33 protein-coding genes and 2 pseudogenes (1 of these 35 cut by a window edge) are annotated in these 41,672 nt (G+C 38.2%); 17 read left to right on the top strand and 18 right to left on the bottom strand.

Annotation, left to right across the window (positions count from 1 at the left end; all coding sequences use genetic code 11):
- Positions 1-20: 20 nt before the first annotated feature.
- Positions 21-289 (bottom strand): annotated as a pseudogene (locus H4J46_RS16855) (ATP-binding protein); the annotation flags it as partial.
- A gap of 219 nt (positions 290-508) precedes the next feature.
- Here H4J46_RS16855 and H4J46_RS16955 point away from each other — a divergent pair.
- Positions 509-652, top strand: coding sequence for a hypothetical protein (locus H4J46_RS16955; RefSeq protein WP_310650259.1), 144 nt, complete (start codon positions 509-511; stop codon positions 650-652).
- 199 nt (positions 653-851) lie between these two features.
- Here the strand turns inward: H4J46_RS16955 and H4J46_RS16850 are convergent, their stop codons facing one another.
- The 3 genes from H4J46_RS16850 to H4J46_RS16840 all read right to left on the bottom strand — a co-directional run bounded on the left by H4J46_RS16850 (position 852) and on the right by H4J46_RS16840 (position 5,411).
- Positions 852-1,235 carry a DUF4440 domain-containing protein gene (locus tag H4J46_RS16850; RefSeq protein ID WP_182234849.1) on the bottom strand — a complete coding sequence of 128 codons (384 nt, stop codon included), beginning with the start codon at positions 1,233-1,235 and terminating at the stop codon, positions 852-854.
- Positions 1,236-1,821: 586 nt separating this feature from the next.
- Positions 1,822-4,110 carry a TonB-dependent receptor gene (locus tag H4J46_RS16845; protein ID WP_182234847.1) on the bottom strand — a complete coding sequence of 763 codons (2,289 nt, stop codon included), beginning with the start codon at positions 4,108-4,110 and terminating at the stop codon, positions 1,822-1,824.
- Between the two features lie 89 nt (positions 4,111-4,199).
- Positions 4,200-5,411: a phosphopentomutase gene (locus H4J46_RS16840; protein WP_182234845.1), complete on the bottom strand. Its 1,212-nt coding sequence runs from the start codon at positions 5,409-5,411 to the stop codon at positions 4,200-4,202.
- A gap of 291 nt (positions 5,412-5,702) precedes the next feature.
- Here H4J46_RS16840 and udk point away from each other — a divergent pair, with 291 nt between their 5' ends.
- The 4 genes from udk to H4J46_RS16820 all read left to right on the top strand — a co-directional run bounded on the left by udk (position 5,703) and on the right by H4J46_RS16820 (position 9,197).
- Positions 5,703-6,347, top strand: coding sequence for a uridine kinase (udk, locus tag H4J46_RS16835; protein WP_182234843.1), 645 nt, complete (start codon positions 5,703-5,705; stop codon positions 6,345-6,347).
- A gap of 90 nt (positions 6,348-6,437) precedes the next feature.
- On the top strand, positions 6,438-7,682 hold the full coding sequence (locus H4J46_RS16830; RefSeq protein WP_182234841.1) for a NupC/NupG family nucleoside CNT transporter: 1,245 nt from the start codon (positions 6,438-6,440) through the stop codon (positions 7,680-7,682).
- A gap of 100 nt (positions 7,683-7,782) precedes the next feature.
- Complete coding sequence (gene deoC / locus H4J46_RS16825; RefSeq protein ID WP_182234839.1) at positions 7,783-8,556, top strand: deoxyribose-phosphate aldolase; 774 nt, start codon at positions 7,783-7,785, stop codon at positions 8,554-8,556.
- A 62-nt stretch (positions 8,557-8,618) separates the two neighbouring features.
- On the top strand, positions 8,619-9,197 hold the full coding sequence (locus H4J46_RS16820; RefSeq protein ID WP_182189233.1) for a thymidine kinase: 579 nt from the start codon (positions 8,619-8,621) through the stop codon (positions 9,195-9,197).
- Positions 9,198-9,327: 130 nt separating this feature from the next.
- Here H4J46_RS16820 and deoA read toward each other — a convergent pair whose 3' ends face one another.
- The 3 genes from deoA to H4J46_RS16805 all read right to left on the bottom strand — a co-directional run bounded on the left by deoA (position 9,328) and on the right by H4J46_RS16805 (position 14,459).
- Positions 9,328-10,644, bottom strand: coding sequence for a thymidine phosphorylase (gene deoA / locus H4J46_RS16815; RefSeq protein ID WP_182234837.1), 1,317 nt, complete (start codon positions 10,642-10,644; stop codon positions 9,328-9,330).
- Between the two features lie 12 nt (positions 10,645-10,656).
- Complete coding sequence (locus tag H4J46_RS16810; RefSeq protein ID WP_182234835.1) at positions 10,657-11,076, bottom strand: cytidine deaminase; 420 nt, start codon at positions 11,074-11,076, stop codon at positions 10,657-10,659.
- 206 nt (positions 11,077-11,282) lie between these two features.
- On the bottom strand, positions 11,283-14,459 hold the full coding sequence (locus tag H4J46_RS16805; RefSeq protein ID WP_182234833.1) for a TonB-dependent receptor: 3,177 nt from the start codon (positions 14,457-14,459) through the stop codon (positions 11,283-11,285).
- Between the two features lie 681 nt (positions 14,460-15,140).
- On the opposite strand from H4J46_RS16805, the gene H4J46_RS16800 reads away from it, so the two are divergent.
- From H4J46_RS16800 to H4J46_RS16790, 3 genes are all read left to right on the top strand, one after another.
- The gene (locus H4J46_RS16800; RefSeq protein ID WP_182234831.1) at positions 15,141-15,773 is read left to right on the top strand and encodes a TetR/AcrR family transcriptional regulator; all 633 of its coding nucleotides are present in this window, start codon (positions 15,141-15,143) and stop codon (positions 15,771-15,773) included.
- Positions 15,774-15,781: 8 nt separating this feature from the next.
- Complete coding sequence (locus tag H4J46_RS16795) at positions 15,782-16,996, top strand: endonuclease/exonuclease/phosphatase family protein (RefSeq protein WP_310650258.1); 1,215 nt, start codon at positions 15,782-15,784, stop codon at positions 16,994-16,996.
- Positions 16,997-17,087: 91 nt separating this feature from the next.
- A complete protein-coding gene (locus tag H4J46_RS16790; protein WP_182234829.1) occupies positions 17,088-18,518 on the top strand; it encodes an alkaline phosphatase in 1,431 nt (476 codons plus the stop codon).
- A gap of 510 nt (positions 18,519-19,028) precedes the next feature.
- Here H4J46_RS16790 and H4J46_RS16785 read toward each other — a convergent pair.
- Complete coding sequence (locus H4J46_RS16785; protein WP_182234827.1) at positions 19,029-19,295, bottom strand: hypothetical protein; 267 nt, start codon at positions 19,293-19,295, stop codon at positions 19,029-19,031.
- An 83-nt stretch (positions 19,296-19,378) separates the two neighbouring features.
- Here H4J46_RS16785 and H4J46_RS16780 point away from each other — a divergent pair.
- Positions 19,379-20,358 (top strand): annotated as a pseudogene (locus tag H4J46_RS16780) (transposase).
- Positions 20,359-20,970: 612 nt separating this feature from the next.
- Here the strand turns inward: H4J46_RS16780 and H4J46_RS16775 are convergent.
- Positions 20,971-22,320 (bottom strand): hypothetical protein, encoded by a 1,350-nt coding sequence (locus H4J46_RS16775; protein WP_182234825.1) that lies wholly within the window; start codon positions 22,318-22,320, stop codon positions 20,971-20,973.
- A 14-nt stretch (positions 22,321-22,334) separates the two neighbouring features.
- A complete protein-coding gene (locus H4J46_RS16770; RefSeq protein WP_182234823.1) occupies positions 22,335-23,837 on the bottom strand; it encodes a hypothetical protein in 1,503 nt (500 codons plus the stop codon).
- 689 nt (positions 23,838-24,526) lie between these two features.
- On the opposite strand from H4J46_RS16770, the gene H4J46_RS16765 reads away from it, so the two are divergent.
- The 5 genes from H4J46_RS16765 to H4J46_RS16750 all read left to right on the top strand — a co-directional run bounded on the left by H4J46_RS16765 (position 24,527) and on the right by H4J46_RS16750 (position 26,624).
- On the top strand, positions 24,527-24,694 hold the full coding sequence (locus H4J46_RS16765; protein ID WP_182234821.1) for a transposase: 168 nt from the start codon (positions 24,527-24,529) through the stop codon (positions 24,692-24,694).
- Positions 24,695-24,701: 7 nt separating this feature from the next.
- The gene (locus H4J46_RS17450; RefSeq protein ID WP_259365921.1) at positions 24,702-24,830 is read left to right on the top strand and encodes a hypothetical protein; all 129 of its coding nucleotides are present in this window, start codon (positions 24,702-24,704) and stop codon (positions 24,828-24,830) included.
- 103 nt (positions 24,831-24,933) lie between these two features.
- Positions 24,934-25,113: a hypothetical protein gene (locus H4J46_RS16760; protein WP_182234819.1), complete on the top strand. Its 180-nt coding sequence runs from the start codon at positions 24,934-24,936 to the stop codon at positions 25,111-25,113.
- 475 nt (positions 25,114-25,588) lie between these two features.
- A complete protein-coding gene (locus tag H4J46_RS16755; protein ID WP_182234817.1) occupies positions 25,589-25,993 on the top strand; it encodes an integrase core domain-containing protein in 405 nt (134 codons plus the stop codon).
- A gap of 229 nt (positions 25,994-26,222) precedes the next feature.
- On the top strand, positions 26,223-26,624 hold the full coding sequence (locus tag H4J46_RS16750) for a CBS domain-containing protein (RefSeq protein WP_220463059.1): 402 nt from the start codon (positions 26,223-26,225) through the stop codon (positions 26,622-26,624).
- Positions 26,625-26,845: 221 nt separating this feature from the next.
- Here the strand turns inward: H4J46_RS16750 and H4J46_RS16745 are convergent, their stop codons facing one another.
- From H4J46_RS16745 to H4J46_RS16730, 4 genes are all read right to left on the bottom strand, one after another.
- Positions 26,846-27,343, bottom strand: a complete 498-nt coding sequence (locus tag H4J46_RS16745) for a regulatory protein RecX (RefSeq protein WP_182234815.1) — start codon at positions 27,341-27,343, stop codon at positions 26,846-26,848.
- 310 nt (positions 27,344-27,653) lie between these two features.
- Positions 27,654-28,955: a hypothetical protein gene (locus H4J46_RS16740; protein ID WP_182234813.1), complete on the bottom strand. Its 1,302-nt coding sequence runs from the start codon at positions 28,953-28,955 to the stop codon at positions 27,654-27,656.
- Between the two features lie 610 nt (positions 28,956-29,565).
- Positions 29,566-30,753, bottom strand: coding sequence for a cystathionine beta-lyase (locus tag H4J46_RS16735; RefSeq protein WP_182234811.1), 1,188 nt, complete (start codon positions 30,751-30,753; stop codon positions 29,566-29,568).
- A gap of 439 nt (positions 30,754-31,192) precedes the next feature.
- Positions 31,193-33,646, bottom strand: a complete 2,454-nt coding sequence (locus H4J46_RS16730; protein ID WP_182234809.1) for a DNA polymerase II — start codon at positions 33,644-33,646, stop codon at positions 31,193-31,195.
- A gap of 83 nt (positions 33,647-33,729) precedes the next feature.
- Here H4J46_RS16730 and dinG point away from each other — a divergent pair, with 83 nt between their 5' ends.
- Complete coding sequence (gene dinG / locus H4J46_RS16725; protein WP_182234807.1) at positions 33,730-35,838, top strand: ATP-dependent DNA helicase DinG; 2,109 nt, start codon at positions 33,730-33,732, stop codon at positions 35,836-35,838.
- 95 nt (positions 35,839-35,933) lie between these two features.
- Here the strand turns inward: dinG and H4J46_RS16720 are convergent, their stop codons facing one another.
- On the bottom strand, positions 35,934-36,905 hold the full coding sequence (locus tag H4J46_RS16720; RefSeq protein ID WP_182234805.1) for a magnesium transporter CorA family protein: 972 nt from the start codon (positions 36,903-36,905) through the stop codon (positions 35,934-35,936).
- Between the two features lie 298 nt (positions 36,906-37,203).
- On the opposite strand from H4J46_RS16720, the gene H4J46_RS16715 reads away from it, so the two are divergent.
- Both H4J46_RS16715 and H4J46_RS16710 read left to right on the top strand, forming a co-directional pair.
- On the top strand, positions 37,204-38,556 hold the full coding sequence (locus H4J46_RS16715) for a magnesium transporter (RefSeq protein ID WP_182234803.1): 1,353 nt from the start codon (positions 37,204-37,206) through the stop codon (positions 38,554-38,556).
- A gap of 23 nt (positions 38,557-38,579) precedes the next feature.
- Positions 38,580-39,704 carry a DUF21 domain-containing protein gene (locus tag H4J46_RS16710; RefSeq protein WP_182234801.1) on the top strand — a complete coding sequence of 375 codons (1,125 nt, stop codon included), beginning with the start codon at positions 38,580-38,582 and terminating at the stop codon, positions 39,702-39,704.
- A gap of 169 nt (positions 39,705-39,873) precedes the next feature.
- On the opposite strand, the gene H4J46_RS16705 is transcribed toward H4J46_RS16710, so the two are convergent.
- The 3 genes from H4J46_RS16705 to H4J46_RS16695 all read right to left on the bottom strand — a co-directional run.
- Positions 39,874-40,740: a universal stress protein gene (locus H4J46_RS16705; protein WP_182234799.1), complete on the bottom strand. Its 867-nt coding sequence runs from the start codon at positions 40,738-40,740 to the stop codon at positions 39,874-39,876.
- 192 nt (positions 40,741-40,932) lie between these two features.
- Positions 40,933-41,136: a hypothetical protein gene (locus H4J46_RS16700; RefSeq protein WP_182136830.1), complete on the bottom strand. Its 204-nt coding sequence runs from the start codon at positions 41,134-41,136 to the stop codon at positions 40,933-40,935.
- Between the two features lie 283 nt (positions 41,137-41,419).
- Positions 41,420-41,672, bottom strand: the 3' end of a protein-coding gene (locus H4J46_RS16695; protein ID WP_182234797.1) for a CaiB/BaiF CoA-transferase family protein. 962 nt of this gene lie beyond the right edge of the window; only the last 253 of its 1,215 coding nucleotides appear in the window; the start codon falls outside the window, past its right edge; the stop codon is at positions 41,420-41,422.

Genomic DNA, 41,672 nt, shown 5'->3' with positions numbered 1-41,672 from the left:
CTAGTTATTTCTAGTTATTTCTAGTTATTTCTAGTTATTTCTTTTTCAGTTGATTTTTTAAATCGAAGACTCTCATTACCTGTTGTGATTATATAACAGTGATAGGTTAGCCTATCGAGTAGTGCTATTGTCATTTTTGCATCACTAAACACTTTCAACCATTCCGTAAAGTTCAAATTGGGTATCATAATAATGCTTTTTTTTTCTAGTTTTTTCTCAATAAATCTAACAATAATGTACTTCCTGCCTGACTAAAGGGCAGATAACCAAGTTCATCCAACACTATTACTCAGTATTAAAAATACTTTACTCTGAACTGAAGACGAAGGCGTAATAGCCCCCAAAAAACTGTTAGTTGAAATGCCATCACATAGTTAAAAGTGCTGCTTATAGACATTGAACAGTTAGATAAAACGATAAAGCAGATGTAAAAAAACAAAAAGACAAGGCTATTATTGATGATTTCCCAGGAGCAGGAGCAGAACCTCAACTGACTCAACGTTTATTAGTGGACTTTGGTCATAATCGCGAGGGTTGTAATGATGCTTCTGGGCTTCAAAAGTATGCTGGGATTACACCGGTTATTGAACGAAGCGGGAAGCAAATGTGGACACATTGGCGGTACAATTGCCCCGCCTTTTTAAGGCAATAATTTATAGAATGGGTTGAGTTTTTGATACGTTATTCGTTTTGGACAAAGGCTTATTATGAGCAAAAAGAAAGTAAAGGAAAACCAATACACCCTGCGACGAATAAAAACACTTAGAAGCCCTAAAACGAAGAGGTTCACCACTGTTAGAATTTGCCATAAATAGCTAATTTAAACTTATTGTCCACCTCAGGGCGTGTTGTTATGTTACTAAAGGTATAGATGATGAATGATGCTCAATTATCAACCAACTCCCCTCTTTATTTATATATACGAAGCTAAACCTAGCTGCTGTTATTACCTTCACATCTTCATTAAACCAACTAAAGGTATACTGCCCATTACATATAGCTACATCACCAAAAAGACGAATGTTTGAGTCTGTAATTTCCACATGACGATTTGAATATTTAAAAATTTGATTAAAGTAATCTTTGATTAAGGATGCGCTATCTCGTTTTATGGGAGATAACGTTGCCCACAAAGATGCTTGTTCATCATATAAGGAACAAATATTTTTGGATGTATCTTCAGAAAATGATGACACCCAACGGGCCATATTTTCAATGATATCTTGTGAACTCAAATTGCGACACTCTCTAGTAGCATAAAGCTTACATAGGCAGAAAATTATAGTTGGCTAAAATTTTTGAGGAAAAAATCCCTCTATAATTTTTTCATTAGATGTACTTGTTATATATACTTACACTTCGCGCAATCATTAAAATGAAGGTTTTTAATTTTAATACCTAAAGTACTTTTATATAATTACTGAACAAAATTATCTTCACGTGTTGTTACTAAAATATGTTTAAGTATTGAACCATTCGATAACAATTGCTTCTTAAGTAAAGCGAGTGGTTTCTTTATTAATTGACATCCATGCCTCTAACCTTGGGAAAAAGGTAATATAGCTAATTATTCAAGTTCAATAACCACTTCAGGATGAAAATTAAAACTCTAGGAAAAGCGATCAAGAAACATAGGCTATTTCCGTTTGATAATTCAGCGATAAAAATGGTGTATCTTGCGATAGCTGCGGCATTCAAAAAGTAGACGATGCTGATAAGAAACTGAAAAACGGCCTTGAATCGATTTATGATTGAATTCGAAGACCGTTTAAAGCACTTTATTTAAAATTGGCAGTTACACAAAATCTGTTACAGACTCTATTAAAAGAATGAAACTTTAACTTCTGCACCAATGAAACGCTCTTCATTTACAATGGCAGTATTATTAGAAAAGTCTACTGCGCCAATAGCTTGTTGCTCATCAGTAATATTGCGTACGAATAATGCTATTTCGTACTCTCTATCATCACCATCCCACATGTAACCGGTGCGAATGCCACCTTCAAATAATGACTCACCATTAAACTCTTTAGACTCATATAAGAAGAAGTTAATATCGTCACGATAGCTCCAGTCAGTGTAAACGTAGAATTCTCCATCCGCTACTTCTTTGCTGTAACGAGCAGTTAAGGCATAAATCCACTCAGGTGCATGGGGTAAACTGTTGCCATCTACATAAGCAAATCTATTACCAAAATCATCGGAATAATTTGGATCAGTAATAGTACAGGCTTTACAACCTGCGACTGCTAAACCATTATCATTGATTTCCGTGTTGTTATAACTGACACTCATAGTTACAGAAAATTCATCTGTTAACATAAATTCTGAGTTAACTTCAAAGCCGTAACCAACCGTTTCATCTGCATTTAATAAACGCGCGGTATTATTACCACCACCAACTGAAGTGAGTTGTTGATCATCCATGGTAAAATAAAACACAGAGGCATTTAAACGGCCAAAACCATCCATAATGTCAGATTTAACACCGGTTTCAAAAGACAAAATAGTTTCAGATTCGGCGATTGAAATACCGCTACCAAAAGCATACAACGAACGACCTTGTACACTTGGCGCTCTAAACGTATCGGCAACACGAGCGTAAAGATTCACATCACTGGTCAGTTTGTGGCTAACACTTAAATCCCAACTCACATGTGAATCGCTAGGGTTTGCCTGGCCAGAAGCTTCGTCTGGGAAATCTAAGAAAAACAAGGGTGTTTGTGTACGCTTATTCTTGTATTCTTTATCGTCATCAGAGTAACGCAAGCCTAGTGTTACCGATGTTTGCTGCGATAATTCATAGTCAAAAGAACCAAATACTGCCCAAGCTGTTGTCTCTTGATTTTGTATAACATAACCGGTTTGAGCACCGTTACTGAATATAGGATCAAAAGCAAAACTTTCAATAGTCAAATCTTCGCTAAAATAAAACGCACCCACCTGGTAGTTAAAAGCACCGTCAAAGTTACTGCTTAAACGAATTTCTTGGGTTAATTGTTCATGTTCTGGAATAGCATCAGCTGTTTCAGAATCCAGCGCAATAACACCAGGTCCCATCGTTGGAGCAAAAACGTTGCCATAACCACCATCGACATCAGCACGAGAATATAACTCTGCGCTTTCGTAACCCGTGATTGATGTAAAGGTATACTCACCAAGATCAAACTCAAGCTTTAAGCTTGCGCCTTCGGTTTCAACTTGTTGCGTAGCGCGCGAAGCTGAGTCATGAAAAACGGTATCGCGTTCAAATCCGCTGACAAGTGAACTACTAGCAGGTTTAAAAGCATTGGCATAAAAAGTGACTGGCTTACCATCTAAATCGCGCATGTGATAGTTAAACAAGGCGTAATAGTCATCACCTTCATATAAAAATTGTAATCGCATAGCTTGATCAGTATAGCCACCTAGCACGTCTGACTGCTCGAAGCCTGGTGCTTTATTGCTAATATAATCATCACGATCTTGGCGTAATACTGAGATACGTGCAGATAATTCATCAGTTAAACCACCACCAACGGCTGCTCGTAAATCACTAGTACCCTTGCTACCGTATGATAACGAAGCAAAACCATCAAAACTTTGACTCGGTTTTACAGAATCAAACTTAACTAAGCCGGCAGGTGTATTACGGCCGAATAACGTGCCTTGAGGACCGCCTAAAACTTCAATTCGAGCAACATCAAATACTGGAAAACCTTTTAAAATTGGGTTCTCTTGTACAACGTCATCAACAACTAATGATACCGGTTGTGAGGCATTAAGATCAAAATCAGAGTTACCTAAGCCACGCATGTAAAAACGTGGGAATGTTCTACCAAAAGAAGACTCTACAGAAAGACTAGGAACTTTAGCGTTTAAAAAGCGAATATCCATTGCGCCAGAACTATAGGCATTTAATTTTTCACCTTGCAATGCCGTAACTGCAACCGGAACTTCTTGAACATTCTCCACGCGTTTACGCGCAGTAACTTCAATAACTTCAAGGCCTACGACTTTGGTTTTTTCTGCCTTTTCTTGCGCTAACGCAGCGGTAGATGCGCCTGCACCACACGCGAAAATAGCCGCATTGACGCAAAGCGCGAGCGACGTTTTATTAAAAACATTCATTAAGTACTCTCCCAAGAACTGTTTATGTTTTGTGTAAAGATTTTATTAACCTGGCATTCTATATTGAGTGTAAGGTTATTAGGGTTGTTTCATAGCTCAAGATCAGACAAAAAGCTTGTACCATAAGGCATCTTATCTAATTTAAATAATTCTGCGATGGTTTGACCAATATCTGCGAAGGTACTACGTTCGCCAATATTAACAGATCGTATCTGTTTGTGGAATGCAATAACAGGTACATATTCCCTCGTATGGTCATTACCATGCCAAGTTGGGTCACAACCATGATCTGCGGTTAAAAAAAGCACATCATCTTCATTCATAGCCGCAACCACTTCGGGTAAACGCTGATCAAAATTCTCTAATGCCAAAGCGTAACCTATCGGATCACGGCGATGGCCGTAGTCTTGGTCAAAATTGACTAAATTAGTAAATATCAGGCTATTGTCTTGTGCCGTATTGATATGTGAAATTGTCGCATCTAATAAAGCATCAATACCTGTGGCTTTAGTTTTTTCACTAATACCTTGGTGTGCATAAATATCGGCAATTTTACCCACACTGATGACATAGCCACCCGCTTGGGTAAAGGTGTCTAATACCGTGGGTGCTGGCGGTAGAATAGAATAGTCACGTCGATTACCCGTACGAGTAAAATCTTCAGGGCTGCTGCCAATAAAAGGTCTGGCGATAACACGGCCAACATTTCTGTCAGCCAGTAACTCGCGCACTGTTTCACAATATTTATAAAGGTTATTCAGGCCAAAATGCTCTTCATGAGCCGCCACCTGAAACACACTGTCAGCAGAGGTATAACAAATAGGTAAGCCAGTGTTAATGTGCGCTTGCCCTAGCTGATTAATAATATCAGTACCTGATGCATGGCAATCGCCTAAAATACCATTATAGCCAGTGGCTTGATTGATTTTTTCAATCAAATCAGCGGGAAAGGCGTTACCTTTTTTTGGAAAGTAGTCCCAATCAAATAATACTGGCACTCCCATCATTTCCCAATGGCCACTTGGTGTATCTTTACCTGTACTAATCTCAGCCGCATAACCATACGCACCCTTTACAGGCTCTTGCTTTGCCACAGGAAAACTAGCTTTTCCAGCTTCAAAAGCGGCTTGAACCAAGCCCATTTTTGCTAAATTAGGTAATTTAATTTCACGTTTTTCGTGCTGATAAAAATGTCGTGCTAGGTTAGCAAAAGTATTGGCACTGATATCGCCAAAGTCTGCCGCATCGGGTGCATGCCCAATACCAAAACCGTCGATTACTAAAACTATTGCTCTTGCCATTTTAATTTCCTGTTATTAGATCATTGCATTTTAACAATTTATTCAAATTTATCCTCTTTTATAGAGATAAATTTCATGACCAAATGGTCAGCATGTGATACTTTACCAAGCAATAAATTATAGACAATAGATATTTTATAAATATTTAAGGCACATAATACCCTTTTTGCCTAAATTTTAATGAATTTCAGCATAATTAGTTCATAATATGAATGCGTTGACCTATCCACAACAGCATCGTAATAAATAATAACTTAACCCTTTTTTAATCACATTTTAAGGCTCCCTGTTTTGCAAACCAATAAACCGACGATTATTGCGGTAACCGGTGCTTCGGCATCTGGTAAATCACTTTTTGCGCAAACTATTTACGATGAACTGTTACCTGAGCTAGGGTCAAGTGGTATTGCTATTATCAAAGAAGATGCTTACTACAAGCATCAATCCCATCTCTCGATGGCAGAACGTATAAAAACAAATTATGATCACCCTAACGCTTTTGAACATAGTTTGTTGTCACAACATTTAAGTCAGTTAAGTGCAAATAAAAGCGTGGATATACCCACCTATTGTTATAAAACACATACCCGATTAGATGACACTCAACATTTAGCACCGACACCCATAATTTTAATTGAAGGTATTCTTTTATTTGCTGATGAGCAACTGAGAGACAAATTTGATATTAAAATATATATTGATACCCCGCTCGATATTTGTCTAGTACGCAGAATAAAGCGAGATACCCTTGAACGTTCTCGTAGCATAGCGTCAATCACCGAACAATACTTAACCACAGTTCGACCTATGTACCACCAGCATATAGAGCCAAATAAACTCTTTGCCGATATTGTGGTAACTCGTGGTGGTAAAAATAGAATGGCAATAGAAATGCTAAAAGCAAAAATTCGTCAACTCATGCAGAGACGTCTTTAAATTTGAATGATTTGAACGAGCAATAAAATTTAAAATTGATGTCATTAAAATAAATATAATAACGATAACAAAACAATTTATGAGGTAATTATGGAATTAGGTGCACTTAGAGGCGTCATTGGCATTTTCGCGTTATTGGCAGTAGCGGTCTTTTTCTCTAAAGATCGCAGCGCAATTAATTGGCGAACCGTAGGTTTTGCCTTTGCATTACAGATATTACTCGGTGCATTTGTACTTTATGTGCCCTTTGGTAAAGATGTTTTAGGATCTATAACCAATGGCGTTCAACAGGTTATTAACAGTGCACAAGCCGGTATAAATTTTTTGTTTGGTGGCTTAGGCACCGATGCCATGTTTGATAACGGCGTTGGCTTTGTTTTTGCTATTCGTGTACTGCCGGTTATTATCTTTTTCTCATCGCTTATCGCAGTACTTTACTACCTTAATGTTATGCAATGGGTAGTAAAAATTATCGGTGGTGGCTTACAAAAACTATTAAAAACATCTAAACCTGAGTCTCTCTCTGCCACGGCTAATATATTTGTTGGCCAAACAGAAGCCCCCTTAGTTATCCGCCCTTATATTGCCAAAATGAGTCAATCAGAGCTTTTCGCCATTATGGTTGGTGGTTTAGCCTCGGTTGCAGGTTCAATACTAGCTGGCTATGCTGGCTTAGGCGTGAAGCTTGAATACTTAATTGCCGCATCGTTTATGGCAGCACCCGGTGGCTTGCTGATGGCAAAACTACTCATGCCTGAAACAGAGGTCATTAACAATGATTACAGCGATGTAGAGTTGGCTGAAGCAGAAGCTAAACCGGTTAATGTTATTGATGCTGCTGCAACAGGTGCTGCTTCAGGTTTAAAGCTGGCGGTTAACGTAGGTGCCATGTTGCTTGCCTTTATCGCCATTATTGCATTACTTAATGCCATGGTGTCAGGCTTTGGTAGCATATTAGGCTTTGAAGGCGTAACCATTGAATGGCTACTGGGCTATATCTTTGCCCCTTTTGCCTACCTTATTGGCGTGCCATTCGACGAAATGTTGCAAGCAGGTAGCTTTATCGGCCAAAAAATTGTTGTTAATGAGTTCTTTGCCTACGTAAATTTTGTTGAAATTAAAGATACCCTTTCCCCAACAACTCAAGCAATTATTACCTTTGCTTTATGCGGCTTTGCTAACTTATCTTCTATTGCCATTTTATTGGGGGGTATCGGCTCAATGGCACCTAATCGTCGCCCTGATATTGCACGACTGGGTATGAAAGCCATGTTAGCCGCGACTATGGCTAACTTAATGAGCGCCGCTATTGCTGGGGTTTTTGTCAGTTTATAATTAACTAAAAGCTGTTAGGGACTAGCTTTCAGTTTTAAGCTGTCAGCTTTCAGTTATTTGGGGTTAGTTATTAGTGGCCAATTTTAGTTTTGAGGTGAATATGAGTACTATTGAACAATACGCACAGCGTGCACTTAACATGATGGATTTAACCAGTTTAACTGACCTTGAAAGTGCCGATGATATTATTCAGCTCTGCCAAAAAGCTAAATCACCTTGTGGTAACACTGCCGCTATCTGTATCTTTCCGCGTTTTGTGCCCTTAGCGAAAAAAGCCTTAGCGGCACAAGGTACGCCTGAGATAAAAATTGCCACTGTGACTAACTTTCCGTACGGTAACGACGATATTGATATTGCTGTAGCTGAAACTAAAGCCGCTGTTGCCTATGGCGCAGATGAAGTCGATGTTGTATTTCCTTACAACGCCTTAATAAAGGGTAATGACAAGGTGGGCTTTGAACTCGTAAAAGCCTGCAAACAAGCTTGTGGCAATAACACCAAACTAAAAGTTATAATTGAAACCGGTGAGCTTAAAACTGACCAGCTTATTACTCAAGCCAGTGAAATTTGTATTGCTGCCGGCGCTGACTTTATTAAAACCTCAACTGGTAAAGTTGCAGTAAATGCCACACCTAGGGCAGCCAAATTGATGCTAAAGGTCATTAAAGCTAAAAACACTCAGGTAGGTTTCAAACCTGCTGGTGGTGTAAAAAACGCTGAAGATGCTGCGATTTATCTTGATTTAGCCGCTAATATTTTAGGCGTAGACTGGACGACTAAAGCTCACTTTAGATTTGGCGCCAGCAGCCTATTAACCAACTTACTTAATACCTTAGGCTCGAGTAATAAAACACCTGATCCAAAAAGCTATTAAGCACATTGCACCGAACAGATTACATAGCCCCCAACAACCCTAATTAGGATATCAATATAGCGATGGCGCAATTATATTTTTATTATTCAACCATGAATGCCGGTAAGTCGACCCACTTATTACAGTCTTCGTATAATTATCGTGAACGTGGTTTAAACACATTGCTCTTCACCGCACAAATTGATGATAGGTTTGCCAAAGGCAAAGTCTCATCTCGATTAGGTATCCATGCTGACGCCTTATTATTTGATGATAAATCAAACATTTTTGAGCAAGTAAAATGCCAAATAAGTAGTAGCAAAATTGCTTGTATATTAATTGATGAAGCCCAGTTTTTAACTACGCAGCAAGTGAGGCAATTAACCGATATTGTCGATGAATTAAAAGTGCCTGTTTTAGCTTATGGTATTCGTACCGATTTTCTCGGTGAAACCTTTGTTGGTAGTGCTGCACTACTCGCGTGGGCTGATAAATTAGTAGAGTTAAAAACCATTTGTCATTGCGGTAAAAAAGCAAATTTTGTTATGCGCTGTGATGAACATGGCAATGCGGTTAAAGGTGGCAAACAAATAGAAGTGGGTGGTAATGAGCGTTACGAGTCTTTATGTCGTCGGCACTTTAAAGCTCTTGTTTGGCATTAATTAAGCGACTACCCTATTTATAGCTAACATAACTGATAAAAAGGAATGCCATGGCATTCCTTTTTTGTTGTACTTATTTCAATAGCGCTCATTTATTAACACTAGTTTATTAATACAAAGATTATTAACACTAAGCGGAAATGGTTTGATAAATAACCGGTTGTTGATCAGCTTGCTTGTCATCAATAATTAAAGCCCCTTGATACTGTAGACTAGCTAGTAGTGCAGCGCTTTCATCTCTAGCATGCACTCGAGCTACCACATCACCGCGGTTAACTAAGGTGCCGATGGGTAATACTCTGTCAAAACCAACACTATGGTCAATTTGCTGACCATTTGCTGTGCGTCCACCTTTTAAGCCCACCACAGCCAAGCCAATATCACGGGTTTGCATACCATTAATATAACCGTGATCTAGTGCAATAACATCCTTAATACATGCGGCGCGTTGCATTGAACGCCAAGGATCTTCCACAAAATCACTTGGGCCACCCAAAGCATGGATCATTTTACTGAATACTTCAGCTGCAGCGCCAGAGGCTAGTGCATGATTAATTTTTACTAATGCGGCATCTTCATTATCCACCACTTTTGCACTAACTAACATAGCTTTAGCTAATGCAACCACCACAGCGTGCAAACGAGGTTCACGCAGCGAGCCAGTTAAATATTTAACCGTTTCGGCCATTTCCAAGGCATTACCCGCGGTTGCACCTAACACTTGGTTCATATCAGTGATAATAGCTTGTGTCGGTACACCGGCGCCATTAGCCACATTAACAATACTTTGCGCTAGCGCATTAGCATCAGCAATATTTGCCATCATTGCGCCATTACCGACTTTGACGTCCATGACTAAAGTATCAAGCCCTGCTGCCAATTTTTTTGACAATATAGATGCAGTGATCAGAGGTATAGATTCTACTGTGGCAGTAATGTCGCGTATGCCATATAAGCGTTTATCGGCAGGCGCTAAATTATCCGTTTGAGAAATAATCGCCATACCCAAATCTTTTACAATCGCTTTAAATTCAGCAATACTGGGTTGAACATTAAAACCGGCGATACTTTCTAGTTTATCTGCTGTTCCACCGGTGTGGCCCAAACCACGCCCTGCAATCATAGGAACATAAGCACCACAAGCGGCCACAATGGCAGCTAACATAAAGCTGACCTTGTCGCCAACACCACCGGTTGAATGTTTATCAACCACTGGGCCCTCTAACTCTGGCCATGACAACACATCACCTGAATTTTTCATCGCCATAGTAAAGTCGATAATCTCACGGGTTTGCATGCCTTTTTGAAAAATAGCCATGGCCATTGAGCCAGCTTGAGCATCATTAAAATTTAAGGTAACTAAACCATCAACAAAGCTTTGAATTTGTGCTTGGGAGAGTGAACCACCATCACGTTTGGTACGAATTATTTCTTGCGGTAATAACATGAACTAAAATCCTTATTTTTCCAGTAAATCTTTCGGCGTAAAAGCATCAGGTAATAATTCATTAACTGTCCATTGCTTTTTATCATTGTTGTGATTAACCGCCATAACAAGTGCATCAGGCGCTAAGAATTCAACAATAACCTGTCGACAAGCACCACAAGGTGGCGTTAATTTTTCTTGATTAGTATAAATGACGATGGCTGAAAATGCTTGTTCACCTGAAATAACCCCTTGTGCTAAACAATTACGTTCAGCACAAACGGTTAGGCCGTAAGAAGCATTCTCTACATTGCAGCCTTTGACTATTTTACCGCTCGCTGTTAACGCTGCCGCACCAACATGAAAGTTACTATAGGGTGCATAGGCGTTTTCAAAGCCCGCTTGCGCGGCATTAACTAATCGTGATATTACATTATCTTCAATATTTGACATTATAAAAGCCTTTATCTGACCAAGTGGTCAACTTATATTCTATCGTAGTAAATCAGTAGTAAAAATGCAACTGAAAAAAGCGTTAAATAAAATCTATTACAGCGTATGGTAATCAACTTATTTATAGCACGCTATTTAACGGTAGATTAAAAGATAAAAAAAAAGCCAACATTACTGCTGGCTTTGTTAATAAGGTTTATGAATAATTAGAAAGTATATTTAACACCAATCTTCATAGACCATGCAGACTCACGATCTTGGAATCTAGCAGGCGTTTCTCCTGCAGAAATATTTGCACTTTCGTACACGTATTGACCGGCATCATTAATGCTGTAATCGAGTAATTCTGTTGCAGATTGACCATATGGTAATTGGTAAACGCGTGCAGCACCTTCATCAAAAATAGCTAATGCGTTTTTAATATCAACATAGAACAAACCTTTATGCCCAGCTAAGAAACCTGGGATTTCTTGCTCAAAGCGTAAATCCATCGTCGTTGTCCAAGGCGCTGTATAAGCATTTTTGTCAAGATAACCACCATTAGAGCTAATACCCGCTGTTGCTAACTCGGCCATAATTTCGTCGTAGCTTAAGCCATTATCAAAATCGACCGCACCGTCACTCGCGCCAGTTGGAATATAGGGCAAATTAGCGGTAGTAAGGTCTAAATTACCTGATAAACCGTCACGGTTGTTATAACCTAGCAAGTAACTAAATGGTCTACCTGATTTACGCTCCCAAAACATGTGCATACCAGTGTTATAACCTTCAAACATTTCAGTATTATATGAAAGGTTAAACGTTAAACGATGTTTAACTTGATATGCTGATGTACCTATACCAGGATGCTCAGGATCAACTACTGGGTTAAAGTTATATGCCGTGTTTGACGAAGTGCCTGTGGCATCTACACGGTTGCGAATGGTTGAATGGGTATATGAAAAGTTAGCTTTAATGCCACTCTGCCAGTTCTTGGCAATACTCAGTGTTTCAATTATCGTATGACCACCAGACGTATTGGTTAATAATACATCACGGGCATCTCTCTCAGGGTTGGCAAAAGTGTAAATCGGACGACCTTCAACAGTTAAACCATTATTACCTTTTGAGGTATCTAATGTGCGCGAAAGATCAGACCAAGCCATATCTTTTTGAATGTCTTTGTAAAGTATTTCACCACTAATACGCCAATCATTACCTAAACCTATGTCACTCAGATTAGCAACATAATCTGCGGCTAAACTATATTGCCACGTAGTAGGTATTTCAAAATTTGGATCAATTGCATCAATGTTAGAGTTTGGTCCACCTAATTCAGATTGTGCAATTTGATCTTGTGCGTGCTGCGGAATACCGCTTGGATCGGCATCTTGTAAGAATGTATTTGCTGCAATGTCATCGCCAAAACTACGGTATAACGCAATTCTAGAACCGTCATTACTGAACGCATTTGAGATGAATACATTTGGACGGCCACCACTAAATAGACCAGCCCCACCACGGATAGTCAACTCATCAGTTGCGCTCCAAGTAAAGCCAAAACGTGGTAAAATGATGTCTAAACCGTCAAGGTTTTCATTATTTGCATAAGCATAGCGATCGAAGAAGCTTTCATTAAAGTTTGGTGCCTCATCATTGACCGTTGATTCATAACGTAAACCATAAGTTACGTTAAGTGAATCGTTTACATCCCAACTATCTTCAATATAAAAAGCGTGCTTTTCAAGCGCAAATTCAGCGGCGGCATCATCACGAGTTAAACTTGGGTTATTTTGGTATTCAAACCAGTCAGCTTTACCCGCTTCAAAATCATCAATACTATCGAAATACCAAGAACCTAGAAAGTGTTGCATAAAGACATTATAAACATCTACTTTTTCGTATTCCCAACCAAATGAAATCGCATGATCTTCATACAAATAATCACCACTGATACGAACTTGTAAGGTCTCATTGGTTAACTGGTTTGCGTGGCGGCTGTCATCAGCACCCAACATAATTTCGCCACCATTAACGGTGTCAATTTTAACTTCACCAAATTCATAGCCACCTAGTGATACTTGACCGTTAATAGATTCTTTTTTCGAGACCTTAACTTCTGTTGAAAAGTCTTGATTCCAGTTTGAAAATACTTGAGCAACATAAGTGTCAAACTCGTTAGAGCGATTATACCAATGAGAAGATAGATACAAGTCATCCGATCTACCACCACCCTGATTACCGGCGCTATTACTAGAGCCATGAGCATAGGTAAAAGTCGCACGATGATCTTCATTAATATTCCAATCTAACTTCAATGAATATTTTTCATCTTCTAGTGGAATAGAGTTATCCCAACTACCGGCATCATAACCATATTTATCTTGAGCAATATTGACCACGCGATCAACTTCTGCTTGCGACACTTGGCTAACTTTGTTGGCTACATTTGAATCTGACGGGCCTTTGTCTACCGCACTGGGTGATTCAAAAGTTTCGTATGACGCGAAAAAGAAGAGTTTGTCTTTAATAATAGGACCGCCAAAAGTTGCACCCCAAGTCTCTTCATCAAATTTTAAATCAATTTTATCGCCATCATCTGTTTCAGGTGTCCCTGCCCAAGCATCTTTAGCTTGCTCAATAAACATAGAACCATGAAACTCGTTAGTACCCGATTTAGTCACTACGCTAACTTTACCACCAGAAAAACCACCTTCTTTGGCTGTAAATGGCGCGATAGCAACACTGATTTGAGCAATTGAATCAAAAGCAATCGGTGAACGTTCTGTTGGGTAACCGTTACCTGCTAAACCAAAGTCATCGTTAAGGTTCACACCATCAACCGCTAAACTGTTATATTTAGGGTTACTACCTGCTAGAGATAAGGTATTGCCATCATTACTAACAACGGCCATTGGATTTTGTCGAACAATGTCTTTTAAATCACGGTTAAATGCTGCTGATTTAGTTAAAGCATCACCACTAAAAACACTTGATGAGCCTTTAGACGGGTCAAAAAATGTTGAAGAACCAGTTACAGCAATACGCTCAATATTAGTATCTTCTAATACTTCACTGATTCGAAATACATCACCTAAAGTAATGTAAATGCCTTTAAGTGTTTTGTCTGCATAGATATCAGAGTCGATCGTGACCGTGTATGGACCACCAACACGTAAACCTTGTGCAGAAAAATTACCCGTGTTGTTAACTTTTAAAGTTTTACGAGTACCTGAAGGTTCGTGAACAATAGTAATAGTAGCATCGGTAACAACACTGCCATTGTTGGTTAGAATGTTACCGCGAATTGACGATGACGTATCATCAGCCATGGCCGATGTTGACAATCCAAACGCAAGTACAATTGCGCCAGTAATCCGTGAGAGACGATGAGTTTTCATCATATTATTCCTTGGTGTAAGTTAAGTTTTTATTTATTAAATGTTTTATGTAAGTTTTATTGAGCTAATTTGAAGCTCTTTATTATTTTTTTAATGCTATCTCGGTGAAATTAAAACAGAGTTTTCTTACATTTTCATTACAATATTTTACAGGGTACTTGCTGTGCATTTACATTTTTTAACTTCACAAAACAGAAAAACAAAGCTAATGAACTTAAAACTATAAATAACAGCAACCTATGTGTGATTTTAAAACATGCCTAAAAATAGCTTATAACTATAATTACATTAATAAAGATTAACTATAACAAAAAATGATAAAAACAAACCATTTGGTCAAGATAAAATAAAGTATGATTTTAGTTAAGTTAATAAAGGCCTGTATTAATTTAGATAAATTAACCATAGTTAAAGTTTTTTAAAAATATCAAAAAATGCTGATGATAAAAGACGAAACTTACTACAACAGTGTCTTAACAGTATATTTAAATTAAACGGACCAATTTTTAACTCATAAGCATGAACTTATTGATATATCTACCACATTAAATCCGTAAAGTTGCTAACGATGTTAATAGCTAACATAGTAATTTTTTGTCGGCTGAACATAAGCTAACAACTGTAATATTAACCTAATAAAATAGTGTTAATGAATATAAAAATATAAAGAGAAAGGTTATTCGCGTGAGCAACAATACCAGCAATGAAAAGCAAGGAAGTATTCGGGCACGAAGTGAAGCTGTGATTTTAGCGGCAGCCCAAAAAGAGTTTATTCTCCAGGGTTTTAAAGGTGCTACCGTTCAATCTATTGCTGATAGCGCGAATCTGCCTAAAGCAAACGTATTATATTATTTCAAAAATAAAGAAAATATTTATCATGCGGTATTGCAGTTAACCTTAGATACTTGGGATCAAGGTATTGGTGAACTTGATATTAACGACGGTCCTATTGTAGCGATTGAAAAATTTATTGCTTCGAAAGTAAAAATGTCTTTTGAACACCCTCAGGCATCAAAAATTTATGCTATGGAAATCATACAAGGGGCATTACATTTAAAAGAATTTTCTCGCACTTATTTACGCCAATGGGTAAGAGAAAAAGCTAAAGTATTTCAAGTATGGATCGATAGCGGTGAAATGAAAAATGTTGATCCGGTAAAACTTATTTTCTTAATTTGGTCTTCAACTCAACATTACGCTGATTTTGAACAACAAATATTAACTATTATGAATCGTGCCGATTACGAAGAAGACGATATAACCCAAGTAACCGAGTTTTTAACTGATTTTATATTACGGGGTTGCGGCCTAAAATAGGAATTTATATGCGAGTATTAAGCTATTTAGTGACAACTACGTTGTTAGTCTATTCAGGTATTGCTATGTCACAAACGTCAAATGATTCAACCTCCAGCTTACGCATTGCTACTTTCAATGTTAGCATGGAAGCATTAAATTACTTACCTTCAGCATTAGGTAAAGAACAAAAACCCAAAGGAGATGAGTTAGCCTTGGCGTTAGTAGATAATCATCAACAAATTAAAAATATTGCTGAAATTATTCAACGCGTAAATCCTGATATTATTTTATTGAATGAATTTGACGGTAATGACCCAAAACATCAATCACTAAAACGCTTTTTAAGCGATTATTTAGCAAAAAGTCAACAAGGTAACGCTGCGGTTAACTACCCCTATTTTTATCAAGGCCCCTCTAATACCGGTGTTGCTTCTGGTGATGACTTAAATAATGACAACAAAGTAGGTAAATTACCCAATGATGCCTATGGTTATGGGCTTTTTTCAGGGCATTTCGCCATGGCATTGTTATCTAAATATCCTATTGTTGAAGACGAAATTAGAACATTTCAACTGTTCAAATGGCGCGATATGCCAAACGCCTTAATACCTGTAAATCCTGACTCAAAAACACCTTGGTATAATGAACAAGCCTGGAGTAATTTTAGACTATCATCTAAATCTCATTGGGATATACCACTGAATGTCAATGGTAATCAAGTGCACATTTTGGCTAGCCATCCAACCCCACCGGTATTTGATGGGCCAGAAAACAGAAACGGTAAACGAAACTTTGATGAAATACGTTTTTGGACTGATTACCTAACCCCGAGTGCTGCCAGTTATATTTATGATGACAATAAGCACTTTGGTGGTTTAGCTCAAGATAAAGCTTTTGTTATATTAGGGGATTTAAATGCCGATGCTATAGAGGGCAGTGCAATAAAGTCGGGTATTGAGCGCTTAATCAATCATCCCCGTATTATTGATGCCAAGCCTAATAGCGAAGGTGGAAAGTTACAGCGAAATAATAATGCAAATGCAAAATATCACACGGCATTTTGGGGCATGCGAGCCGATTATGTTTTACCTGCAAAAGCACAATTTAATGTACTTGGCTCAGGTATATTCTGGCCAAAAGAAAATGAAGCTGAGTTTCGTTTAATTAAAAACCGTGCTGCCTCGTCAGATCACCGACTTGTTTGGGTGGACCTGGCGTTTAAAAATCCAATTAATAAATAACTGTTCTACATCAACCGAGTTACATTCGAATCAGTTAAATTCGACAGAGTTAAACCGTTATATTCACCAATAATATTTAGTGGAAATCAATATGAAAAAATTCATTCCAACCTTATTAACCAGCTTGATGATCTTGTCTTGTGGTCAGCTACAAGCATCTGATGATGCTAAAACAAGCACTATTGCAGCCAGTAGCCCAAAAAATATCATTATGATTATTGGTGATGGCATGGGCCCAGCATATACCAGTGCTTATCGCTATTTTCATGACGATCCTAATACACCTGAAATAGAACAAACAGTTTTTGACCGTCACTTTGTCGGTAATAGCAGTACCTATCCAGCTGCTGAGTCAGGTTACATTACCGACTCAGCGGCTAGCGCTACCGCATTATCGACCGGTATTAAAAGCTATAATGGCGCTATCGGCGTCAATGTTAACAAGCAGCCAGTTGAAACTGTTTTGGAATATGCCAAACAAAGTGGTAAAAGAACCGGTGTTGTGCTTACCTTGCAAATTAATCACGCCACCCCTGCTGCTTATTTAGCTCATAATGTTCATCGCTATAATTACAATGCTATTGCCGACAGTTACATTGATGATGGCATCAAAGCCGACTTATATTTTGGTGGTGGCTGGAAATATTTTATCCGTGAAGATAGAAATATTGTTGATGAATTTATACAATCAGGTTTCCACTACATTGATAACTATAGTGAAATAAGCACTATTCCAGCAAATAAACCCGTACTAGGTTTATTTGCTGAAACTGGTTTACCTTGGGCCTTGGATGATACTAACAAGTACCGTTTATCAATGATGACGCAAGCGGCAACAAAGCAATTAGAAAATGATAACGGCTTCTTCATGTTAATTGAAGGTAGCCAAATTGATTATGGCGGACACGCTCGAGATATTGCCGCCGCTATGCATGAAATGGACGATTTAGCTAAAACTTTAGAATACCTTGAAACTTATGTTAAAGAACATCCAGATACATTAGTGGTGATCACAGCGGATCATAGTACGGGTGGCTTAAGCATTGGCAAAAAAACTGAACGTTCTAACCCTAATATCAACAGTAAATATTTATGGAAGCCAGAATTTTTACGCAGCATGAGCATGTCACCAGAAACAATAGCAAAACGGTTTATCGATAAGGAATTATCTCTGACACAGCTGAGTGAATTGCTATCATTTAAAATAACAGCCACAGACATGGAAAATTTACAACAAGCTAAACTTGCTGATCACCAGATTGTTAAGCAATTTAAATTATTAGCTACGGATGTAAAGAAAAGTAAAAGAAAGCCTAGACCATACCAGTCTGTATTTAATGTTATCACCAAAATTATTGATGTAAAAACCAATACAGGTTGGGGATCAATTAGTCCTTCAGGTACTCATACCGGTATTGATGTGCCTGTATTTGCCTTTGGTAAAGGCAGTGAAATGTTTTCAGGTTTTCAAGACAATACTGACATTGCCAAGAAAATTTTCACCTTATTAGGTAAAAAATAAAACAAAGCTATGCTTACAGAAATAGTAGAATAAAGCAAAAAAAGGCTGATTAGTTTATAAATAATTTATCACTTGCTCGGTCTTTTTTGTTTAGCCTGTCCCGTCCTGAAATGTCTTTTACCTGCAAGCGTACATTAGAACCTGTTGTGTCGAGATGTCATAAAAAATTATAATCGTGTCACGAGGTGAGAAAAATTAACATCATATGTGACTGCGTATAATGTTTGAGACCACCAAATACTAAATGAGATTGGCTTCTAATGATCACTTTTACCACTGAGGGGGCATTAGGTTTTGTATCGATAACGCCGTTTTAATATGCTAAAAATAGTTGCTTAAAGATCAAAAATAATTGTTATTTGTCGTCCACCTCAGTAACAACTTTTATATTACCTCACTCTGTAGGCGTTGAGGGAGTTCAATTATATATTCTTTAGCCTAAACGTTTCACACCAAAGACAAACGAAAAAATGACTATCTGTTCTAAGTATAATAAAATTAACTTATCCTTTATAGGCAAGTGCTATCCAGGCATGCAGAGCAATCAAAGGTAATATGAAAGCGGAAATTCCCACATGCAATAATTTCCAAGTTTTTTCTCCATTCACGGCGCTCAAATGTGGATTCTATTATGAATGAATACAAACCCACTCCATTCAAAAGACAGAACACTCCAAGTAAGGTTAATGTCAAACCCGTTATAAAATAAGCAGCAATACCTTCTAGGGAAAATTTATCAACATTAATTTGGCCACCCATCATTAATTTAGCCATCATTAATTTAGCCACCCATAATAACTTGTTTTTTTTTTCAACAATAAACTACACTTAATTTACCCTTTTTAAGTGTGGTGATTGTTATGCCCAAGCCTCGTTCACAACAAATTAGTTTACCTGATACGCCGTATTATCATATTTGCAGTCGAACCGTTCGAAAAGCCTTTTTATGTGGTGTAGATAAAGAAACGGGTGTCAACTATGAGCATAGACGTAGTTGGATTGAACAGCGTATTTTTCAATTATCTCAGGTCTTTGCTATTGATATTTGTGCTCACGCTGTCATGAATAATCATTTACATTTAGTACTTCATGTTGATAGTGAACAAGTTAAAAACTGGACTACGCTAGATGTACTTTCCCTTTGGCATAAGTTGTTTAAAGGCACCATTTTGACCAGTAAATATCAGCGAGAGCAATCATTAACTACATTTGAAATGGAAATGGCTGAAGAAACAGCACAGGTCTATAAACAGCGTTTAATCGATATCAGTTGGTTTATGCGCGCTTTAAACGAACCTATTGCTCGACAAGCCAATAAAGAAGATAAATACACAGGGCACTTTTGGGAAGGACACTTTACATCACAAGCCCTGCTCGATGAAGGTGCATTACTCGCTTGTATGGCTTATGTAGATTTAAATCCTGTCCGTGCAGGTATTGCTCAAACACCTGAACAATCGAGTTTTACCAGTATCCCGCTACGTATCAAAGCGGCGATAAAGGGCGAGCAGCCTATAACGTTATTAGCCTTTACTGGCAATGAACATCAAGAGAAAACCTCAGGTATCAGCTTTAGCTTGAAGGATTACTTAACCATAGTAGATGAAACAGGTCGCGTAATAAGAGAAGACAAACGAGGCGCTATCGATGCTAAAACCGCACAGATACTGTCAAGACTTCACATCAGCGATGAAAGTTGGCTAAGCTCACCACAAACTTTGAAGGTATATTCACTGGCGCGGTGGGCACCGCAGAGCATTTGTGTGAATTCACTGAACACGTGGGTTTAAAGCGAGCACACGGTAAAGCCAATGCTCAAGCTTGTTTGAATAGCGCTTAAACTTAACTACATGCTAAGATAGCAAGAAAAATACGGCTACTTTGAGGCAGCAAGTACAGCTTGCCTGAAATTCACTCATTTAATCAAAATATATAAAAATCGATATACAAAAGCTTACAACATGAAGTACATGCATTGTTCTTGACCAATGAATAGAAGTGTTTCAGAGCATTATTATTGCGTAGAATTATTATGGGTGGCATAAGATAAGGATTGCATAAGATAAGGATTTTCCAAGCCATGTTTATGATCAGTTTGAGCGAGATATAGCCTTTCGTTTTGGCTATGGTATATAACAAGTTTAATGGGATAGCCGCCGTTCAGGTTTTTCTCTGAGATGTAAATGTAAGCACATAACAACTGCTTAAGTAAGCTTCTTCTGATATTCAAAGGGGGAGTCAACGAGCCTGTCGAACCCTTTTTTTCTTGCGGATAAGACACATACTTAAGAATATCAATTCCTAACTTTCTCATCCATTGACCTGTTCAAACAGGCAGTTCAATGACCCTGAACCCAACAAAATCAGACCATGTTGAATAGATCAGGAATGTGGTTTATTCTTATTACACTCTCAATGATTAATGTTTATGTCCATCTATAACTCCTTCCACCTACTTCTTATCATTCAAAAAAGCTTTAATAACATGGTTCAGTTTTCTAATTTGTAATTCATTTTTCAGTTGAAGATAAATAGTATGACGATCCTTGTCGTTCAATGCCGCGATTTCTGTCAACACCGCCTCATCGTCTCCTAATTGTAAATTACTGCGTATTCGCAGACACCTTAATTCTAGGAATATATTCAAACCACTATGTGTTTCGAATTGATCATCAAACCAAGCGTTTGCCTTACTTAACAACAACACTTCTGCATCCTTTGTGTTCTGGACAACGGCTTCCCAATCCTCCAACAAATAAGCATAACGGGCGATTTGCATAACCGGCTCAGGAGCGCTGGGATCAGCTTTTATCCAGTGTTCAAGACATACTTTCGCAATCCTGTGCTGACCCCGCTCCTTATTAAAGCGAGCGATAGCGGCGTATAGCAAAGCTAAGGTCGAACTGATACCTTGTTCATGTGCTCGGTTTTTTAAGGACAGTTTATCTGTAATCCTCGGCCATATGACATTCCATCCAATTGGCGTAGGTGCGGGTTTCGCCTGGCATTCCGATGTTATCCATTTAAAACATTCTTCATCTGAATGATAAGTGTTAAGTGCTTCAGGATCGACAAAGTGCCGAGCAAGATCTGAATGCAATTCCACTATAAAGTTAGCGCCGATCATTGCCGCTTCTATCATGAATTCAGGGCTGAAGTCATTTTCTTCGGAGACTAAAATAACCGTTCGAGCTCTACGCATGAGCCCTAAACGACTGCCTCGTGTTACTTCGCCTGCGATCCAACCTTTGCCAAAACAAGCAATGTTCATATGCTTAGCTAGGCGTAAAACCAGTGATTCTCTTTGGCTCGAATAGTCTCCAAAAAGGACAACTTCAAAAAAAGGAGCATTATGATCGTCTACTGCCAGACTTTCAGCGGTAGTCACCCATGGGATCATTAGGGCACCAGCAGCAATCGGAGCTTTAAAAGGTTGGTTAACTAGCCATAAGTCAGCCTGTTTAATGGCATTAATAAACTTAATCGAATTCCAATAAGATGGGTCGTAATCAACGTCATCACTCAAGCATATAACGCGTATCCCCAACGCCCGAATTTCATCATAAGCTTCACTGCCCAAAAAATCATAGGGTGAAGTCACCAAAACCACATGAGGATGAACCTCTTTGATGACATTGATAAAGGCACTCAAATAGCTTGAAACCCCTAAAAAATCTATTAATTCAGTAGTGGGAATAGACCATACATCCCATCCAAGTTTCGTTATTTCTGGTTCAATCCACTTGTATGCCCTGGTATTGCTGTCAAAGGATTCCATTGCTACTAAGCGTTTATTGCTCATTATTAATGTACCATTTAATCTACGTCTCCCTCTTCATTATTAGTCGCTGGCTCTTCAGGAGCAGTATCATCACCTGAGGATGTGACATATTTAGCAGGGAAGTATTTCGCCACCCACATTTGAAACAGCTGGTTTGCGGTAATCGGCTTTAAGAAGTATTCGATAGGCACACCTACATCACCGCCACCCGCTTTATTTACGTAATCTGTAAATGCAGTCATTAAGGAGTTGACGTCCAACATTTTGTTTTTACCATCGTCAATTTCTCCAACGGCTAACATGACACTTTTTACTTCACTGTTACGAATTGCCATCATTTGTGCACCAGTTCTCGCATTGCCTGCGGCATCAGTAACACTCGCTTGGTCAGAGTTGGTTGAATTTTGCAACGCAGCGAGTTGGCCCATCATTTTATCAGGGCTAAAATCAGAGAATTGCTTAACCGATAGTTGAACCTCATCCGCTACAATAGAGGGAATAATACCCATGGTTACTAAACTGACATGAGACGTTATTTTTTGGCTGCTCAACAATTTTTTTGCACTGCTAGCAAAGCTTGAGCTAACGCCAAATCCACCTTCCATATCTGAGAACCACCCACCCACTTTCATTTGTGCTTGCATACTAGCGGCGGCGGCATACATGTTTTGAGAACTTTGCGTACTCGACTCTTTAAGTACATGCACCATGCCGACAAAACTTGAACCGTAAGTTGCACCGGAAATTAGATTGTATGAAACCTCTTTTTCAGTGCCCGATTGCTTTGCAGCTTTTTCAAAGCTTGCACGATCGTCAGTTTTAATAAGTTGTGCACCTTTCAATGCTTTGGTTCTAACTAATTCATTCCAAGCTCGAATACCTTTGTCTACGTCAATCACGAAGGGGGCGAAAAGGTTGGCGTTTTTATGTGTGCAATTAGCCGTGATCACCAAAACACCCTGAATATCGTGTACTTCACGTTGATGACTGACTTGCTGTTGCATTGATGCTGTCATTTGTGCGCTTCGTGAATTGCCCAAAAACGAAGTCGACGCGGAGACAAAGCTTTTCATCGTCGCCATCACAGATTGATCCGATTGCTCGGTCTGGTCAAAAGAGAAATATTGAGCATCCATTGTCATTGAGTCTGCTGAAATAGGTATCTTCTTAATATTGCTTTTATTGTAGTTTATAGGACTTTCAATACTGTCCCCAACTTGCTGAATTTTACCTCTAAGCTCGGCTACTTTAGGTAAGCTTTCTGCTGCTTTTGAAGCATAGTTAGTTGCTGAGGTCGTAATTGTTTTATCAACTTCCTTCATCGACTTATCAATCGGTGATGAGTCTATGCCCAGATTACCCAATTCATTTAAGGTCATCATTAACTTATGTTTTAGCAGCAAAGAAGAGTTCAGTTCTAGCAACGCACCATCAACCGGTGCTTGTACGGCAGATATTTGTTCTAAATTATCCAAATGTGATTGTGGGACGATATTCCCTAAAGCGAGTGAAGGGTCGAACGGAATAGATGTACTCATTGCATTTTCTCCCGTGGTTAATGAAAACCACGTTGATTCAAGTGGAATTAACAAACGTAAATGAAAGCGAATGCGGAAAAATATTCTTCACAACAACTTGATATAAAAAATGCATCAAAAAATCTGAGTTTGATGAATCATTAAATTTCAGCGTGACTTGCGAATACTTGTCTATAAAAAACTATCCTTATTTTTGAGTCGAAAATTGCATGATTGCGATCAAATGATAGTGCTTTCGGTATAGCAGATTTACATTCAAGCTAAAGCACATAATAGGAGAGGAAATGGATTCAATACAACTATAATCAATGTCCATATTAGATAAACTTGTTACTGTGTAAAGAATGCTAATTAAATCATAGTCGATTATTTCTATGTGTCAAAAATTAACCTTGTTGTGGTTGAATTAGTCGGTCACTTCGATAAAGGATAATATCCAATTATTGAGGTGTAAAATGACTAAACGTATTGACAAACAATATCCAAATGATTTTAAGCAAGAGGCCGTGGCGTTAATAACTGAGTAAGGTTACTCGGTCGTCGAAGCTGCGGCATCACTAAATATAACTGATAAACTGCTTTATAACTGGGTAGTACAGTTTAAACAACAAAATGAAGATTCAGAGCTGTCGAAGGACCCCCTGTGTCAGGATACTTGCCGTCTCTAATTTTTTAATAAGAGACAAGAAATGCCAATTAAATATAGCGATGAATTCAAGCAACAAGCAGTACAAAAAATACTAAATAAACACGATGATGTTACGATGGAAGATATTGCTGCAGAATTAGGTAGCAGTTTCCACAATTTATCGGTGGACGACAAACTGCCAGCGAGCCAACCCCATTGGATACGATGAAAAAACGATGACAAAGCCTACCAATGAAAAACGCCCTGAAGACTGGACTAAAGAACAACGGTTCAATGCCATAATCGCGTGTCACAATTTATCAGCAGAAGAAATGAGCGCATATTGCCGCCGCACCAGAAACTAAAATGAGAGCTGACGGGCAAAGATAAGTCGTTGGCCAAAACTGCGGTATTATTGGTGCTCCAAAAAAAAGTCCTCGACATATAGAAAGAGGACGAGGATTCTTCATGTCAGTCAAACAAAAAGGACAACTCATTAGCTGGATAGAGGAAGCTTGCACGGATGGCGCAAGACAAAGACTGACATGTGGAATTGTCGGCATTAGCGCCCAAGCATTACAGCGCTGGAAGGCTGCAGATAGTTTGGTAGATAAGCGCCAAACGACACCAAAGCGACCTGCTAATTAATTATCTGCATTGGAACAAACCAGAATACTGGCACTAGTGAATAGTGAATAGTGAATAGTGAAGGGTATGCGAATTTACCGCCTAGCCAGATCGTTCCTAAACTGGCCGATAAGGGGTTGACTTAGCATCTCAATCGACGATTTATCGCTTACTACATACTCATAATATGTTGGCTAAGTCCACAAGTGCTCACGCGTATAGCCATCCAAAACCTAAACCGTTTGTGGCGACAGGTCCCAACCAAATATACACTTGGGCTATCACCTATTTGCCCTCGAATGTTAGAGGAATGTTCCTCTATTTATATATGATAATCGACATATACAGCGGTAAAATAGTGGGCTGGCAGGTACACAATCCTGAGAGTAATGAGATAGCGAGTGACTTAATGGTGGATATCTGCCAGGGTGAAAAAATTAAGCCCAATCAAGTGGTATTACATTAAGACAATGGCAGCCCAATGAAAGGTGTCACCATGTTAGCTAAATTACAAAAACTAGGTGTTATGCCATCACTGAGTCGACCATCTGTCAGCAATGACAACCCTTATTCCGAATTGCTATTCAGAACACTTAAGTATAGGCCTGGTCATCCTGAAAAAAGATTCACTGGCTTACCTGATGCGCGGTCATGGTTTGACCGCTTCGTAACTTGGTACAATGTGGAGCATCAGCATAGTGGCATCAAATTCGTTACACCAGTAATGTGTCATCAACAAACAGATATTGATGTGCTCGTTAAACGAATAGATGTTTACGAGACAGCAAAATCAAAACATCCTGAACGTTGGAGTCGAGCCACAAGGGATTGGTCACATATAACCAGCATGGTCCTTAACCCCACTAACGAAACAAAAGCGAGTAAACAAAAGGCGGCATAAAACTAACCTAGGCGACAAGTACCTTGAAAACGCCGATAACCATCGTTTATTCGTTTGTTTCATCGCTTATTATTCGCTGGATTGAAAAATATTTATAGTATTCTTTGACTTATATTAGATATGACGTTTATATTCTATTAAGCTGAGTGAATAAAGCTTAAGCTCAAAAAACATCCGGTCTATCTTTTTACATAATGAAAATTATTACTAAATTAAAAGGTGATTTACCATGCTTCAATCAGTTGATCTGCGCGATTATATGATCACTAACCCAATCAAGGTCAAAGATGATGATAATTTATTAGATACAATAAAAATCATTATAGATAATAAGGTCTCAGGGGTTTGTGTAATAAATGAAAAGAAAGTCCTCGTAGGCGTACTTTCCGAAATGGATTGTTTAGCTGCCATACTCGAAAGCACTTACAATAATGTTGGTGTTGGTTTAGTAAGTGAATATATGACTAAAGACAATATCGTTATTGCTCACCCTAGTGATGACATTATCAACGTCGCTCAGGACATGCTACTAAAAAAACATCGTCGTCGACCTGTTGTTGAAGATGGTAAATTGGTTGGGCAGGTTTCTTGTCGGCAATTACTAACAGCGGTTAATAAATTTAATAAGTAAATTTATTAAAAGTACCAGATTTTTTATCACAGTACGCGCATATAAGATCAATGACTTTATCTTCATTGATGATTCGTTATTCGCGTACACTACTACTAGCTTGATCAAGCATAAGCCATGGTGCAGAATGCTTTAGCCATAATTGATTATGTTTGATAAAGCCTATTTTTGATTGATGTAGCTATCTGATTAGCTAAATTAAACAATATTTTATCACCTTATTAACTGAACTTTATCGCTTTATCGGCGATTGAGTATGTAAAGCCTTTGGATATTAAATGCCGTAGCGCTTTTTGCTTTACTTTAATATCGTCAATAGGCTCTTCGCCAAACTTTCTGATCTTTAATGAAAGTGCCTTAGCAAAATAATCATCCTCAGATGTTTCTAGTGCTTCAACACATTCATTGATGATCTTAGATGCGAATCCCTTTACATACAATTTTTCTTTGATTTTATTAGGGCCAATATTTTTTTCTGATAAACTTGTAGTTAAGCGTGTTGCATAGCGAAAGTCATTAATAATGTCATGTTCTATCAAATAATTAAGTGCTGGCTCATTGAATTGAGTATCATCTTTAAACAACATATTAGCTTTTTGAAGTAACGCTTTTGCCGAGTAATCTCCATACCTTTCAATCATCCAAATCATATAGGATTTGACCCGATCATAAGAAATCACTTGCGGCTTTGCATCTTTTTTACTGGTTTTTTTATACATGTGGCTACTTTGCTACTTTCAAAATCGGGTTTATTAGAAGTTAATTTTGCTTATACCAATTTCATTAATAAGGTGATCTACTTTATACGCAGGAAAAACAGCCAAATATAAGGCATTTATTTAATAACTAGTTGTTCTAATTATTAAATAAATAACTAGTTGTTCTAATTATTAAATAAATAACGCAGTAGTTGGTTATTTTAACCAGTAAAAATGATCAGATAATTAGTGAGATTGGTATTAAACGCTTACGCATTAAATCCCTATCAGTATTTGCACCTAAGGCCAATAAAATGCCTTCTGATGATCATTAGTTTTGATTACTACATTGCCATGCATTTAAATAAGATGAGTTAACAATAATACCATCAAAGCCTTGCTCTTTTATCTTAATCAAGCTTTTGAAGGCTTGATCATAATCTTGATAAGCACCTGTCATCAACGCTACCATTTGCCAGTCAGATGAATAACATAGATGATAATAATCACTTAATGACTTGTTTTCTGTAGCAAACCTGATAACAGAACGCTTATGTTTATATACGCCATACTGAATATAGACTTGGTTATTTTCTGTCTGTAATTGATGATTTAAATTAATATTATATTCACTTAGCCACTCGTTCGGTAAAAGCTTAAAGTACCAATGTGGTTTTTCTGGTGCTAAAATATGCTCTACAACTGTTAGATTGTGAATATTATTATTTTTTTCACCTGTGCTATCTGTTGCTTCTATATTGTTTGTTTCATCTTTATTGCTTGCTAGTGTTATAGCAAGGTTTTCCCTGTTCTCTTTAAATTCTGCACTATCATTAAGTGCTAGAACATTTATTGGCCTGGTCACCTCGGCTTGGTTATTATTCTCATCCACGTCGTCAAACGCAGGCTTTGCTGATATTTCTTTTGGCGCTAGTTTCTCTGTGTTTATATTACTGACTAAATTGTTTGTTGGCTGTGTTGAACTATTATAAATATTTGACATTTTTTCTAGCAAAGGCGTTACTTGTGGGCCTAAAAGTAATCCGGCCATTAAAGCAATGAACAGTTTAAAGTTAATTGCTTTAAAGTTAAATAAGGCGATTTTGGACTTAAGAGGAAGATTTTCATCAAGATTAATAGGATAAACTTTACTGTGATAATATTGGCTAATCTCTCCTGAACTATATGATTTTTCTAATAAGGTATGGCCCCATAATTCAATGGTCAATAATGAGCTACCATAGCGTTGCCATGCCAGTAGTTGTCCTAACAAGTCATGTATACCACTTGCAATCAAATCAGCATTTTCAAATGCCCAAATAGTGATAACTTCTTTGTCTTTGTTCTCAATTAAATATTGCTTGGCATTTTCAAGGAATTGTTCGTTATTTTCTATTGAGGAAAACTGATCGATACCCCCCGTTACTAAGACACGCGTTAAATCATCGAGGTGCTCGATTTTTCCTGGTAAAAAAACGACTTGATGATGTTCAGGGATATTTTCAATATAGGTTTTTTTTAAACTCGCTAAAAGCTTTGGAGACTTGCTGGTAATAACTCGGCAAACACCTGTTTCTATCACAGAATATAAAAGTTGAAATAAACCTTTTCTTATGGGCGAATCACTATTCATTCAACTCTCTTATATCAAATACTATACATAGAAGACGGATCACAACTGACTTTACCATAATGCTGACTATAATTATGATTTCTCACATATTACAACAAGGCTAAGGATGAAAACAAGTAAACTGTTTTCATCCTTCCTCACCCTTTGTGCTCGGGTGTGTTTTAAAAGCACTAAAGGGTGAGGGAGGAGGATGTTGATAACCCGTATCAGGATCTGTTAGACAATAATACGCATTGAAAGTAAGGCTAAACCCTGGCTAAACGATAATATTCAAAAATGCTTGCAAACAAACACTTTATTATACTTTATCAGTGCACACCTGAAAATATACCAACGTGTGTTGTTTTACCCTAATAATTAAGAAAAAATATAATTCAGTGAAAAGTGCTTTATCTTGCGATAAGAGGTGGCATGGCAAAATAAACCATGCTGATAGCCTTTAGAAAACGGCTTTGAATCGATTTATGATTAAATTCAAAGTCCGTTTCAAAGGCTTTATTTAACATGAGCCGTTACACTAAATGTGTAACTGACTCTTACGTTAAGTCACTTACTATTTTTAAGTTCACTGCTGCAATACTAAACTGACAGATTAATCATAAAAATGCTCTTAGCTACCTTGTTGCTCAAGCACTTGATTAAAATGCGCAAAGCCTTGTGCTAAGTCATCAATTAAATCATCAACATTTTCCAAACCAACATGCAAACGAATCAAGGGAAATTGATATGGCCAAGTGGTTACAGTGCGCATATTATTAACCTTTGAAATACCTAAAATAAGGCTTTCAAAACCACCCCACGAATAACCCATTTTAAAATGTTCCATACTGTCTAAAAATGCGGTTAGTGCTGCTTGATTACCCTTGTTTAGTACAAACGAAAACAAACCATTTGAGCCGGTAAAATCACGCTTGAATGCTTCATGACCTGGGCAAGATGGTAGTGCTGGATGCAAAATAGTTTCAACCTCTGGGCGCGTTGACAACCACTGCGCTATTTTAAGTGCACTGGCCTGGTGCTGCTGTAAGCGTACGCTTAATGTTCTAATACCACGCATGGCTAAGTATAAGTCATCAGGAGAAGTACATTGCCCCATAATATAGCTGCTTTCACGCAATTGTGGCCAATGCTCAGCGTTTGCTGTTGCGGTACCTAACATGACATCTGAATGGCCAACAATATATTTTGTCGCTGCCTGTATTGAAACATCAACACCATAATCAAAAGGTTGAAAATTCACCCCTGCGGACCAAGTGTTATCTAACATCACGATACAGTTGTGTCTATGAGCTACTTCAGCTATCGCGGGAACGTCTTGCACTTCCATGGTAACTGAGCCCGGTGATTCAAGAAACACCACCCGGGTATTTGCTTGAATTAACGCTTCAATACCTGAACCAATCAATGGATCATAATAAGTCGTTTCAACACCTAACTTAGCTAATATTTTATCGCAATAATCACGGGTGGGTTCATAGGTGCTATCAACCATTAAAATATGATCGCCCGTTTTAACAAACGCTAATATGGCATTAGTGATTGCCGCAGTACCCGAGGGATATATGGCACAACCTGCTCCACCTTCTAACTCGGTCATGGCATCACTAAAAGCGAACGATGTTGAGGTACCACGACGGCCATAAAACAACACCTGATTGGTTTTATTTGCTGTGGCATGCTTCATTTCTTTGACAGAATTAAATACTACGGTAGATGCCCGCTCTACCGGTGGGTTAACGACACCGCGTGTCCATTGGCTTTTACGGCCGGCATTAATAAGTTTTGTTTCTTTTTTCATCTCTAGGTTACATTCCACGGTTGTATTTTTTGGATATCGCTCGATCAGGGACTTATCCTTTTAAAATCAAGCAGTGCTGACAATTCAAAAAGCGGCTAACGCATTTTTTAACTTCAGCTTTCTAAAGTTCACACTTTTCAAAGTCATTATAGCTATCTAGCCATCTATAGGTATTTGTATCGCGAATGAAGTAAAGAAGCACGCTTTATTTTGTCATAACATAGTCTTGAACAGTATTAAGCACATAAAATAGTATCATATGAGTAGTAGGCACTGATTAATTAAGTAACCCACCTTGTCTAATCTAAAATAAAAACAAGCTATAACAAGTAGTTATGATTTATTTATCTTCTAAAACCTCCCCTTAAAAACTTTACCCCTTAAGAGCAAAGCAAGCATTAACGGGGGATAATACTGTCAGTTGGCTCAAGGGGCAGTTTTAACGCTCAAACAAATTCATTTGGCTATTGGTGATTTCATCAAAACTGGTATTAATAAAAGGTAAAATAGCATCTGCCACCGCCAGCAATTGTCGATCAATATAAAATTGATAATCCAAAGCAGCGCTTTGACAGCCTTTCGCTTGTGGGCCATTGGTGGTCATTAGATATTCAATCCAACCTTTATTTTGATACTTAAGAGGTTTTCCCTGTTGCTGATAAATTTCATCGGCTAGCCTTGCTGCTCTCACATGTGGCGGCACATTTTTAACGTAAAGTTCAAGCTTTCTGCGCAAACGTTTACGATAATAAAGTAAGTCATCATGCTTACCCGCTAAGGTATCGGCAACCATTTGCTTGATGTAATCAGCGACCGGTTCGTCATTAAAAATTTTCAAATACAAAGTACGTTGAAATTGCTTGGCTAATTCGGTCCAATCGGTGCGAACACTTTCTAAACCTTTAAAAACAAGTTGTTGTTGTTCGCCCTTTTGTACTAAACCTGCATAGCGTTTTTTTGTACCTATGTCTTGGCCACGAATGGTTGGCATTAAGAATTGACTAAAGTGGGTTTCAAATTCAATATCAAGCTCGCTAACAATATTAAACTGCTCTTTAAGTAATTTTTGCCACTTTTGGTTAATGTAATCTTGTAAAATTTTACCAAGCGCTCTACTGTGCTCTGCGCTTTGATGGTCACCGACATGGACAAATATTGAGTCGGTGTCACCATAAATAACTTGATAACCTTTTGCTTCAATCCATGATTTAGTGGTTTTTAGTATGCTATGGCTGCGTTTCGTAATAGAGCCGGATAACCGGGGATCAAAAAATCGGCAGCCGGTTGAGCCCAAAACACCATAAAATGAATTCATAATAATTTTTATCGCTTGTGACAACGCAGAATTTTTATCTCTTTTGGCAATATCTCGCTCTTTCCAAAGCTCAGTGATGATATCAGGTAGAAAGTGCTGTTCTCTTGAAAAATAAGCCCCGTCAAAGCCCTCTATGGCTGCTTCTGGCGATTTCAAACCTTCAATCAAGCCCATAGGGTCAATATTAAAACTGCGGATAATACTGGGATACAGGCTTTTAAAATCTAACACCAACACATTTTGATAAAGCCCAGGGGTAGAGTCCATCACAAAGCCGCCCGGTGATTCAAAGCCTTGATCGCCATCGCCCATATTAGGCGCAATATAGCCACTACGATGTAATTTAGGCAAATATAAATTGGTAAAAGCGGCGACAGAGCCACCGACTCTATCAATAGCTAAACCTGTTAACTGCGCCCTGAGCATGGCAAATTCTAATAACTGCGTATGCTGAAAAATTAACAGCACTAAGCGACAGTCTTCTAAGTTATAAATCGCCAGCGCTGTTTTATCATGATTAAAATTTTCAGTTATTTCTTGAATACGGTGATCAACATCGTCAACTTTTTTACCCATACCCAGTAAGCTATTCGCGACATTGTCGAGTGAAAAACTAGGAAAGTTATAAGTAGCACTTTTCAGTAAGTCGATGCCATCGAGTACTACACGGCCATTAATTTCAATAAATTGCTGTTCACTACTTTGATTTTTACGCCAATGAGGTGCTTTTTTATCTCGACCAATCGTAAATTTAAGGCCATGTAAATCATAACGCTTTTGCAATAATGCAAAATCAAAATTAATCACGTTCCAACCCATAATAATATCAGGGTCGTGTTGGGTAAACCAAGCGAGCAAACTCACTAATAATTGTTGCTCATTAACTTGCCAGACAATATCAATGTCACAGGTAGTTTGTTGCTCGCAGGCTATTTCTTCTGCGTTAGCAATCATCAGCACTTGCTGACAGTGCTCGCCATATAGCCCAATAGAATAGAGTTCACCCGACATTGAACATTCAATATCAAGCGATACTCTCGACAGTGCAATGTCAGTTTGTTGCGCTTTATCAATACGTTTACATTTAACCTGTTCAAAGCGCTGGTAGGCTTGATTATCAGCTGAAGTCAAATTTACTGACTGACCAGCAAACGTGAGATCGGCAGTAATAAAACGCTCCATTAAAAAACGATCATCTGGGCGAATGTCGTCTTCATAACACTTAATACCTTTTTGCTTTAGTACAGCGCGGGCTTGGTAAAAATCACGTAAGGTCAAAAAATATACGGCAGCCACTGCGGCTTGATTAAATGCTTTTAGCGCAAGCGATTTTATCTCATCAAAGTTAATGCCTTGTTTAACTAATACTTCCCTAACATGAGTCACATCAATAACTTCAACAAAAAAAACCGCACGCTCGTTATCAATAATCAGCTGCACTGGCCCTTGTGGCGTTTTCAACCACAGGGTAATTTCAAGGTGGTTGTTTCTGTCTGCCGCATTTCGGGTCAACAGAAAACCACGAGTACTAGCTAATGATTGAACTAGGTCAGGAATATTTTCAGGAGAAAGTTGCATTAATGGTTCTAATTGTTCATGACAAACTGTTAATATATACAGCAGTGTAAATCATCTTTTGTCGATAGGAAACTACAGCCGCGATGTTAAGCGATAAAATTAAACAAGTTATTAGAACCTCCTATAAAAGCATAGGTGAAAACCTCACCAACTTTAACCCGCGCCAACAGCAAACCTTTTTAATTGCTGAAATTGCCAAAACACTGGCCGGTGATTACGACAAAGTACGTAAAATTATTACTATTGAGGCGGGCACAGGCACGGGTAAGTCTTTAGCTTATGCGCTTGGCGCTATTCCGTTAGCGTTAAATCGCAACAAAAAAGTCTGTATAGCGACCGCAACCGTGGCATTGCAAGAACAACTGGTTGATAAGGACCTACCCTTTCTAAAAAAATACAGCGGTTTAGACTTTAACTTTACCTTAGCAAAAGGACGCCAGCGTTATGTTTGTCGGCAAAAACTCGCGCAAGCAGTGGCGAATGACGACAGCCCGCAAGCCGGTTTTACCTTTGCAGAAAAACCTCAAGCAAGTGATATTCGAACCTTAAATAAGATGCACCAAGCGCTCAATGATAATAGTTGGCCCGGCGATATTGACGCTTGGCCAGAGTCGGTTAACCATCATATTTGGCAACAAATACAAGCCGATAAACATAGCTGTTTAAAGCATGTTTCAGAGCACAGTCATTGTCCATTTCATAAGGCTAGAGAGTCCATGGACGCTGCTGATGTGTTAGTGGTTAATCATAGTTTACTCTTGGCTGATTTAGAACTGGGTGGCGGTAAAATATTACCAGCTCCTGAAGACACTTTCTACATTATTGATGAAGCGCATCACTTGCCAAAAGTAACACGCGATCACTCCAGTGCAAACCTGACGCTCAAGGGCGCGATTGACTGGCTTAATAAATTGCCAGAAACCGGTGATAAAATCGCAAAACTGGTTAAATCAAATAGCGTAATTTCTCCCTCAATAAAAATGGCTGACGATAGCCAAGATATATTAGCTGACATGCAAAAAGTGTTGAGTTTTATTGATAATAATCGCAGCCTTTATTTTCACCAAGCAGTGAAAAATAGCAAGCAGATGCAAAACCAACCACTACAATTTCGTTTTGAAAACGGCATTATTCCGCAATCATTAAAGCATTGGGCGGAAGATCTAACCCAGAGCTCTAAAAAATGTTTAACGCATTTAAACAAGCTTTATAACCTACTGATGGAATCGGTCAAAGACGGTGATACGCAAATGTATTTAGCCGAACCCTTGTTGGCCGAATCTGGCTTTATGATCCAGCGCTTGGAAAATTTTAATGCCTTATGGCAAATGTATGCCAAAACGGATAGCGACAAAGGTGCCCCTATGGCGCGTTGGTTGGAGCAAATTGAAGGCAAACGTAGTGACTATTTAATGAGCGGTTCGCCTATCGAAGTGGGTTTCACCTTAGAAAATATGCTGTGGTCTAAATGTGAAGGCGCAGTGTTGTGCTCTGCCACTATTCTCGCTTTAAACTCGTTCGATCATTTTCGCCGACAAGCGGGTTTAAGAACCGATGATGGCAGCCAATACCAAAAAGTTGATTCGCCCTTTGATTATCAAAAAAATGCGCAGCTAATCGTGCCTAAAATGCAATATGAGCCGAGTGCTGATCAGTTTACTGACGAATTAATTGCCAAGTTGCCTGAACAAATTAAACGCGGTAAAGCGACGCTAGTGCTGTTTTCCTCGTATTGGCAAATGGACAAAGTGGTTACCGCCCTGCGAGAAAAAACCAAACTCAGTATTTTGGTGCAAGGCGAACAGTCTCGACAAAAAATCATTGAAACTCATAAAGCCCTTTGTGACAAAAAAGAAGACAGTATTATTTTTGGTACGCAAAGTTTTTCTGAAGGCTTGGATTTACCCGGCGACTATCTCACTAATGTGATTATTACCAAGTTGCCGTTTTCGGTGCCATCATCGCCAGTAGAGGAAGCACAAGCAGAATATATCACGGCTAAAGGCGGCAATCCGTTTATGTCTATCTCAGTACCTGAAACCTCAAAGAAGCTTATTCAAGCGACTGGACGACTACTGAGAAACGAAAAAGATTATGGTTTTATTACACTAATGGACCGGCGTGTGGTGAATAAACGTTACGGTAAAGACTTATTAAACTCTTTACCGCCATTTAAACGTATTATTGAATAGTTTTTTATTATTATCGAGTAAAACGAGACCTAGTTAAGAAACTATAGCGGTTTAGCTGGGTATAGTTTCCTATAAGTTAGCATTTAGATAATTATCTACAACCAACGTTTTTTCTTAAATACCATCAGCAATGCCACTGAAATCACCGCCATTACCCCTAATAAAATAAAGTAACCATTAGCTGCTTTTAGTTCAGGTATATACTCAAAGTTCATCCCGTAGATACCGGCAAGAAAGGTTAAAGGCACAAATAATGCCGTGATTACGGTTAATACCCGCATAGTGGCGTTAAGTTGATGCGATGTTACAGACATATAGCCATTGATTAAATCACCACAAATATCGTAATACATTTGCGAAAGGCTCAGCAAACGATCTAAACGCTCGCGTAAATCATTAACCGTATGGGTTTCTTTATCGGTGATGAGATCAGTATCTTCATCATCTACATAAGCTTTTAGCCTTTCTCCCATAGTGACATGGTAATTAAAAGTACGCCTTATTTTCACCAGTTGTGAGCGGTATGAGGTGATTTGTTTCATCATCTTGTCATTACCACTTGATTGAAAGTCATCTTCAATTTTTTCTAGCTCAGCTTCAAAACTAAACATTTCCTTTAGATAATAACCACAACTGCTGTGGAAAAGCCTCAGTGCCAAATGCACAGGACTGCGCTTGAGGTATTTTTCACTGTTTTCGGAAAATAACTCGTTAATCGCTAATGAGCTTTGCGGGTGACGGGTAATGAGTACACGTTTGCCAATAAACATACTAATTTGCAAATGACCAAACCTTAGGCTATCGTCATTGGCAATAATGCCGCGGTACAGCATAAAAATATAATCGTTAAACAACTCAATTTTAGGTGGATGGCGCTCACGAAGCACATCATTTATCGCTAAAGGATGGCAATTAAACTGCGTTAATATCCGTTTCTCTTCTTCTAATTCAACGTTATCAAGATCAATCCACAGTGTAGTATCGTCATTTTCTTGCCATTGGTTGATTAATTCACTGCTACCAAAGACAGTTTTTTTAGTTGCTGATATCAACATACATTTTATCATTATATACTCTCAATATGCCCCGAGTGAAACGGGATAATCATTACCCCTGAGCTTTGATTTTATTGTTATAAAGTCAAAAAATCAGCAACAAGCCAAAGCTAAAAAATAGTGAAATAAATTAGCATTAAAGCTAACTTATTTCTCCTTGATTGTAATACACTTGTTTTTAAATACGAATATAATTCACCGAATATAACTCACTAAAAGTAATAACATAAAAGTTAAGAGTAAATGACAAACAGTTACGCTCCCACACAAGGTCATATGCTTTTATTAAAACAGCTTTAAGGATGAATAAATGTTAGAAAATCCCATTGATAAATTATCCTTAGTCATTGACGACATTCTCATTGCAGAGCATACGCAAGAAATTGTCCAAGTAATGCGCTCGGCCATTGAAACACTCGCGCCAGAACAATTTGCCCTGTTAATTGAAGCATTGCCACAAGATAAGCGTTTAAGTGTTTGGTCTACTTACCCTGAAACCATGCAAAGGTCTGCTTTTGTTGATATGGGACAAGGCACTCGAACCAGCTTAATTCAGGCGTTAAGTGACGAGGAATGTTTTGAGTTGCTTGCTCAACTAGATGTTGATGAAGTAATTGAAATTGCTGAGGAAATACCAAGCCGTCTATTAAAGTATGCGATAAAAAATTTAGATGATTCACAGCGAAAACTTTATCAACAGGCACAGCAATTTAGTGTTGATGAAGTCGGTCACTGGTTAGATTACAATTATGTTCGTATTTCAGAAAAGCTTAAAGTCACTAGTGCGCAGCTACTTTTACAAAAAGGTCTCTCACCCTATACCGAAGACTTTTATGCGGTCAATAAAGAAGGTGTTTTAACCGGTACTGTCGCCATTAATGCGCTAATACAAAGTGACGGCGAAAACACGTTAAAAACACTTTTTTCTGCTGAGATAACAAGACTTAATGCTAATGAAGAGTTAACAACCGCAGCGGAAACGGTAATACTATCAGGTAAAATGTCGCTACCCGTTGTTGATGAAAACGAACATTTTCTTGGCCGATTTACTGTCGAAACCGCCTATCAAGTAAAGCAAGAATCGCAAGCAGAGCAGATGACTACCGCCGCGGGTTTAAGTACCGACGAAGACTTATTCGCTAGTGTACGAACCAGTGCCAAAAACCGTGGTATTTGGCTTGGTATTAACTTACTGACCGCATTTTTGGCTTCTTGGTTTATTGGTTTTTTTGAAGCAACACTACAACAAGTGGTAGCCTTAGCGGTATTAATGCCAGTAGTTGCCTCTATGGGTGGCGTGTCGGGTAGTCAAACCTTAACGGTTATTGTTCGAGGCTTAGCCTTAGGACAAATAACAGAACAAAATAGAAAGGTGCTGCTGCGCAAAGAGTTAAAAGTGGGTGGGGTCAATGGCATCATTTGGTCTATTGTTATCGGCGCAATTACCTATTTTTGGTTTGACAGCATCGAATTAAGTTTGGTTATTGCCTTAGCGATTTTATTAAATTTATTAACCGCATCTGCATCCGGCGTTATGATCCCGGCATTATTAAACAAATTGAATATTGACCCAGCCTTGTCTGGCGCGGTTATTTTAACCACAGTAACTGATATTGTTGGCTTTGTGGTGTTTTTGGGATTAGGTAGCTTACTGCTACTTTAGAAAAGTAAAAAAGGAAAAAAGTAATGCCCGTAGAAACTATCACCTGGATTGCTATTGTGTTTTGTATTTCACAATCTGCTATTTTTTCTGGATTAAATTTAGCGTTTTTTTCACTCAGTAGGTTACAACTAGAAGTAGAAGCAAATAAAGGTAATAAAGCCGCCATAACAGTATTAACACTGAGAAACGATTCTAACTTTTTATTAGCGACTATTTTATGGGGCAATGTGGGGATTAATGTTTTGTTAACCATGTTGTCTGACTCGGTACTTGCGGGTGTTGGGGCCTTTTTGTTCTCAACCATAGTGATCACTGTGGTAGGTGAAATTACGCCTCAGGCTTACTTTTCTCGCAACGCCTTAAAAATGGGTAGCATGCTCGCGCCTATTATTCGCTTCTACCAGTTTCTGCTTTACCCCGTTACTCGCCCAAGTGCGCTAATACTTGACGCTTGGTTGGGCAAAGAAGGTATTACCTACTTAGCAGAAAGTGAATTAGGCAGTATTATTAAAGAGCACATTAGCGCTGAAGAAGCTGACTTGAACCATGTTGAGGGGATTGGCGCACTGAATTTTTTTGCTTTAGATGAAATTAGAGTCACAGAAGAAGGTGAAGTTATTGACCCTAACTCTATTATCGCCTTGCCAACAAAGCTTGATTTACCTGTTCTGCCAGATACTTATTCTGGTCCCGACGATCCATTTTTAACTATGCTAAATCATTCTGGTTATAGTTGGGTGGTATTAACCAACCTCGAAGGTAAGCCTTTACTTGTTATTGATGCTGATGGCTTCTTACGTAGCGCACTGTTTCAGTCAGAAAACTTTGACCCTTACAATTTTTGTCATCGTCCAGTTGTTATCACTGATGAAACTACATCGTTAAATGAAGCTATTTTAAAAATGAAAGTAAGTACCTCTATTGATAAAAACTTTGACGGCGTTATTGAACACGATGTGCTGCTGGTATGGGGTGAAACTAAACGTATTATCACCGGCGCAGATATATTTGGCCGTTTACTTAAAGGTATGCTGCCCCCTATGCAAGATACCGATAATGCCACGGTAAAAAATAAAACCGAAAAAAGTAAGGCTAAGCCCAGTAAAACCAAGGTAAGTAAAGCTAAACCAAGTAAAGACGAGAAATAAGCATCTAGTTTAGCGCTGAAGCATGCTTTTTCAGCGCTAGACTCGGCTATTAGTTTTGTCTATTAATAGTATCTCCGAAACGCTTGCTGTTAGTTCTGGTCATAGTTCTAGTTCTAATTCTAGTTCTAGTCATAACAAAATAGTGTTATTGAAGTTAAATACCCGCTAGTTATTCTGGTTTTAGTGCTAGCACGTCTGATTTTAACAAGCTTAAAATTTTCTCGGCGGTATTACCTAACACTTTCGCTTTTAAACCTTTTCGACCAACAGTACCAATAACCACTAACCCTGCTTTTTGCCGAGCCGCAATACTGGGAATTACTTTTTCGGGCTGACCGGCCTTAATAAAAAAATTCGCTACAGGAATGTCATATTCCACCGCTAATTTTTCAATTTTATGCTTTAGGGTTTTCCCTGCTTTAATTTCTAACTCGTCTTTGTATTGTAAACCTAAGTCACGTAAAAACGTTGAAAATTGTAAGGTATAACAGACAAATAATTCTGCGTTGTTCGCTTTAGAAAACTCTTTCGCTGCCGTTAATATCTGATGATTTAGTGTTTGTTTACTTTTACGCTTAGTCTCTAAATCAATAGCGGCTAAAACATTGGGCGATTTACGCCATTTATGATCACTGACAATAAATATCGGCGCTGGGCACTCGCGTAATAATTGCCAATCGGTAGATGTGTATAAAAAAGTTTCACTGCGATGGGCCGTTTTTACTACCATTGATAACGGGTGTTGTTTTGCGTAGTCATTTATCCAACGGTCAATACGCTTTTCCCATACGACTTCATAACTGTAATCAATGTCATCAGGCACTAAGGTCTTGAGTAATTTTTCTGCGTTATAGGTAACCGCATCGATTACCGCTTGTTTTATATTTTGTGGATCATCTTGAATATGACGTAAACTTTGATAACAAAAATAAACAATATGCAATGATTTTTTTTTAGTTTTAGCCAGTTCACAAGCTCGTTTTATCGCGACTTGTTTGCTGTCTGATATATCGGCAACAACAAATATTTTACTCATAATATCCTCTTTTATTTATAGGTATAAATTAAAAGTAGCATACAAAAATTTATTTACTTTGATATAAAACAACTATCTAAAAAATTAATGACGAGGCGTTATGGATCACGATAAATTTAACATCAGGGCTGGTAATTTTAAGATATAAGCAGGTAATTCTAGACGAGTGTAATGCTTAACTTGCTGAGGTATTTAATCTTCAACTTTTGCTTTATGTTTTTTATTAAAATAAAGATATAAAAAGCCAGCAATAACAATATTTAAAATACAACGCAGGACCTCAGCGAGTTGAATATTTGCGTCTGCTAAAGCATATATCAAGTCAACCGCAGAGCCAAACCCTAGTATGATCGCTATAATAATAAATATTTTTTCTAAAGACATTGAATTAGACATGGGTTTCTCGATAAATATAACGACATTAAGCGACATAGAATGATGGTGCTTTATTAAAGCAGTTCTGCTCTAGCATTTCGCAATCAAACCGAACTAGCTAATGGCTAATGGCTAATGGCTAATTATACACGTTAACATACAGAAAATTACTATATAGGTTAATAACTTATTTAACCTTATGCTCGCTTTATTTAGCATAAATTAGCGCAATTTCTTTAAGGTAAAAATAACAAAACCCGCTAATTTTAGCACTTATTTTTATAAGCAATACGAATAATAAAAATTACGCTACAACACCAGCTTGCAATAACGCGGCAACTTTCTCGTCATTATACTGTAAAAACTGCGTTAAAATCTGTTGGCTATGTTGGCCAATATTCGGCGCGGCATTTTTATATTGTAATGGTGTATCCGATAAGTTAATAGGTGATGCCACGGTTTTAATTAGCCTACCGTCTTTATCCGGTACTTGTTTTACCATCTTCCGATGGTGTATTTGTGGGTGGTTAAATATTTGCTTTAAGGTATTTACCGGT

It is taken from the genome of Colwellia sp. MB02u-6 (assembly GCF_014077095.1).
Classification (GTDB): Bacteria; Pseudomonadota; Gammaproteobacteria; order Enterobacterales; family Alteromonadaceae; genus Cognaticolwellia.
This window is presented reverse-complemented; position numbering and strand designations above follow the sequence as displayed.

Excerpts from the sequence above, each read along its gene's own strand:
- H4J46_RS16845 (WP_182234847.1), bottom strand. The coding sequence starts at position 4,110 with ATGAATGTTTTTAATAAAACGTCGCTCGCGCTTTGCGTCAATGCGGCT.
- H4J46_RS16840 (WP_182234845.1), bottom strand. The coding sequence starts at position 5,411 with ATGGCAAGAGCAATAGTTTTAGTAATCGACGGTTTTGGTATTGGGCAT.
- H4J46_RS16830 (WP_182234841.1), top strand. The coding sequence starts at position 6,438 with ATGGAATTAGGTGCACTTAGAGGCGTCATTGGCATTTTCGCGTTATTG.
- deoC (WP_182234839.1), top strand. The coding sequence starts at position 7,783 with ATGAGTACTATTGAACAATACGCACAGCGTGCACTTAACATGATGGAT.
- H4J46_RS16820 (WP_182189233.1), top strand. The coding sequence starts at position 8,619 with ATGGCGCAATTATATTTTTATTATTCAACCATGAATGCCGGTAAGTCG.
- deoA (WP_182234837.1), bottom strand. The coding sequence starts at position 10,644 with ATGTTATTACCGCAAGAAATAATTCGTACCAAACGTGATGGTGGTTCA.
- H4J46_RS16810 (WP_182234835.1), bottom strand. The coding sequence starts at position 11,076 with ATGTCAAATATTGAAGATAATGTAATATCACGATTAGTTAATGCCGCG.
- H4J46_RS16805 (WP_182234833.1), bottom strand. The coding sequence starts at position 14,459 with ATGATGAAAACTCATCGTCTCTCACGGATTACTGGCGCAATTGTACTT.
- H4J46_RS16795 (WP_310650258.1), top strand. The coding sequence starts at position 15,782 with ATGCGAGTATTAAGCTATTTAGTGACAACTACGTTGTTAGTCTATTCA.
- H4J46_RS16790 (WP_182234829.1), top strand. The coding sequence starts at position 17,088 with ATGAAAAAATTCATTCCAACCTTATTAACCAGCTTGATGATCTTGTCT.
- H4J46_RS16785 (WP_182234827.1), bottom strand. The coding sequence starts at position 19,295 with ATGATGGCTAAATTAATGATGGGTGGCCAAATTAATGTTGATAAATTT.
- H4J46_RS16775 (WP_182234825.1), bottom strand. The coding sequence starts at position 22,320 with ATGAGCAATAAACGCTTAGTAGCAATGGAATCCTTTGACAGCAATACC.
- H4J46_RS16770 (WP_182234823.1), bottom strand. The coding sequence starts at position 23,837 with ATGAGTACATCTATTCCGTTCGACCCTTCACTCGCTTTAGGGAATATC.
- H4J46_RS16765 (WP_182234821.1), top strand. The coding sequence starts at position 24,527 with ATGCCAATTAAATATAGCGATGAATTCAAGCAACAAGCAGTACAAAAA.
- H4J46_RS17450 (WP_259365921.1), top strand. The coding sequence starts at position 24,702 with ATGACAAAGCCTACCAATGAAAAACGCCCTGAAGACTGGACTAAAGAA.
- H4J46_RS16760 (WP_182234819.1), top strand. The coding sequence starts at position 24,934 with ATGTCAGTCAAACAAAAAGGACAACTCATTAGCTGGATAGAGGAAGCT.
- H4J46_RS16755 (WP_182234817.1), top strand. The coding sequence starts at position 25,589 with ATGTTAGCTAAATTACAAAAACTAGGTGTTATGCCATCACTGAGTCGA.
- H4J46_RS16750 (WP_220463059.1), top strand. The coding sequence starts at position 26,223 with ATGCTTCAATCAGTTGATCTGCGCGATTATATGATCACTAACCCAATC.
- H4J46_RS16745 (WP_182234815.1), bottom strand. The coding sequence starts at position 27,343 with ATGTATAAAAAAACCAGTAAAAAAGATGCAAAGCCGCAAGTGATTTCT.
- H4J46_RS16740 (WP_182234813.1), bottom strand. The coding sequence starts at position 28,955 with ATGAATAGTGATTCGCCCATAAGAAAAGGTTTATTTCAACTTTTATAT.
- H4J46_RS16735 (WP_182234811.1), bottom strand. The coding sequence starts at position 30,753 with ATGAAAAAAGAAACAAAACTTATTAATGCCGGCCGTAAAAGCCAATGG.
- H4J46_RS16730 (WP_182234809.1), bottom strand. The coding sequence starts at position 33,646 with ATGCAACTTTCTCCTGAAAATATTCCTGACCTAGTTCAATCATTAGCT.
- dinG (WP_182234807.1), top strand. The coding sequence starts at position 33,730 with ATGTTAAGCGATAAAATTAAACAAGTTATTAGAACCTCCTATAAAAGC.
- H4J46_RS16720 (WP_182234805.1), bottom strand. The coding sequence starts at position 36,905 with ATGATAAAATGTATGTTGATATCAGCAACTAAAAAAACTGTCTTTGGT.
- H4J46_RS16715 (WP_182234803.1), top strand. The coding sequence starts at position 37,204 with ATGTTAGAAAATCCCATTGATAAATTATCCTTAGTCATTGACGACATT.
- H4J46_RS16710 (WP_182234801.1), top strand. The coding sequence starts at position 38,580 with ATGCCCGTAGAAACTATCACCTGGATTGCTATTGTGTTTTGTATTTCA.
- H4J46_RS16705 (WP_182234799.1), bottom strand. The coding sequence starts at position 40,740 with ATGAGTAAAATATTTGTTGTTGCCGATATATCAGACAGCAAACAAGTC.
- H4J46_RS16700 (WP_182136830.1), bottom strand. The coding sequence starts at position 41,136 with ATGTCTAATTCAATGTCTTTAGAAAAAATATTTATTATTATAGCGATC.